This is a genomic window from Nocardioides pyridinolyticus, assembly GCF_054653575.1.
The window spans coordinates 1-54,115 of the sequence record NZ_BAAIFY010000016.1; the positions used below are offsets into that span (position 1 = coordinate 1).

Sequence of the window (54,115 nt, forward strand, 5' to 3'; positions counted from 1 at the left end):
GCTCGGAGTTTTCACATTTCTGCGGCCCCTCCGGGGCGACTCGTAAAACTTAGCGGTTCGAATTCCCCGGTGCAAATCCGGGTATTTTTCCCGCCTCCCGCGCACACCGGTAGACCACCGATTTCTCGGTGATCGATGTGAGTGGGTGGCCGCTTCGGGGCCGGAGGCCCGACCAGACCGGTCTTGCCTCCCGCCGCTCCCTGGCGACTCGGAGAACATTAGGCGACCCGGCGCACGAGTTCAAATCGAGTAAACGTGACCCCGACCACAGCGACGTTTGCGCAGGTCAGAGCAGGTGTCGGGCGTCCGGGACGGCGCGGCAGCCGGCGAGCCGGAGCGCGTCCACGGTCTGCTCGAGCAGCTCCCGGTGGAGCGCCGAGACGCCGGCCGCGCCCTCGACCAGGGCGAGGAGGGGCAGCCGGCCGAGGAACACGGCGTCGGCACCCAGGGCGAGCGCGGCGAGGACGTCGAGGCCCGTGCGGATCCCACCGTCGACGTACACCTGGGTCCGGTCCCCCACCGCCGCGACGACGTCGGCGAGGCAGGAGGCGGTGGAGGCGGCACGGTCGAGCTGGCGGCCCCCGTGGTTCGACACCCACACCGCCGCCGCACCCGCCTGGATGCTGCGCTCGGCGTCCTCGGCGCGGAGCACGCCCTTCACCACGACCGGGAGACCGGTACGGGCGGCCAGCCAGCCGATGTCGTGCGGTCCGAGGTCGAGCGCCTTCTCGGCGCCGGGCTGGTCGTCGTACCCCGGCGCGAAGTTCACGCGGAGCAGGTCGGGGTCGACGGTCTCCCAGACGACGGGGACATCGGGGCTGGCGTACTTGGTGCCGACCACCGGGGTGTCGACGGTGAGGACGACCGCGCGGGCGCCGCCCGCCACCGCCGCTTCGAGCAACGGCTCGGCGAGGGTCCGGTCGGCCGGCAGGTAGACCTGGAGCCACCACTGCACGCCCGTCTCACCGATCCGGTCGAAGGACGTGCCGGAGTTGCTCGAGACCACGAGCACTCCCCCGGCCTCGGCGGTGGCCCGCGCCATCGCGACCTCGCCCTCGGGGTGCACGGCGCGGTGGAGCGTCGTGGGCGCGACGCCGAACGGCAGCTCGGAGCGGCGTCCGAGGAGCGTCACCCCCGGGTCGACGTGGGTGACGTCGTGCAGCACCCGGGGGCGGAAGCGGACCCCGCTCCAGGCGTCGACGGCCTCACCGGAGGTGATGCCGTCGCGGGCACCCTGGAGGAGGTACTCCAGGACGGCGGGGGCGAGCTGCTCGCGGGCGCGCTCCTCGAGCCCAGCCAGCCACCTCGCCTCCGCGGTCACTCAGCTGACCTCGACCCCGGCGAAGTTCTTCTTGCCGCGGCGGAGCACCAGCAGTCGGTCCTCGATCAGGTCGGCGTCGCCGGGGACGTACTCAGGGTCCTCGACGCGCTCGTTGTTGAGGTAGGCCCCGCCCTCGGCGACGGCCCGCCGCGCCTCGCTCTTGCTCTTCACGAGCTCGGTCGCGACGAGCAGCTCGACGATCGTCGGCACGTCGTCGGCCGGCACGGTGACCAGCGGCCGCGCGGTCGAGAGCGCCGCGTGGAGGGTGCGCCATCCGACCGCGCGCAGGTCGCCGGTGCCGAACAGCGCCCAGGAGGCCTCCTTGATCCGGTCGGTCTCCTCGGCCCCGTGGACCAGCGTCGTCACGTGCTCGGCGAGGGCGCGCTGCGCGGCGCGGAGGAACGGCTTCTCGGCGTGCTCGGTCTCGAGTGCCTCGATCTCCTCACGGGAGAAGAACGTGAACACCCGCAACAGCTCGCCGACCTTCTCGTCCTCGACGTTGAGCCAGAACTGGTAGAAGGCGTACGGCGACATCATCTCCGGGTCCAGCCACAGCGCGCCGCCCTCGGTCTTGCCGTACTTCGTGCCGTCGGCCTTGGTGATCAGCGGGGTCGCGAACGCGTGCGCCTTGCCGCCGTCCGAGCGACGGATCAGCTCGACCCCACCGGTGAGGTTGCCCCACTGGTCGGAGCCACCGAACTGGAGCGTGACGCCGTGGTCGCGGTACAGGTTGAGGAAGTCCATCGACTGGAGCAGCACGTAGCTGAACTCGGTGTAGCTGATGCCCGCGTCGAGCCGGCTCTTCACGACGTCGCGGGCGAGCATCCGGTTCACCGGGAAGTGCTTGCCGATGTCGCGCAGGAAGTCGATCGTCGACAGGCTCGCGGTCCAGTCGTAGTTGTTGACCATGGTCGCGGCGTTGTCGCCCTCGAAGGACAGGAAGGGCTCGATCTGCCGGCGGACCCGCTCCACCCACTCCTTGACGGTGTCGAGCGAGTTGAGCTGGCGCTCGCCGGACTCCTTGGGGTCGCCGATCATGCCCGTGGCGCCGCCGACCAGGGCGTACGGCGTGTGGCCGGCGTCCTGGAGCCGCTTCGCGGTCAGGATCTGCACCAGGTTGCCCATGTGCAGGCTCGGCGCGGTCGGGTCGAAGCCCACGTAGAACCGGACGCTGCCCTCGGCCAGCGCCTCGCGCAGGGCGTCGAGGTCCGTCGAGTGCGCGAGGAGGCCGCGCCACTCGAGGTCGTCGAGGAGGGTCGGGTCGACGGTCACGGTGAGCCTTTCGAAGATCAAGGTGCGGGACCAGCCTGCCATGGGCCCCGCTGGATAGGCTCACCGGATTGTGGGAAGAGACGTGGAGTGATCGCAGGCAGGTATGAACTCGAGCGCGAGATCGGACGCGGCGGCATGGGCGCCGTGTGGCTCGGGCGTGACGAGGTGCTCGGGCGCGTCGTCGCGCTCAAGCGCCTCGGGCTCGCGCCCGGCGGCAGCACCCCGGACCTCGCCCGAGCCGAGCGTGAGGCCCGGCTGGCCGCACGGCTCAACCACCCGCACGTCGTCGCGGTCTACGACCTCGTCCTCGAGGCCGACGAGCAGTGGCTCGTCATGGAGTACGTCGAGGGTGCGACCCTCGCCGCGCTCGTGCAGCGCGACGGTGCGCTGACGCCCGACCGGGCGGCGCCGATCCTGCGCCAGGCGGCGGACGCCCTCGCGGCCGCGCACGCCGCCGGCATCGTGCACCGCGACGTGAAGCCGTCGAACATCCTGGTCGCCCCCGACGGCCAGGTGAAACTGTCCGACTTCGGCATCGCCCGCGCGGAGGCCGACGCCTCGCTGACCCAGACCGGGCTGGTGACGGGCTCGCCGGCGTACCTCTCGCCCGAGGTCGCGTCCGGCCAGCAGGCGACCGTCGCCAGCGACGTGTGGTCGCTCGGCGCGACCGCGTACTACACCCTCGCCGGCGAGCCGCCGTACGACGTCAGCGGCAACGTGCTGGGGGCGATGTACCGGATCGTCCACGAGGAACCGCCGCGCCTGACGAACGCCGGCTGGCTGACGCCGCTGCTCGAGTCCACGATGACCACCGAGCCGTCCGCGCGCTGGCCGATGGCGCAGGTGCGCGACTTCCTCGCCGGCAGCCCGGCACCGGAGCGGACCCAGACCCTCCGCGCCGTGCCGCCCCCGCCGCCACCGCCGCCGCCGATCCCACCGACACCCGCACCGGCCCCGACAGCCCCACTCGGTCCCGTGCCCGAGCGGCGGCACTCGAACGGCGGCCCGGTGGCGATCGCGCTGGCCGTCGCCGCGATCGTGGTGCTCGCGGTCGTCGCCTGGGCACTCGGCTCCGGCGGTGGGGACGCCGAGACGCCGCAGGCCGACCCCACCCCCACCCGGGCGACCGGGCAGTCGAGCCCGCCGCCGAGCTCGGACACCGAGACCCCGCGGGAGGTGACGGCCGACGGGATGGAGAACTTCGTGGAGGAGTACCTCGCGACGGTCACCTCCGACCAGAAGGCGTCGTGGGAGATGCTCACCCCCGGGTTCCAGCAGGCAAGCGGCGGCTTCGGGCAGTACCAGCGGTTCTGGCGCGGCTTCTCCACCGCCGACCTGCTCTCCGCCGAGGCCGACCCCGAGAGCATGCGGATCGCGTACGCGGTCGAGTACCAGCGCACCGACGGCTCCGAGGTCCAGGATCAGGTGACGCTGACGCTCGAGGGCACCGACGGCGCGTTCCTCATCGCCTCGGAGAGCTGAGGGCTCGCGCCGCCTATCGTGGGGGCGTGGGTGCGGGAGGTCAGATGGAGCTGGCGACGCTGTACCGGGAGATCGTCGAGGCGTCCCCGGACGCGATCTGGGTCTTCGACCTCGACGGCCGGGTCCTGTACGCGAACCCCGCCCTCGTCGCGCTCTTCGGCGGCGGCGAGGAGGGGATGGCCGGGCTCACGGTCTTCGACACCCTCGACGAGCCCGGCCGGGCCCAGTTCGTCGAGCACCTGCGCATCCTGCGGACCGGTGTCGTCAACGCGGGCGAGGTCGAGAGCAAGTTCGTGCGCCGTGACGGTACGGCGGTCTGGGTCAGACTCAGTGAGGCCTTCCTGCGCGGGCCGGACGGCGAGGTCGCCGGCGTCCTGCACCGGATGTCGGACTACAGCGAGCGGCGGCAGGCGGTCAACGAGCTCACGATCGGCCAGGCCCGGCTCGCCGAGGCCCAGCAGATCGCCCGGATCGGTAGCTGGGAGTGGGACCTCGAGACCGACCAGATCTGGGCCTCCGACGAGCTGCGCGAGCTCTTCCGGATGCCGGCGGACATGGCGGCCGGCACGTTCGACGAGTTCCTGGCCCGCGTGCACGAGGACGACCGCGACGCGGTGGACTCAGCGGTCCGGGGAGCCCTCGAGACCAGCGGGAGCTTCGTCTTCCTCGCCCAGGTCCAGCGGGCGGACGATTCCTGGATGTGGGTCCGCGGGCGCGGGGTCGCGCACCTGGACGACGACGGCCGGGTGACCCACATGTACGGCACGCACCAGGACGTCACCGAGTCGCAGCTCGCCGAGATCGCGCTCGAGGACCAGCTCCGACAGAACACGCTGCTGCAGGCCGTCGCGAGCACCGCGAACGAGGCCGCGACGCTCGTCGAGGTGCTCGCCCACGCGCGGCACCTGGTGCTGCTACACGACGACTGGGAGCGCGGCCGGGCGTTCCTTCCGAACGAGGACCGCACGGGACTCGAGCTGCTCCACATCACCGAGGAGGACCGCGCCGACGACCTCGCGACGCCGGAGGCCACGGCGAGGGAGCTGACGCTGGCCGAGCGGGCGTTCCGCGAGCGCCGCTCGGTGTGGGACGACGCCCGGCTGACGATCGCCTTCGTCGTGGAGTACGCCGGCGAGGTGGTCGCCGTCGTCACGATCACCTCGGCGCCGCCGCTCTACCGGTTCGAGCTGATCGAGTCGATGGTCGAGCAGGTGGCGGGCCAGCTGGGCCGGGTCGCCGAGCGGGAGCGGGTGCAGCGCGAGCTGGCCGACGCGCGCGACGGTGCGCTCGCGGCGTCGCGGCAGAAGTCGGAGTTCCTGGCGACGATGAGCCACGAGATCCGAACACCGCTCAACGGCGTGATCGGCCTCAACGACCTGTTGCTGCGCTCCGACCTCGACGCCGACCAGCTCCGGCTGGCCTCCGGCGTCCAGGTCGCGAGCCGGGCACTGCTGAGCGTGATCAACGACGTGCTCGACTTCTCCAAGATCGAGGCCGGGAAGCTCGAGCTCGAGCAGCTCGACTTCGAGGTCCGGCCGGTCTTCGAGCAGGTCGCGAGCGTGCTCGGCGAGTCCGCCCGCGCCAAGGGCCTCGAGCTGATGGTCTCCTGCCACCCCGACGTGCCCGAGGTGCTGGCCGGCGACCCGACCCGTCTGGCGCAGGTGCTCACGAACCTGGGGGCGAACGCGCTGAAGTTCACCGCTGAGGGCGAGGTGGTGATCCGCGCGACCGCAGAGCCCGACGCGGGCGGCGGCACGCGGCTGCGGGTGTCGGTCGCCGACACCGGCGTCGGCGTCCCCGAGGTCGACGTGGACACGCTGTTCGAGGCCTTCACCCAGGCGGACGCGTCGACGACCCGGCGCTTCGGCGGCACCGGCCTCGGCCTGGCGATCTCGAAGGAGATCGTCGAGGCGCTCCGCGGCGAGATCGGCCTCGAGCCCAACCCCGGCGGCGGCAGCGTCTTCTGGTTCACCGCGCGGTTCGGGGCCTCCTCGGGACCGAGCGTGGACGCGGACGACGAGTACGCCCGCAGCTGGCTGGCCGGACGCCGCGTGCTCGTGGTCGCCGACAACGCCCACCAGCGGCTGATCCTCGCGGAGCAGCTGGCCTGGTGGCGGCTGCGGGCCGCCGAGGCCGTCGACGCGGACGCCGCCGAGGCGGCGATGGCCGACGCGCTGGCGGCCGGCGACCCGTTCGAGGCCGTGCTGCTCGACATGTCGATGGCCGGGCGCGACGGGCTCGACCTGGCCCGCGCACTGGCGCGTACGCCGGCGTACGACCCGGTCCTGCGGCTGATGCTCGTCCCGGCCACCGCCCCGGACCCGGCCGACCTGGAGGCCACCCGGATCGCCGAGTGCCTGACCAAGCCGGTGCTCGCCGGGGACCTACGGCGTTCGCTGCTGCGCCACCTCGCCGGTGTCGAGCCGCGGGAGCTGAGCGAGCAGTTGCCGGCCGGTGACGGGCCGGGGCGCCGGGTGCTGGTCGTCGAGGACAACCCGGTCAACCAGCTGGTGGCAGTGGGGCTGCTCGAGGCGTTCGGCTACCGCACGGAGACCGCCGACGACGGGCTGGCCGCGCTGGAGGTGCTTCGCGGCGCCGACTTCGACCTGGTGCTCATGGACGTGCAGATGCCACGACTCGACGGCTACGAGACCACGCGCGCCATCCGCGCGGCCGAGGAGCCGGGGCGGCGGGTGCCGGTCATCGCGATGACCGCGGCGGCGGTCGAGGGCGAGCGGGAGCGCTGCCTGGCGGCGGGCATGGACGACTTCCTCACCAAGCCGGTGGACCCGGCCGCGCTCGCCGCCACGCTGGAGCGGTGGTCGGGTGACGGCGAGGTCGCGCGGCGGAGTAGCGTGCCGATCGTGACCGAGGATCGTGAGGGGCTCCTGGCCGGGCTGGCGCTGGAGCGTCTCGACGAGCTGCGCGACCTGGACCCGGACAACACCGCCTACCTGGACCGGGCCATCGGCAACTTCGTCGCCCACACCCCGGAGACCTACGAGACCATCGTCGCCGCCGCGGCCGTGGGCGACGCCGCGACGCTGAAGCAGGTCGTGCACAAGCTGGCCGGCGGAGCGCTCAACCTGGGCGTCGAGGCGGCCGGGCGGATCGCGCAGCAGATCGAGCTGGTCGCCGACACCGGCAGCACCGCGGGCGCGGCGGACCTGCTCCCCCGCCTCGCCGAGGAGCTCGAGAAGGGCCGTGCGGCGCTGCTGGCCTACCAGGCGGCGTACTCGGCCTCCTGAGGGGGTAAGAGACCGGCATGAAGTCCATCATCGGCCTCGTCATCATCCTCTGGCTGGTCATCGGGGCCGCCGCTGCGTGGCAGCGCGGCTACTTCGGTGACGACCGCGAGGTGAGCTGCAAGTCCACCGGCGACACCGTGCTCACGATCCTCGCCGGCCCGCTGAACTACCTGGGCGCGAACCCCAAGGTCGACTGCGACGTGAAGGTGCCGCAGCCGAGCGAGTGACGCGCGTCGCCTCAGCGGTCCTCGTCCGGCGTCGGGGGCGCGTACTCGTCCAGCGCGCCCTGGTTGCCGACGAACGCCGCGACCGGCGGGATGACGGCGGCCACCACGCTCATCACGACCGCGGCCGTCGTGGACCGGAGCCGGACCACGTTCCACGCGAGCAGGATCAGCCCCACGCACGTCATCCTGGCCGTTGGGAGTGGTGCTGCCTCCTCTGCGATCTACGCGCTCGTGTACCGGAACAAGCACCGGGCCGTTCTCATGAGGCGAGCAGACGGACTTGAAGTTGAGGTCTCTGGACACAGCGAGGACGAGGAGCGCCGCATCATCCGAGATGTATTGGGCGACGGCGACGACAGTCAGTAGTCTTCCGCGAGCAACATTGGGGCGTTAGCTCAGTTGGTAGAGCAGGACACTCATAATGTCCCACGCGTCGGTTCAAGTCCGACACGCCCCACGATCACTCCTGGGCCCCTTGCCGATCCTTGCGGTGGAGCCGGTCGGACGGGCCACCAGCAGGCTTGGTGAGGTAGTCGAGAACTGCCTCCTCCTTGCCCTTGAAGCGGTCCGCGAAGCTCGTGAACTCCTGATCGGATTGCCACCCGCATGCGCCACAGATGGTCGATTCAGAGTAGCCAGGCTCTGGCTCCTCAACGACGTCCGTGTCGTCGTCGAGCCGGTAGGATCCACAACGCGGGCACCGCTCGGGCTCACCGTGGTTGCGACGGTGGATCAGTCGGCTCAGGGTGGAGAGCAGATGGCCCGTGGCGTTCAGCACCAACTCGGCGTCGTCCGGAGCGGCGTTGCTGTTGTGCTGGAGCCAGACGCTCAGGTCCCATGTTCGCTCCACGAGGGCCTTGACGTATGACCGCACGCGACCCTCGGACAACCGCTCAGCGAAGATGCCACCCCAGCCCTTGAAGTCACTGACCTTGGGACGGTCCTCGACCTCGCCAACCCAATCCGCGTCCATGTGGTCCCGGACCGTCGCCAGCAGGGCATCCCGGCACTTGATCCCAACAGCCTGGAAGTCCTCGGACTCGCCAGCGTCGTCCATGTCGGCAAGTGCCTGCTTGAAGCGACGCCACGCCCCTGAGACCTGCTCCTCATCGCCCTCGGGCAACTCGGCACGACTCCGCTCGGCGAGGAACAGCCCGAGGCCAAGATGGAAGATCAACGCCTGCTCAGCCTGGGGGAAGTCGTCCTGCGAGTAGAGGTTGGTCGGCTCGGTTATGACCCACCATCGCGACTGCTCACAGTGGACGTCGTACGTCTCGTGGACGTGACCCATGACGCGCCGTGATCCGACCTTCTGAACCAGGGCCGCTTGGTCGTCCTTGGGCGACTGCGTGTTGACGTAGTCGCTGATACGACGTGCCTCGTGTTCCGGCAGGTCGAGCATCAGAGCGCATCCTCGTCCGCGACCGGAAGGATGTTGGCAAGTCCGTCCTCAACGTCGAGGCCGTGTGCGGCTGCGATCTTGAAGACTTCGACACCGACGACGCCGCGCAACTCTCCTAGCGACTGGTTGAAGCCGATGTCATGCATGTGGTGGACACCGAAGGCCGTTGGCGGCAGGTGGAGCCTGCCTTGCCATCGTCTGTCACGCCCACGCTGTCCATGAACTTCCGGCACGCCGCGCGGATCGAGCGGAGTGATCCCGTCAACTCGTCGGCCAGTCCACCGACTGCGAGGCTACGGATCATCTCCCGCCGTATGTCGATGACGGACCGAACAACGTGCTCAGGGACCTCGACCTCGTACGGGTTGTAGAGCGCCCGCCTGTCCTCAAGAAACGTGATGACCTCTCGGGCCGCTGCAACATCGGACCTCGGCGGCTGCCACGACACGCCAAAGAACGGGATGCTGACACCGTTGAGCCTGGTGGCCATCTCGGAGAACTTCACGCGGCCACAGTCCCACGGCCCGCCGACGCGCGGGGCCGATTCTGCGTGCGACCTTCTCCGACTCGATGAGGCGTGGAGAGCCGGGATCGGGCCTCCGAGGGGACCAGACACGTGACAGCGGCCTTGCAGCGCGTGTCACGGCCTCTCGCGGCTCCGGAGTCGGTCCGAAGCGCGGACGGAAGCGTCGTCTCCCGGAGGACCCGCGCCGGGTCGCGCGTCCGTCGTGCGGCGGTAGTGGCACGTCGTGGCCTGCCGTGGCCCGCGCTGCGTGCAACAGCGCCGGAGCAGCGCCGAAAGGCCGAAACGGACCGATTCACGCCTGAAACGGGCCAGGTCCGGGCGATTATGAGTCCTCTGCTCTGACCGACTGAGCTACCGCCCCGGGGCGGGGGCGAGCCTAGCCGCCGGCGCTCAGAGGCGCTCGAGCTGGCCCTGCACGGGCGCGGCGTCCCACGTGACGGTGGCGCCGACCCATACGGAGACGTCGCGGTCGGGGTCGTGCTCGTCGACGACCCACTCCTCGGCCCACGCGGCGGCCGCCGCGCTCAGGCGTACGCCGGGCCGCTCGGCGCCGTCGCGGCCGAGGACCGTCAGCGCGATCCGGGCGGGGCGAGGCAGGTCCGGCGGCGCCGCGCCGGCCTCGGCCTCGAGGACGACCAGGCCGTAGGCGTCGTCCGGGAGCAGGGCGAGCAGGGCGCGGACGGCACCGAGCTCGGACACGTCACCGGCGACCAGGACGTGGGCGAGTGGGCCGGTGCGGCGGCGGGACCTCATGGGGCGAGTGTAAGGGAAGCCTTACCTAATCGCTAGAGGTCCCGCCCGCCGGCACGCGCCGCGGACTCAGCCCGCGATGTGCGCCTGGAGCAGCCAGCGGTCCTTGGTCAGGCCGCGCTCGATCTCGATCGCGACGTCCTGGCTGCTCAGGTCGATGTCGTCGAGGCCGGCGACCGCAGCGCGCACCGTGACCAGGGCGGCGTCGATCTGGGCGACGACGGCGGCGACCGTGTCGGGCCACTGCTGGAAGCCGTCGGGCAGCTCCGGGAGGGTGCTCTTCGCGGCCACGGTCTTCAGGCGCGAGTCCAGCGGGAGGCCGAGTGCGACCACGCGCTCGGCGGCGGTGTCGGCGAACTCCTGGGCGTGGTCGACCACGTCGTCGAGCAACTCGTGGACGCCGACGAAGCTCCCGCCGCGTACGTGCCAGTGCGCCTGCTTGCCGTTGACGACCAGGGCCTCCATGTCGAGCACGACCGGCGTCAGGAACTGGGCGGCGGCCGCGGCGATCTCGGGCGTCGTGGCGAGGTCGGAGGTCGGGCGGGTCGTCGGGGTCATGAACATCTCCTCGATCGTGAAGTCAGGACAGGACAACTTGAATGATTCAAGTTCAGTACCGATTCTGGCGCGCCGGCTGCCGTCGCGCAACGAAGCCGAGGCTGCCCTAACCCCCTGCGAGCCGCTCCTGGAGACGCACCGCGTCGTGCGGGGCGAACCCCTTGGCGTCGTTGTCGAAGTACACGACCACGTCGGCCTGCTCGGCCCAGCCGCGGCACTTCTCGGCCCATCGGTCGAGGGCGGCGTCGGAGTAGCCGCTGGTGTAGAGCTCGGTGTCGCCGTGCAGGCGGACGTAGACCAGGTCGCTGGTGACCGCCTCGGCCATCGGCCAGCGGCCCGCGCTGTCGGCGACCACGCACGCGACGTCGTGCTCGCACAGGAGGGCGAACGCCTCGTCGGTGCAGTACGTCGAGCTGCGGAACTCCAGCGCGTGCCGGACCCGCTCCCCCGCCAGCCCGCGCGGGGCGCGGGTCGAGGCTCGCTCGTCGGGCACCTTGGCGTCGTGCCGCCGGGCGAGCGCGGCGACCTCGCCGACCGTCCGCGGCAGCAGCGCGAAGAAGTCGGCGAGCAGCGCGGCGTCGTACTCCAGCCGCTCGGGGAGCTGCCACAGGAACGGACCGAGGGTGGGCCCGAGCTCGAGCACGCCGGAGGCGAAGAAGTTGGCCAGCGGGGTCTCGACGTCGCGCAGCCGCTTCAGGTGCGTGACGAACCGGCCGCCCTTGACCGCGAAGCAGAAGTCGTCGGGCACCTGCTCGCGCCAGGAGCGGTACGACGAGGGCCGCTGGAGCGAGTAGAACGACCCGTTGATCTCGACGCTGCCCAGCCGCTCGGCGGCGTAGGCGAGCTCCTTGCGGTGCGGGAGCCCGCGCGGGTAGAAGTCCCCGCGCCAGCCCGCGTAGGTCCAGCCGGAGATGCCGACCCGGACGTCACCCACCGGCCCGGCGGCTGTCCACCACCAGGGCCAGCGCGTTCAGGCCGGCCCAGCCCAGGGTGATCGCGGCGATCTTCTTCCGGACGTCCGCGTCGTCGGTCTGCGTGGTCAGCAGCGCGCAGTCCCCCAGGTCCATCGCGATCCGCAGCAGCATCGCCGCCCGCACCGTGCCCGGTCGCCGCCCGAACAGCGCCAGACCTCCGATGGCGAGGTCGCGCACGCCGTAGGTCCGGGCCAGCAGCTCGAGCCCCTCGCGGTCCTTGCGGTCGGCCTTCAGCGCCTGCCAGAGGTGGGCGGGCTGGGCGAGGGCGTAGCCGCCGTAGGCGGCGGTCGCCGAGGACAGGAACCGGCTCAGGGGGTAGCTCATGTCCCGCCGTACCCGAGCGGGTCCGACCTCACGCGCCGGGCGGCGGCTCCCCCAGCGTCGCCAGCCACGCCTCGGGGGCACCACCCCACTCCGCGCGCTCGGCCGTGGTCATCGGGGCGGTGCAGCGGATCCAGGACTCGACCCGGGCCAGCCGGGCCAGCTGCAGCGCCGCCGGCAGTACGCCGCGCAGCTCGGCCAGCGGCGCGTGCTCGGTCCACACCTCGAGCGCGGCGTCGGCCACCCGGCGCAGCCGCGGGTCGTCGGGCGCGCAGCCGAGCTGGTGCATCAGCACGTTGAGCGGGACGAGCAGCGCGGCGAGCGGCTCGGTGACCAGGGCGTCGGCGAAGTCGAAGAAGCGCAGCTCGCCGTCGCGGTCGAAGACGTTCCGCCCGTGCAGGTCGTTGTGGCACAGGGTGAGCGGCAGCCCGAGCGCGCCGACCCGGTCGGCCCAGCGCTCGACGTCGTCGAGGGTCGCCGGCGGGGGCGCCGGGAGCGTGAGCTCGCCGAGCCGCCGCGCGGTGTAGGCCGGGCAGTCGGCCGGGGCGAGCACGGTGAGGCCGGCGTCGACCAGGTGGTCGGCGTACCGCGAGACCTCGAACTGGAGCTGCGCTCCGGCCGCGACCACGCGGCACCAGTCCTCGACCGTGCCGTCGCCGAGCGGCTCGCCCTGGTCTGGGGTCAGGAACAGCCCGCGGCCGAGGTCGACGCCGGCGAGCGGGACGACGTGGCGGGCGGCGAGGTCGTTCAGGGCCACGACGAGCGCGGCCTCGAACGCCTGGCCGGCGCAGTTCTGCTTGGCATAGAGGACGCCCGTCTCGGTCTCCGCGCGCCAGACCGTGGCCCACGGTCGGACCTTGACCGGCTCGAGCGAGGTGGGCTCCCCCACGACGCCCGCGACCCAGCGGCGGAGCTCCTCGCGGAAGGCGAGACCCTGCCACCGCTCACTCGCCGACGGCTGGATCTCTCCCACTTCGGCGTACCCGACCATGGCGGCACCCTGCCATGCTCGTCGGCATGGAGCCCAAGACGCTGGAACCGCTGCCGGAGGACTGGGAACGGGCGCTGTGCGTGGTGGCGCACCCCGACGACCTGGAGTTCGGCGCCGCCGCGGCGATCGCGCGGTGGACCGGCCAGGGCAAGCAGGTCGTCTACTGCATGGTCACCAGCGGCGAGGCCGGGATCGACGCGCTCGACCCCGAAGAGTGCCGCCGGGTACGGGAGGCCGGCTGACCGACGACAGCACGCCGAGCAGCAGTTCCGTCGATCGCAGCCGCCGCATGGATCGGATGTCGATGCCACAGCCGAGCGCGAACATTGCGGTCGCGAGCGCGAAGCCCTGAACCTCGGCTACCCCGAGGCGCAGCCAGCCGGGCACGGGCAGCACGCTGCCGAACGCCACCACAAGAGCGAGTGCGATCGCGACGTCCTCCTCGTCGGAGTCTGTCACACCGTCGGCAGCCGCGACCGCCGCAGCACCGCAGATCGAGAAGCCGCATGCGATCAGCAGGCGCCGCTCGGTCGGGACACCCAGGATCGAGCCGATCGCGACAATCGCGGCGATGCCGCCGACGACGATGAGCACGACGATCACCAGCACTGGCCAGCCCAGGCCCAGCACCTGCCCCACGACGAGCTGAAAACCCAACAGCGCGACGCCGATGCGCAGCACGCCTCGAGAGGCGACGGCCAGCCCGGGCGTGAACGACGTGCGTGGACCTACTATGGTGGCGAACACGACGCCGAGCACGATCGCGATGAGCAGGGCACTCACCAGCGGAAGCGCGGCGTGCAGCAGGATCGCGAGGACGCCCCCGATCGCGGCCACGGCCAGGCCGGACGCGATCCCGCCGGAACCCGTGTCTGTCGGCGCGGGCACGGGAGCCTGGGGAGAGGGAGCAATCACGGTCCCAGGTTGGGCGTCGCCAGCCCGCTCCGAGTCTCACCTCGACCTGGCCAGCACGGCTGCGGTCAAGGCGGCCGCCGCGACCGGCGGCGCACCGGCCGTCCTCAGCAACCTCGCCGTCGCCTCTGAGCTCGCCAGCGGATCACTGGTCACCATACCCGTCGAGGACTTGGACCTCACCCGCTGGCTGCGCGCCGTCTGGCCGGCCCGATCCCGTTTGGCCGGCCCTCCATCCGACCTGGTGCGGCTTGCGTCCGGACGCAAGCCACGGCCGGACGGCAGCAGCCGCGCCGCCAGCCAACGGGAATAGCCCGAGACCATGGTCAGCACCGGCAGCTACGCCGCGGTGCGGCGCTGACCAAAGCCGACCGGGATCGTCACGTTGGGGAACCACAGGTCGCACTGGCCAACCCCGCCGGGCTCATAGGCGGTGCGCGAAGCCGGGCCCGGCGGAGGTAGATCGGCTGCAGCTCGGCTACCCGGTCCCGCACCTCCGGATCGAGTACGCCCAGCCGATCCGCTCCGCAATCACCGTCGCCGGCATCGTCGGCCACGCCTGCAACAACTCCCGGATACGCGGCTCCACCTCATCGACCACCGACCCCCGCGATGGCCGCTCGTACTTCGGTACGGCTTCGCTGCGGACCGCCGCCTTCACAGTTCTTCGAACACCGCATCGCGCGAGCGATCACCGTGATCGGCATCCCCTCGGCGTAGTGCAGGCATCGGATCTCAGGCCAGTCCTCCACAGACAACATCCACTTCCTCCCTGACCTCGGCTGAGGTCAGCGTGTCGGAGCTGTCAGCTTTCAACTGTTGTCTTCGGGTCGGTTTTCCCTACCTTCTTGCTCGTCCGGGCTGTCGAAGTGTCCGGGCGGCCGGGGGCGTCTGGCATGGCTTTCAGCCGCGACGTCTTGACCCGTTAATTGAGATCTGCGACATCGACGCTGTGTAGGGAACGGACGGCGAGCACGTCGACGGCGACCACAATCAGTCGAGCGAAAGGGAGTGCATGAACCAGGTCGAGCAGGCGTGGGCGGGAATCGACGCGGGCAGGGGACATCACCATCTTGGTGGATCGACCAGGAGGGCTGGCGCCTGATGTCGCGGCGGGTGGCCAACGACGAGGTCGAGCTTGGCGCCGCGATCGACGACGCCTTGGCCATCGCGGAGCAGGTCACCTGGGCGATCGATCTGGCCGATGGTCCTCCGCCTGAGGACCCGCGCGGCGGCTCGACCCGGGCTTCCGAGCGAGCCCACCCAGACCTGCGCAAGCCGGTGCATCTCAATCCAGGATCAGACGTGATCATCGCGGTCCACCGCTGCCCTCTCTTGGATGGGCAGTGGGCGCTCGACGCCACGCCTCGATGTCGTCGAGAGACCGCGCGGCAATGAATCTTCGCCCTCTCATCGACAGCGCGCCGCTATGCCGCCTCCTCCACACCCTCCCCGACACCGACCAGCGCAACCTCGACGCCTTCACCCGCGTCGGCGACACCTGATGCGCCAGCGAGTACGTCATCGAAGAAGGGCGACGCCACCTCGGCCTCCTGGGCGTTGCGCACCAGACGCATTCGGCGTCCGCACGAGAGGGCGCCACCTTTAGCCTGAAGCGGCGCAAAGGGCGTCTGCGTCACAGCGTTCGTGCCAAGCGCGCGCGGATACCGTCCAGGATCAGCGCGATGCCGGCCGCGAAAGGGTCCGGCTCATCGGTCCTGCCAGTCGAGGGATCCGCGACGAGCAGTCCGTCGATCCCTCCGGGGCTGCTGGCGTGAAGATGCTGCGACTCGCCGAAGGTGAAGCCCAGCACGAACTGCCAGTTGCCGTGGCCGCCGCCTGGGCCTCGGCCTTGGTCCCGCGGGCGGAGGTGAACGCCTCGGCGAGATGGCGGTGCGGCTCCTCGGCACCGAGGCCGAAGGCGTACACCGTCGACACCAGCTCGGCGCCGTCGCGGTAGGCGCGCGGGGTGTCGCGCAGCGCCTCCGCGCGCGGAGACCACGGTGTCCCAGTCGGCGCTGGCCGAGGGCTCGGGTCCACGGCGCAGGATTTTCTCCGCCATCGCGGCAAGTAGGAGTTGCTTGCTCGCGAGGTGGCAGTACAGCGCGCTCTGTTGCACGCCGAGCGGCGCGGCGAGGCGGCGCATCGTGATGCCCGGCAGGCCCTGCGCGTCGAGGATCGCGAGGGCGGTCTCGAGGAGGTCTGCTTCGCGTGCCCCATGCCGCCTCGGGCTCTTGACGGGACCACAGCCCACTCCTAACCTGAACATCGTTCACCTGAACGGCGTTCAGGTTATGAGACGGAGGTCGCCCCTTGAGCAGTGTTCTGGACGTCGCCCGCACTCAGGTGCATGAGGCCGGGCACGGGCTCAGCGAGAAGCAGCTCGTCGAGGTGCTGCGGCTCCCCGACGAGTCCGTGGAGGAGCTCCTCGCCCTGGCTCACCGGGTGCGGGTGCGGTGGTGCGGCGAGGAGGTCGAGGTCGAGGGGATCATCTCGCTAAAGACGGGTGGCTGCCCCGAGGACTGCCACTTCTGTTCCCAGTCGGGCCAGTTCACGTCGCCGGTGCGGTCGGTGTGGCTGGACATCCCCGAGCTGGTGGAGGCGGCGAAGGAGACCGCGAAGACCGGCGCGACGGAGTTCTGCATCGTGGCGGCGGTCCGGGGCCCCGACGAGCGGCTGATGAAGCAGGTGCGGGCCGGGATCGAGGCGATCACCGCCGAGGTGGACATCAACATCGCGTGCTCGCTGGGGATGCTCACTCAGGAGCAGGTCGACGAGCTCAGGGAGATGGGCGTCCACCGGTACAACCACAACTTGGAGGCGGCCCGGTCCTACTTCGGCGAAGTGGTGACCACCCACTCCTACGAGGAGCGCTGGGAGACCTGCGTGATGGTGAAGGCCTCCGGGATGGAGCTGTGCTGCGGCGGCCTGGTGGGCATGGGGGAGACCCTGGAGCAGCGCGCGGAGCTGGCCGCGCAGCTCGCGGAGCTGGACCCGCATGAGGTGCCGTTGAACTTCCTCAACCCGCGGCCTGGCACGCCGTTCGGCGAGCTGGAGGTGATGGACGGCCGGGACGCGTTGCGCACCATCGCGGCGTTCCGGCTGGCGATGCCACGGACGATCCTCCGGTACGCCGGGGGGCGTGAGCTCACCCTGGGCGACCTCGGCACCCGCGACGGGCTGCTCGGCGGCATCAACGCGGTGATCGTCGGCAACTACCTCACCACCCTGGGCCGCACCCCCGAGGACGACCTGGAGCTGCTGCACGAGCTGAAGATGCCGGTGCGGGAATTGCAGAAGACCCTGTGACGGCCCCGGCGGAGAGTGCTGTGGACGGCGACGTGTACTGCGGGCACTGTGGCGAGCAGCGCCCAAGTCCGGGCGACCTAGCGCGTCACGAACGTTGCGACCGGGCGCTGGGAATGGAGCCACCTCGCTTCTGCAGCCGGTGCCGGCGCCGGATGCTGGTCCAGGTCACCCCGACCGGCTGGACCGCCCGCTGCTCCAGCCATGGGGAGGTGTCCGATGGCCGCTGAGCACGCGGCGACGTCGTTGCTGGACAAGGACGCCGCGATGGTGTGGCATCCCTACTCCTCGCTCACCGCACCGAATACGATGCGGGTCGTCGACCACGCCGAGGGGGTACGGCTGTACTTCGCGGACGGGTCGTCGGCGATCGACGCGATGGCGTCGTGGTGGTGCATGATCCACGGGTACCGCAACCCGGTGCTCGACGCCGCGGTGCACGCGCAGCTGGACCGGGTCAGCCATGTGATGTTCGGTGGCCTCACCCACGGCCCCGCGGTCCACCTCGCCGAACGGCTGGTCTCGATCACCCCGGACCCTTTGCAACACGTGTTTTTCTGCGACTCCGGATCGGTGTCGGTCGAGGTAGCGGTCAAGCTGGCACTGCAGTACCAAGTCGCCCGACACGGGAGACGCGGTCCGCGCCGCACCAGGCTGCTCACCGTCCGGGGCGGGTACCACGGCGACACCTTCACCCCGATGAGCGTGTGCGACCCCATCACCGGGATGCACTCCCTTTTCACCGGCGCCTTGGCCGAGCAGCTGTTCGCGCCCCGCCCCCCCGACGGCTTCGATCGCCCGGGCGACGACCCGGGGCTGGTCGCCTGGGCGGCCGCAACCCGTGAGCTCGCGGAGCGGCACACCGGTGAGATCGCCGCGGTCATCGTCGAGCCGGTCCTCCAGGGCGCCGGCGGCATGTACGCCTACAGCCCCTGGTGCCTTCGCTTCCTGCGCGCGCTCGCCGACGAGCACGGGTTCTTGTTGATCCTCGACGAGATCGCCACCGGGTTCGGCCGGACCGGTGCGCTCTTCGCGTGCGAGCACGCGGGCGTCGCCCCCGACGTGATGTGCGTCGGGAAGGCGCTGACCGGCGGCTACCTGTCGCTGGCGGCGGTGCTGTGTACGACGGAGGTGGCGCATGCCGTGTCGAACGGGCCGGGCGGCGCGCTCATGCACGGCCCGACGTTCATGGCCAACCCGCTGGCCTGTGCGGTGTCGCTGGCCAGCATCGACCTGCTGCTGGCCGGCGACTGGCGCAGTGACGTGTCCCGGATCGGTCGGGGACTGCGCGAGGGGCTCGCGCCCGCCCGCGCGCTGACCGGGGTGAAGGACGTCCGGGTGCTCGGCGCGGTCGGTGTGGTCCAGCTCGAGGGACCGGTCGACGTACCGCGAGTCACCGACGCCGCGCTCCGACATGGTGTCTGGGTGCGTCCGTTCCGCGACCTCGTCTACACGATGCCGCCGTACGTGTGCACCGACGAGGACATCGACACCATCGGCAGGGCCATGTGCTTGGCGGTTCAGGGGACCACCCGATGACCGGTGCGCTCGAGGCCTGGCTGGCCGACCGGGCGGAAGTGCTGGAGCGGCGCGGGCTCACCCGGCGCCTCCGGCCCCGTTCGCTGCCGGCCGAGGCAGGCGTGGTGGTCGACCTGGCCGGCAACGACTACCTGGGACTCTCCACCGACGCCAGGCTCGTCGACGCGGCGGTCGGCGCCATCCGGGACTGGGGAACCGGCGCGACAGGGTCCCGGCTGGTCACCGGCACCACCGGGCTGCACGTGGATCTGGAGGAGGCGCTGGCGGATCTGTGCGGTCAGGAGGCGGCGCTGGTGTTCTCCTCCGGTTACCTTGCCAACCTGGGCGCGGTCACGACGCTGGCCGGGCCCGGCACCCTGATCGTGCAGGACGCGCATGTGCACGCCTCGTTGATCGACGCCGCGCGCCTGTCCCGCTCCCCGGTGGCCGTGGTGCCGCACAACGACGTGGCCGCGGTCGAAGACGCGCTGCGCGGCCGGGAGCAGACCCGGGCGCTCGTGCTCACCGAGTCGGTGTTCAGCGTGCTGGGCGACGCCGCACCCCTCCCCCGGCTGGCGGAGGTCTGCGGCCGGTACGGTGCCGTGCTGCTGGTCGATGAGGCCCACGGGGTGGGCGTCACCGGTGCCGGAGGGGGCTCGGTGGCGGCCACCGGCCTCGCCGAGGCCGACCATGTCGTGGTGACCGCCACGCTGTCGAAGGCGCTGGCCAGCCAGGGCGGGGTGGTGCTCGGCTCGGCCCGGCTCAAGGAGCATCTGGTGAACCGGGCGCGGTCCTTCATCTTCGACACCGCCCTGGCGCCGGCCGCCGCCGCAGCCGCGTTGACCGCGGTCCGGGTGATCCGAGACGAGCCCAAACGCGTGGAGCGCATCGGCGCGGTGGCGGGCCGGTTGGCGGCCGCCTGCGGCGTCCCGGTCGGACCCGGGGGCGTGTTCTCGGTGCCGATGCCGACCCCGGAAGCGGCGCTCGCGGCGGCCGGACAGTGCGCCGACCACGGACTCCGGGTGGGCTGCTTCCGTCCTCCCTCGGTCCCGGACGGCATCAGCAGGATGCGGCTCACCGCGCGCGCCACGCTCGACGAGGCCGCCATCGACCACGCCTGCGCGGTACTGGCGGACGCGTTGGAGGAGGCGCGATGAATCTCAGCCCCGTGGTGGTCGTCACAGGGACCGACACCGGGGTGGGCAAGACCGTGGTCACCGCCGCCTTGGCGGCCCGCCTGACGCGCACCCGCACCGTCGCGGTGCTCAAACCCGTGCAGACCGGTGCCTCCTCGGCCGAGCCCGCCGACGTCGACGAGGTCAGAAGACTGTCCGGGATCGCCACGGTCCGCGAGGGCGCACGGCTGCTCGCGGCCCTTGCCCCCGTCGCCGCCGCCAGACTCGAGGGCACCAGCCTCCCGCCCATCGAGGAACATGCGGCCACCATCGCGCACCTCGGCCGCGCCCACGACGTCGTCCTCGTCGAGGGCTCGGGAGGCCTGCTGGTCGACCTCGACCAGGACGGCAACGGGCTGTGCGAGCTGGCGTCCGCGACCCCACTACCCGTCTCCTTCGTGGTCGTGACCCGGGCGGGCCTCGGCACCCTGAACCACACCCTGCTCACCATCGAGGCGCTCCGGGCCAGAAGACATCAGGTCCAAGGACTGGTGATCGGCGCCGCTCCCGGCTCACCCGGTCTCGCCGAGCAGACGAACCTCGTGGACCTGCCCGCGGTCACCGGAACACCGCTGCTCGGCCAGATCCCCGAAGGCGCCGCCGCCCTCGACCCGTCGGTCTTCCGCGAATGCGCCGCATCCTGGTTCGACAAGGAGCACACGTGAGCTGCCCCGTGACCTTCGACGCCCACACCGGAATGTGGCGAGTCCGGGACCCCGCCCAGGTACGGGCAGTGCTCCAGGACCCCGACACGTTCCGGCCCGACAACGCACTCACCGCCCACACACCGCTCAGCACCCGCGCGCTGCGCATCCTGGCCCAGGTCGGCTTCACGCTGCCGCCGACCCTGGCGAACAACGCCACCGACAGCCACCGCCCCATCCGAAAGGCCGTGGCCGGCTTCTTCAGCCCCGGATCGGTCCAGGCCGTGGAGCCGCTGACCCGCACCCTCACCGCCAGCAGGATCGCCCACGCGCGGCGCATGCTCGCCGAAGGCGACGACGTCGACCTCGCCGGCGCGGTCGCCGACGTCCCCGCCATCGTCCTGCTCGAACTCCTCGGACTCACCGACGTCGACGTGACCGCGTTGAAACGCTGGAGCATCGACTCGCTGGAGCTGTTCTGGGGCTGGCCCGGCCCCGCCGAACAGAAACAGTTGGCCATCAGCGCGGCGCAGTTCTACCGCTGGCTCCGCGAGCGCACCACCGCGGCACGCAGGTCACCAGTCGGGGACCTGTTCGGACGGCTCCTCCACATCGGCCTGTCCGACGAGCAGATCTGTGGTGTCGCGTACTTCCTGCTGATCGCCGGACACGAGACCACCAGCCAACTGGTTTCCACCGCCTACCTTCGGCTCATCGCCGATCCCGTCGGCTGGGACGCGATAGGCCGTCAACCCAGCCTCGCAGCCCGGGCAGTCGAGGCGGTCCTCGCGGAGCAATCCTCGGTACCGACCTGGCGGCGCATAACAGCAACGAGCACTCAGGTCGGCAACGTCGAGATTCCACCAGGGGCACCGCTACTTCTCCACCTGACCGGCATCAACGGTCCAAGCGACCTGGCCTTCGGGCACGGCCTACACCGCTGCCTCGGCGCCGGACTAGCCCGCATGGAAACACAAGTAGCGGTGCAAGAAGCCGCCACCACACTACCCGGGCTGAGACTCACCGAGCCCGATCCGCCGAAAAACGACCTGCTGTCCTTCAACGCCCCCGTCCGTGTCCTGGTACGCCAGTCCACCCGAAGAGCGGGTGGCGCATCTTCGACATGACTCAGGCATCCCCGGTGTCCCGCCATCCATCGCTCTACCGCCGTTGCGAGCCGCATGCGAGTCTCTCCCTGAACCGCCCCGTTCGCCGTCGGGATCCTGCTACGGCGCCAGGTCGAGAACCACGCCAACCCGCACGGCGCTGTGTTCCCGACCCGCCGCGGAACCTGGCGGCAGATCTCAAACTGGGAACGGATGTGGAACCAGGTGGTCGACGACACCGCCTACGACTGGGTCACCTTCCACACCTTCCGCAGGTCGGTGGCCACCCTCATTGACCGTGAAGTGGGAATCGACGCTGCCCAGGCCCAGTTCGGTCACGAAGACAGCGACATCACCCGCGACTTCTACGTTCACAAGGCCACGGTCGCGCCCGATCTGACCGTCCATCTCGAGAAGTTCCGGCCCTCTACCTGACGGTCGCCCCACGAAGTCCCCCGGACGGGAGCGCTCGATACCCGGCGTGCACTCTGCCCCGCGCAGAGCGTTCTCGAGGTCTTGGCCGCGAGCGTTACTGGCCTGTTTCTGGACAGTTTCGTCATCAGATTCAAATCTCAGAGGACCCCTGCCTGGACGTTTGCCCAGGTCAGAGGCCCTCTTCTGGCTCCCCCGGTTGGACTCGAACCAACAACCCTCCGGTTAACAGCCGAATGCTCTGCCAGTTGAGCTACAGGGGATCGGTGCAGCCCGCACAGGTTAGCAATCCACCCCGATCAAGAAAAATCGAGCCCCACCTCGGCCTGCGCGGCGACCAGGGCCTCGTCGGCGGCCGCCCGGACGGTCGGGTCGGCGGGGTCGATGCCGGCGTCGAACTCATAGATCCAGCGCACCGGCTGGTCGCCCTTGGGGGCGCGGCGGGCGATGACGCGGACGCCCTTGCGGCCGCGGATCGCGACGTGCCGCTGCAGGACGACGCTGGCCGTGACCCGCTCGCGGACCAGCTCGAGGAGGCGGCCGGGCTCGGACATCGTGAAGACGTGCTCGGGGCGCTGTTCGCCCCACGTGCCGACCTCGCGGACGCGGAACGTGGTGGCGTCGGCGTCCCAGTCGGCGGCCTGGACGTCCTCCCACGGGATCCGGAGCGTCTCCTCGAGGGCGAGCGCCGTGCCGAGCCGGCGCACGACGTACAGCGCGTCGCGGGTCCCGCCGAGGTGGGCCTCCTCGGCGACGGCGTCGGCCAGCAGCCTCTCCCCACGCTCGACGCGGACCTTCGGCTGCTCCCGCCGGCCCCACAGCATCGGCGGGGTCATGCGGGCGGGCCCGTCATCCGGTCGCGCAGCCCGCGGCGGTGCGCCTCGAGCGCGGCGAGCTCGCCGAACATCTTGTTGAAGGCCTCGGGCTCCTCGACCGGGTTGGTGCGCTGGAGCTTGGACTTGATGTTCGCGATCCGGCGGGCGGCGGTGAGCTCCTGGAGGCGCAGGATGTGCTGGACGACGTACGCCGCGTCGGGCTCCTTGAGCAGCGGCTCGACGCCGATCGCGCTGATCGCGCTCGACACCGCCGGGTCGGTCGCGGCGTCGCGCAGCCTGCCGCTCCACGCGGGGTCACCCGCGCCCGCGCCGGGGCCGCCGGCGGCCACGACCAGCTCCCAGACCCCGCGGTACGTCGGGTGGGTGAAGTCGTCGGGGCCGAGCTCGGTGGTGAGCCGCCCGATCGTCATCGGGTGCTGGACGACGAGCTTGAGCGTCTCCCGCTCGATGGAGAACCGCGGGTCCCGCAGGTCGGGCACCGCGCTTCGAGGGCGCGCCTGGATGACTTCCCGCTCCTGACCCGGACGTCGCTTCGCGGCGCGCCGGACTTCCGCCAAGACTCGGTCTTCATCATGGTCGTAGCCGACCATCTTCGAGATCTCGCGGGCAAAGCTCACGACCTTGGACTGGTCTCTGACAGAGGCAACAAGACCAGCCGCCTCTCTCACCGCGTCAATGCGTCCATCAGCACGGTCCAAGTCGTAGGAGCTGATGATGTTTCCCAGGACGAACCTATAGAGCGGAACTCGTTTGGCGACCAACTCTCGTACAGCGCCATCGCCCTTCCGGATGCGCAGGTCGCAGGGGTCGAGACCGTCGGGCTCGACTGCGACGTAGGTCTGCGACACGAAGTTCTGGTCGCCGCCAAAGGCTCTCAGGGCTGCCTTCTGCCCAGCGGCGTCACCGTCGAAGGTGAAGATCACCTCGCCGCGGAACTCCTCGTGGTCGTGCATGAACCGGCGCAGCACCCGCGAGTGGTCGTCGCCGAACGCGGTGCCGCAGGTGGCGATCGCCGTCCCGACGCCGGCGAGGTGGCACGCCATCACGTCGGTGTAGCCCTCGACGATCACCGCCCGCGACAACCGCCCGATCTCGCGGCGGGCCAGGTCGATGCCGTAGAGCACCTGGCTCTTCTTGTAGAGCTTGGTCTCGGGGGTGTTGAGGTACTTCGCCTCGATCCGGTCGTCGTCGAAGATGCGCCGCGCGCCGAAGCCGATGGTGTCGCCGCTGGCGTCGCGGATCGGCCAGAGCAGCCGCCCGCGGAAGCGGTCGTACGCCGAGCGCCCGATCGCGACCAGGCCGGCCTCGACCGTCTCCTCCTGGGTGAACCCGCGGCCGCGCAGATGCTTCAGCAGCGCCTCGCCGTCGCGCGGGGCGAAGCCGTTGCCGAAGTGAGCCGCCGAGTCCTGGTCGAAGCCGCGCTCCATGAGGAACTCCCGCGCGACCTGCGCGTCGGGCGTGCCCAACTGCTCGGCGTAGAACTCCTGGGCGACCCGGTTGGCCTCGATCAGCCGGCCGCGCTGCGGGCCCTTGGGCGCCTCGCGCTGGCCGTCGTCCTCCTCGCGCCGCAGCACGACGCCGACCTTCTCGGCCAGCCGCTCCACGGCCTCGCCGAAGGACAGGCCGTCGATCTTCATGAGGAAGGTGATGACGTCGCCGCCTTCTCCGCAGCCGAAGCAGTGGAAGAACCCCCGCGAGGGGTTCACGTTGAACGACGGCGACTTCTCGTCGTGGAACGGGCAGAGGCCCTTCTGCGACCCGCCGCCGGCGTTGCGGAGGGTGACGTACTGCGAGACGACGTCATCGATGCGCGCCTTCTCGCGCACCTCGGCGATGTCCTCCTCGCGGATCCGTCCTGCCACGCCCGGAGTCTATGTGTGGGTCAGTACTCGCCGGACATGACGTTCACAAGTTCCTCGCCGGCCGCGTAGCGGTGCAGCTGGTCGCGGACCAGCCGGTACGCCCGTGGCCACATCGCGCTGCTCGCTCCCCCGACGTGCGGGGAGACGAGGAGGTTCGGGGCGTCCCAGAGCGGGTGGTCCCCCGGGAGCGGCTCGACCTCGGCCACGTCGGTCGCGTAGTGGAGCCTTCCGCCGTGCAGCGCGGCCACGACGGCGGCGGTGTCGACGACGGCGCCGCGGGCCACGTTGACCAGCAGCGCGCCGTCCCTCATCGCGGCCAGGAAGTCCGCGTCGACCAGGCCGCGCGTCTCCTCCGTGAGAGGTACGACGAGCACCACGACGTCCGCGTCGGGCAGGAGCCGCGGGAGGTCGGCGATGGGGTGGACGCCGTCGCGGGCGCGGCGGGCCACCCGCACGACCTCGACCTCGAACGGGAGCAGCCGCCGCTCCACGGCCTCGCCCACCGCGCCGTACCCGACGATCAGCACGCGCTTGTCGGCCAGCGCCGGGTGCCAGCCGGTGGCCCAGCGGTGCCGGTCCTGGTCGCACACGAAGCCGGGCACGCCGCGCAGGCTAGCCAGCGTCAGCGTGAGCGCGAGCTCGGCGGTGGACGTGTCGTGGATGCCGCGGCCGTTGCAGAGCAGCACGCCGTCGGGCACGTGCGCGCGGACGTTGTCGACGCCGGCGGTGAGCGTCTGCACCACCTCGAGCGAGGCCATCCGCGGCAGCACCTCGGAGACCGCCGGCCCGACCTGGTAGGGCGGCACGTAGAAGCGCACGTCGGCGACGCTGTCGGGCACGTGCTGGGTCGGGTCGACGACCTCGTAGCGCAGCCCCGCGGGCGGGTCCCCCAGCTCGGCCGGGTCGAACGGCAGCCACACCAGCCGGTCGGTCATCGCGGGCCTCTCAGCGTCTCGTGCAGCGCGACCGCGCTCTGGTCGGTCAGGGAGGCGACCTGGTCGATCACCACACGGAGCCGGGCCGGGTCGTCGGCGGCGGCGTGCCAGTCGTCGGCGAACTGCCGTTCCAGCGCGTCGGGCCCGCGGTGCGCGAGCAGCGTCACCAGCTCGGCGAGCAGCTGGCGCTGCCGCTCCATCAGCGCGACCCGGTCGTCGGCGCGCATCACGTAGTGGGCGGCGATGCCCTTGAGCACGGCGATCTCGAGGCGGGTCCGCTCCGGCACGTCGAGGTCGGCGGCGTACCGCACGAACGGCCCGTCGCCGGCGGCGAACGTCGCGTGCTGCACCGCCCCGCAGAAACGGCCGATCAGGTCGCTGGTGAGGTTCTTCAGCGCCGCGAGCGACCGGCGGCTGCCGTCGTACGGCGCGGTGGGCCAGCTGCCGACGGTGCGCAGCCCCGCCAGCGTGCGGCCGAGCTCGTCGTCGGTGGCGGCCGGGAGGTACCAGTCGCGCACGGTCTGCCAGACCGCGGGCTCGTCGAGCGCGGTGAGGTCGATGCGGCCGCCGACGACGCCGTCCTCGACGTCGTGCACGGAGTAGGCGACGTCGTCGGCGAGGTCCATCACCTGCGCCTCGACGCACTGGCGCAGCCCGTCCGCACCCCTCCGCATCCAGTCGAAGACCGGCCGGTCGTCGTCGTACACCCCGAACTTCACGACGAACCGCGGGGACCCGTCGGCGTGCACGCCGTGCGGCTCCTCCGCGAGCGCCCGGGGCCACGGGTACTTCGTGCAGGCGTCGAGCGTCGCGCGGGTCAGGTTGAGCCCGGCGCCCTCGGTCTTGGCCTCGAGCCGGGTCAGCAGTCGCAGCGTCTGGGCGTTGCCCTCGAACCCGCCGGCGCTCTCCCCCAGCTCGGCCAGCACGCGCTCGCCGTTGTGGCCGAACGGCGGGTGGCCGAGGTCGTGGGCGAGCGCGGCGGTCTCGGCGATGTCGGGCTGGCTGCCGAGCGCGCGCGAGAGGTCCCGGGCGATCTGGGCGACCTCGAGGCTGTGGGTCAGCCGGTTGCGGACGAAGTCGTCGGTCTGCGGGCCGAGGACCTGGGTCTTCGCGGCCAGCCGGCGGGAGGCGGCGGCGTGGACGAGCCGGGCCCGGTCGCGCTCGAACGGGGTGCGCTCTGGCGCGTCCACCCGCTTGGGCGGCTCGGGGACGAGGCGCTCGCGGGCGGTCTCGTCGTACAGCTCCTGGTCAGTCATCGCAGGAGACTCTAGGCCGTGGGGAACCTCGGCCCTGTCCCGGAGCGTCTGAGAGGCGTGGAGGACCGCGACGACGAGTTCAGCGACTACGTCGCCACCAGGTGGGCCCGGCTGGTGCGCGCGGCGGTGCTGCTGGGCTGCTCGCCCGCCGAGGCGGAGGACGTCGTGCAGGCGGCGCTCACCCGCTGCCTGGCGAGCTGGTCGAAGGTCCGCCGCGCCGACGACCGGGACGCCTACGTGCACCGGGTCCTGTTCAACACCTTCACCTCCTCCCGGCGCCGGCTCTGGTCGCGGGAGCGGCCGGTCGCCGAGGTGCCCGAGCCGGCGTACGAGGACGGCACGTCGGCCTACGACGAGCTGCACGACACCGACGCGGTGCTGCGGTCGCTGCGGCGGCTGACGCCCGAGCACCGGGCCGCGGTGGTCCTCCGCTACTACGCCAACCTGAGCGAGCAGCAGATGTCCGCCGTGCTGCGCGTCGCGCCCGGCACGGTGAAGTCCCGCCTCTCGCGGGCGCTCAAGCTGCTCGCCGACGATCCCCACCTCTCCGAGCTGCGAGGCACGCGATGACCGACCGAGACCTGACCGACCTGCTCGACCGCACGGCCGACCGCATCACGGTGGGCGCGCCGCCGCTGTCGGAGATGAGGATCGGCGCCGACCGGATGCGACGTCGCCGCGGTCGGCTGCGCGCGGCGGGCGTCGCGCTCGGCGTGGTCGCCGTGGCCGGCGGGCTCACGACGATCACCGCCCTCGACCCGGACCCGACACCCGACCGGCCCGCGGCCGGCCCGGCCGGCACCGCGGCCGTGGACCCGCCTCCGCCCGGCCGGCGACTGGTGGGCGTCGGCGACACCGCGATCGCCGTACCGACGGGTTGGGCGACCAACGCACTGCGCTGCGGCACCGCGACCGAGCCGACCGTCGTCGTCGACGTCGCGGTCATCGAGACCTGCGGGATGATCGGTGCTCGCGTGTACGACAGCGTGTGGCTCGCCCAGGGCAGGAAGCGCGAGCTCGCCCCGTACGAGGACATCGAGATCGATGGTGTGCCGGCGCAGCGGAGCGGCACGCGGTGCATCGCCATGAGCGTCGTGGCGCAACGCCTGTGCAGGGCGACGGTCTACCTCCCGTCCGTCGACGCGTCCTACACCGCCACCGCCCGGACGGCGCCGCGGGTCGACCAGATCCTGTCCTGGATCCGGGTGCTGCCCGGCCGGGTCGCCGTGTCCGGCTTCGGCGAGATCAACGTCGAGTGGCAGGACGACGACGCGGGCGAGCGCTACCGCGCCGCCCTCGAGGCAGACGGGCTCCAGGTCGAGGTGCGGACCGAGACCCAGCCCGGCTCCAAGGCCGGCTACGTGCTGGGCGTGAGCCCGGCGCCCGGCACCATGCTGGCGCCCGGCGACCCGGTGGTCGTCACGGTCGTCGCCGAGCCCCGCGGCCCGGCCGACGAGCTGCGGGTGGGCGTCAACTCGATCGGCCCCGACGACCACGCGGAGTACCAGGACCTCGAGGACGAGCAGATCCGCGCCGGCACCGAGATCACCCTCGACCTCGGCGCGACCATCTGGGTGTACGGCCACGGCGCCCGGGCCGGCACCCTGGCCGGCGACGTCTCCGGCACGGCGCTGGCCCTCGACGACTGGACGGAGGGCCCGAACTACGGCCGCTCGTGGGAAGCCGTCGAGCGCGGGGTCAGCACGCTGACGGTCACGATCACCGCCGACGGCGAGCCGGTCACGATCGGAACGGTGCGGGTGACGGTGCGGTAGGGCCCGCCCCGGCGACTTCCGACGTCAGTACGTCGTCACGTGCACGTGGTCGTAGTGGTTGGCCGTGGCCGACCCACGGTCCGACATGCCACGCCAGCCGGCGCCGGCCTGCTCGACCGACCAGATCTGCTGGGAGTAGATCAGGTAGGAGACCCCGAGCTCGGCGTAGTTCTCGCGGATGAACTCCGCGACCTCCCACCCGCGCTCGCCGGACACCATGATGTCGACCGCGATGCCCTGCGCGTGCTCGCCGTCGCCGCGGAAGGTGCCGTAGGTGGTGATCTCCGGGAAGGCCGCGCAGACGGCCTGGTGCACCTTGACGACGTTGGGGCTGACCCCGGACGACACGCTCGTGCCGTTCGTGCAGTCACCGCCGATGCCGGCGACCGGCTTCTCGTCCGAGAGGTAGCCGGCGGTGACCCAGCGGGCCCGGCCGTCGAGGACGATCTCGACCCGGTCCGCGGCCTCGCGGCCGGTCACGAGCACGCGCTCGCCGGAGTCGATCTCACCGACCTTCTCGGCCTGCCGGGTCTCGTCGGACCACAGGTTGAGGACCGTGGTGGTCCAGAGTCGGGTGTCGGCCCTCGCCACGGCGCGGGCGGTGGCGGCCTTCTCGGCGCGCTGCTCGGCGCGCTGCACGAGCTGCTGCTGGAGCGCCGCACCGGCGAGCCGGGGCGTGCTGCGCGAGACGGCCTCGTCGCGGTTGGCGGTGGTGCCGAGGTCGGCGGCGCTCTCCTGGGCGAAGAGGCTCGGGGTCTCGGGCTCCGCGGCCGCTACGCCGAGGGCCACGGCGGAAGCGGTCGCGAGGACGGCAAGCGGTCCGGCCACGAAGGCGGCGCGGGGCATGCGGCGGGCATCGGCGTCCCGCTTGTGGCGATGCTCTGCCACAGCGCTGATCCTTTGCTGTTGCGTACGGGGGTCTGCCCCTGCCGCGGACTCCCGAGAAAGGTCACGAACCGGCAACGACCGCCCGAGTCAACCACACGCGGACCGGGGCCCGGAATCGCGGGCGGCGTTTTCGGCGTGTTCCCGGTCACCCGCCGGTGGTCTCGCCGGCGTCCTCGCGCAGGGAGCAGCCGGCCCCGTCGGCGTCGTCGAGCCAGCCCTCGGGCAGCACGACCTTGGCCCGCGGGGAGCCCTGGCGACCGCGTGGGGCGCCGAGCTCGGAGGCCGGGAACGGCTCGTCCGGGTCGAGGTCGGCCAGCAGGAGGTCGAGCGCGGCGAGGCTGTCGACCAGCCCGAGCGAGCGCCGCATCTCACCGCCGGCGCGGAAGCCCTTGAGGTACCACGAGACGTGCTTGCGGAACTCCTTGCAGCCCCGCTCCTCCCCCATGTGCTGGCACAGCAGCTCGGCGTGCCGCCGCATCATCGCGGCCACCTCGCCGAGCGTCGGCAGGGTCGCGACCTCCTCGCCGGCGAACGCCGCGGCGAGGTCGCGGAAGAGCCACGGGCGTCCCAGGCAGCCACGGCCCACGACCACGCCGGCGGCGCCGGTCTGCTCGACCATGCGGAGCGCGTCGGCGGCCTCCCAGATGTCGCCGTTGCCGAGCACCGGGATGTCGACGTGGTCGACCAGCGCCGCGATCGCGTCCCAGTCGGCCGCGCCGGAGTAGGCCTGCGAGACGGTGCGGCCGTGCAGCGCGATCGCCGCGACGCCGGACTCCTGGGCGATCCGGCCGGCGTCGAGGTAGGTCAGGTGGTCCTCGTCGATGCCCTTGCGGGTCTTCATGGTCACCGGCACGTCGTACGGCGTGGCCGCGGCGACCGCGTGCTCGAGGATCTCCGCGAGCAACCCGCGCTTCCACGGCAGCGCGCCGCCGCCGCCCTTGCGGGTCACCTTGGGCACCGGGCAGCCGAAGTTGAGGTCGATGTGCGCGACGCCGTACTCGGCGCAGAGGATCTCCGCGGCCTTGCCGACGTAGACCGGGTCGGTGCCGTAGAGCTGGACCGAGCGCACGGTCTCCAGCTCGTCGAAGACCAGCATGTCCTTGGTGTGCTGGTCGCCCTCGACCAGCCCGCGGCTGGTGATCATCTCGCACACGTAGAGGCCGGCGCCCTGCTCGGCGCACAGGCGGCGGTACGCCGCGTTGGTGATCCCCGCCATCGGCGCGAGCACCACGGGGGTGTCGACGTGCACGGACCCCAGGGTCAGGCCGGGGGTCAGGCCGGGGATCAGCGAGGTGGGCAGGGACATGCCCACCATTGTCTATTGCCGGTTCTTCTTCTTCGAATCGCCGGACTTCCCGCCCTTGCCCTTCTCCTTGGGCGGCTCGGGCTTCTCGACCTCGCCGGTCCACGTGATCGGGTTGAAGGTCTCCTCCGGCCGGAAGCTCACCGCGACCAGCTCGCCCTTCTCGGGCGCGAGGTAGACCAGGCAGAACCGGCCGGAGTCGCCGGGCTGGAACTTCTTCGGGAACGGCGTGCTCGGGCAGGGCTTGAACGAGCTCGCGAACGGCGTGGACTCGAGGAGGACGTTCTTCTCGTTCACCACGTAGAGCGGGATCGCCCGGCCGCCGAGGTCGGTGTCACCGACGTTCTCGATGACCGCGTCGACGTAGTACGGCGTCGACTTCTTCTGCGCGTCGCTCAGCTGCCAGGCCGACAGGTCGTCGATGGAGGCCTGCTCGAGCTGGCGGACCTGGATGTCGAGCGCGCCGATCTGTCCCTGCCGCGGCTGGTAGGCGACGACGGCGTGGTCGCCGACCGCGAGCTGGCTGCCCTGCTCGGTCAGCTCGACCCCGGCCGGGACCTCGAGGTACTCCGCGGTGTCGCTGGCGGTGGCCGGAGTCGACGGGTCGGCAGCCTCCGGGCTCTCGTCGTCGGACGAGCAGCCCGACAGCACGACCGCGGTGACGGCCAGTGCGGCCAGGAGTGCCCTCGTCATTCGGCCATTCTGCACGCGCAACGCGATCAGCAGCCGACGAAACGCGAGGCGAAGTACGACACGACCTGGTCCAGCGAGATCCGCTCCTGCTGCATGGTGTCGCGCTCGCGGATCGTCACGGCCTGGTCCTCGAGCGTCTCGAAGTCGACGGTCACGCAGTACGGCGTACCGATCTCGTCCTGCCGGCGGTAGCGGCGGCCGATCGCGCCCGAGTCGTCGAAGTCGATGTTCCAGCCCGCGCGGCGCAGGTCCATGCCGAGGTCCTTCGCCTTGGGCGAGAGGTCCGCGTTGCGGCTCAGCGGCAGCACGGCGACCTTGACCGGCGCGAGTCGCGGGTCGAGCTTGAGCACGGTGCGCTTGTCGACGCCGCCCTTGGTGTTCGGCGCCTCGTCCTCGGTGTAGGCGTCCACGAGGAAGGTCATCAGGCTGCGCGAGAGGCCGGCGGCCGGCTCGATGACGTACGGCGTGTAGCGCTCGTTGTTGGCCTGGTCGAAGTACGACAGGTCCTGGCCCGAGTGCTTGGCGTGCGTCGAGAGGTCGAAGTCGGTGCGGTTGGCGATGCCCTCGAGCTCGCCCCACTCCGAGCCCGCGAACTTGAAGCGGTACTCGATGTCGACGGTGCGCTTGGAGTAGTGGCTGAGCTTCTCCTGCGCGTGCTCGTAGTGGCGCAGGTTGTCGGGGTCGATGCCGAGGTCGACGTACCACTTCGTGCGCTCGTCGATCCAGTACTGGTGCCACTCCTCGTCCTCGCCCGGCTTGACGAAGAACTCCATCTCCATCTGCTCGAACTCGCGGGTGCGGAAGATGAAGTTGCCGGGCGTGATCTCGTTGCGGAAGCTCTTGCCGATCTGGGCGATGCCGAACGGCGGCTTCTGCCGGCTCGAGGTCACGACGTTGGCGAAGTTGATGAAGATGCCCTGCGCGGTCTCCGGGCGCAGGTAGTGCAGGCCGGACTCGTCCTCGATCACGCCGAGGTAGGTCTTGAGCAGGCCGGAGAACTGGCGGGGCTCGGTCCAGGCGCCCCGGGTGCCGCAGTTCGGGCACGCGACCTCTTTGAGGTCCACGTCGTCGGGGTTCACACTCTGCCCACTGGACTTGGCCTTCTTCTCCGCGATCTCCTCCTGCAGGTGGTCGGCGCGGAAGCGCTTGTGGCAGGACTGGCACTCGGTCAGCGGGTCGGTGAACGTGTCGACGTGGCCGCTGGCCTCCCACACCTGGCGGGGCAGGATGATCGAGGAGTCGAGGCCGACCATGTCGTCGCGCATCGTGACCATGGACTTCCACCACTGGCGCTTGATGTTCTCCTTGAGCTCCACGCCCAGCGGGCCGTAGTCCCACGCGGAGCGCGTGCCGCCGTAGATCTCGCCGCACGGGTAGACGAAGCCCCGGCGCTTGGCGAGCGAGACGACGTGGTCGACGGTGGACGGCGGCGGCTTGGCCACGGTGGCTCCTATGGTCAGCGTTGGGCTATGTGGAGGATGTCAAGTTGCTCTCAGCCTAACGAGCGCGCGCCCGGATCATTGAGGGTGGTCCCGGGCTCCGCGTCCTCGTAGGCCGAGGGCTCCTCGACGGCCCGCGAGAGCACCGCGACCGCGCGCAGCTTCACGTCGTAGGACGACAGCGCGCGGCGGTAGCTGCCGACGTTCGCCCACCGCGTGGTGAGCACCCACAGCTCGGGGTCGTCGACGTTGCGGCCGATCTCGCCGCCGGCGTACCCGGGGCACGCGGCGAGCGCGTCGCGCGCGGTCGCGAGGTCCGTCCGGAACGTCTCGTCGGACTCGGGCACGCGGAAGCGGTTCACGACCAGCACGCGGCGATCGTAGCGTTTGACAATCGTTCTCAACTCGGCTGAGAATCGTTCTCATGAAGGTCTACGCCGTCGCGGCCCTGGGGGCCGCTCTCTCCCTCAGTCCGCTGCTGGCCGGGTGCTCAGCGCTCAGCGACTCCGCCACCTCCGCCGACGGGGTCGAGGTCGCGACGGCGTTCTACCCCCTCCAGTTCGTGACCCAGCGGGTCGCCGGCTCCCACGCGACGGTGGAGAACCTCACCGCACCCGGCGGCGAGCCGCATGACCTCGAGCTCACCGTGAGGGAGACCGCCGTGGTCTCCACGGCCGACCTGGTCGTCCTCCTGCACGACTTCCAGCCGTCAGTCGACGACGCGGTCGACACGAACGCCGAGGGCGCGACCCTCGACGTGGCCGACGCCGTCGAGCTGCGGCCCGCGGGCGCCGGCGACCACGGCCACGACGAGGCAGCCGAGGAGGAGCACGAGGAGGAGGGCGAGGAGCACGACCACGGCGACACCGACCCTCACTTCTGGCAGGACCCGCTCCTGATGGCCGACCTCGGTGACGCGGTCGCCGACGAGCTCGCCGACCTCGACCCCGACCACGCCGACGACTACCGCGCCAACGCCGACGACCTGCGCGCCGACCTGGAGGAGCTGGACGCGGCGTACGAGGGCGGCCTGGCCGGCTGCGAGCGGCACACGGTCGTGGTCGCGCACGACGCATTCGGCTATCTCGCGCGCTACGGGCTGGAGTTCGAGCCGATCAACGGCCTCTCCCCCGACGCCGAGCCGACCCCGGCCGACCTGGCTCACCTCCAGGAGCTGATCCAGGACGAGGGCATCACCACCGTGTTCTACGAGTCGCTGGTGAGCCCGGACATCGCCGAGCAGCTCGCGTCGGACGCCGGCGTGGAGACCGCGGTGCTCGATCCGGTCGAGGGCCTGACCGACGAGACCGCCGATGAGGACTACCTTTCCCTGATGGAGCAGAACCTGACGGCACTCGAGGAGGCGAACGGCTGTTGAGCACCCCCGCGGTGGAGCTGGCCGACGGCGCGGTCGCGATCGCCGGCCGGCCGATCCTGCGGCACATCGACCTGACCGTGCGGTCGGGTGAGTTCGTCGCGCTGATGGGCGCGAACGGCTCGGGCAAGTCCACGCTGGTCCGGGCGCTCACCGGCCTCTGGCCGCTGACGGCCGGCTCGCTGCGGCTCTTCGGGACGCCGTTCGGGTCGTTCCACGACTGGCAGCGGGTGGGGTTCGTCCCGCAGCGCGGCGGCGCCGCCTCCGGCGTACCCGCCTCGGTCCGGGAGGTCGTCGCGTCGGGCCGGCTCACCCGGCGCAGGCTGCTCCGGCCGCTCGGCCGCACCGACCGGGCCGCGATCACCGACGCGCTCGAGGTGGTCGGGCTCGCGCACCGGGCCAAGGAGAGCGTCTCGTCGCTGTCCGGCGGGCAGCAGCAGCGGGTGCTGATCGCCCGCGCCCTGGCCGGCGAGCCGGAGCTGTTCTTCCTCGACGAGCCGACCGCCGGCGTCGACCTGCCGAACCAGCAGGTGCTCGCCGACACCCTGCGCACGATGTCCGCGCGCGGGGCCACGATCGTGTTGGTCGCCCACGAGCTCGGGCCGATGTCGCCGCTGATCGACCGCGCGGTCGTGATGCGCGACGGCCGGATCGCCTACGACGGGCCGCCGCTGGCCAGCGAGCAGGTGGCGACCGTGCACCTCGACGCGCACGCCCACCACCACCATCACGACGAGGCCCACCACCACGACCACGCGCCGCACATCTCCCTGATCGAGGGCGACCGATGAACGACTACCTCGACCTGCTGTCCATGGACTTCATGCAGCGCGCGCTGCTCGCCGCCGTCTTCACGGGGTTGGCCGCACCGGCTATCGGCACCTATCTCGTCCAGCGCCGGATGGCGCTCATGGGCGACGGCATCGGCCACGTCGCGGTCACCGGCGTCGCGATCGGCCTGCTCACCGGCGCCTCCCCCACGTGGACCGCGGTGATCGTCGCGATCGCCGGCGCGATCGCGATCGAGGTGATCCGGGAGCGGGGCCATGCGAACGGCGACGTCGCACTGGCGCTGCTGTTCTACGGCGGCCTGGCCGGCGGTGTCCTGATCACCGGGCTCGCGAACGAGAGCGGAGCGCGGCTCAACCAGTACCTCTTCGGCTCGATCACCACGATCTCCGCCACCGACGTGATCGTCACCATGACGCTCGCCGCGGTCGTGATCCTCATCTGCGTCGGGCTGGCGCCGCAGCTGTTCGCGGTCGCGCAGGACCAGGAGTTCGCCCGCGTCGCGGGGCTGAACATCCGCGTCTACAACGTGCTCGTGGCCGTCCTCGCGGCGGTCAGCGTCACGGTCGCGATGCGCACCGTCGGCCTGCTGCTGGTCTCCGCGCTGATGGTGGTCCCGGTGGCCACCTCCCAGCAGCTGAGCCGGTCCTTCCGCACCACGCTGGCCTCGGCGATGGTGCTCGGCACGGCCGCGTCCGTGGGCGGCCTGCTGCTCTCGGCGTACCTCTCCGACTACGCGCGGGTCTCCCCCGGCCCGACGATCGTGCTGCTCGCGCTCGCGGGCTTCGTCGGCGCGTGGCCGCTCGGCATCTGGCTGCGACACCGACGGCGGCTGCGCCAGCCGTTCCCCGTCGTACCGGCCGTGGTGCACCAGGAGATCGACGAGCACCCGCACGAGCACGGCGAGGACTGCGGCCACGTCGCGGTGCCCCACGGCGACCACGTCGACTACGTGCACGACGGGCACCGGCACGCGCCCCACGGGAGGCACTATGACGAGCACTGAGCCGACGGGGACGTCCCCGAACATGCGGCCCACGCGCCAGCGGCGGGCGGTCGTCGAGGCGTTGGACTCCTTCGACGACTTCCGCTCCGCGCAGGAGATCCACGACCTGCTCGGGCAGCGTGGCGAGGCCGTGGGCCTGGCCACCGTCTACCGCACCCTCCAGCGGCTGGCCGACGCCGGCGAGGTCGATCTGCTGCGCACCGAGGACGGCGAGGCGATCTACCGCCGCTGCTCCGACACCCATCACCACCACCTGGTCTGCCGCTCCTGCGGCGCCACCGTGGAGGTCGAGGGCCCCGCCGTCGAGCGGTGGACGCGGTCGATCGCCGCCGAGCACGGCTACGACGACGTCAGCCACACGCTGGAGATCTTCGGGACGTGTGGGAGCTGCCGCTCCTAGCCCGTCGAGACGAGCGCGCTAGAGCGGGATCCGCACGCGGAACTCCGTGCCGACGCCGAGCTCGGACTCGACCTCGATCCGGCCACCGTGGCTCTCCACGATCGACTTGGCGATGGAGAGGCCGAGGCCGACACCCTGGATGGAGCGCTCCTCGGCCTGGCGGGTGCGGAAGAACTTCGCGAACAGCTGGTCGCGGTCGGCGGCGGCGATGCCGATGCCCTGATCGGCGACCGCGAGCTCGACCCGGTTGGCGTCGATGCCGAGGGCGACCCGGATGCGGCCGCCGGGGGTGGAGTACTTGATCGCGTTCGAGAGCAGGTTGTCGACGACCTGGGCCATCCGGGCGGCGTCCAGGTTGAGCACCAGCGTGTCGGGAACGTCGAGGTCGAGGGCGAGCCCCGCGCCGTCGGCGGCGGGTCGAGCCGCCTCCGCGCAGTCGCGGACGACCGCGGCCAGGTCGGTCGGCGTACGCACCACGGGCATCGGGCCCTCCTCGACCTGCGCGGTGTGCAGCAGGTCGGCGACCAGCCGTCCGAGGCGCTGGCTGTTGCGCTCGATCACCTCGAGCTGCGAGACCACCTCGGCGGGCAGGTCGTCACGGTCGAGCAGGAGGTGGACGTAGCCGCTGATCGAGGTGAGCGGCGTCCGGAACTCGTGCGAGACGGACGCGACGAACTCGTCCTTGACCCGCAGCGCCCGCATGAAGTCGGTGACGTCCTTGTAGACGAGTGCCGCGCCCGCGAACTCGCCACGGTCGGTCTCGACCCGCCGCGCCGAGACCGACAGCGCGCGCCGGGTCAGCGGATCCGACCCGACCCACATGCGGATGTCGGAGAACTCCTCGCCCCGGCTCGCCCGGTACGACGGCGTCTCGTCGCTCGAGAGCAGGCGCCTGCCCTCGTCGTCGAAGAGCTCGCCCACCTGGCCGGCCCGCTCGGCGCGGCCCTCGGGGAAGGCCAGCAGCAGGAAGTCCTCGTGCCGCCGGTTGATGTCCTGGTAGCGGCCGTTCGCGTCGAGCAGCACCAGGCCGACGTCGACGGTGTCGAAGATCGCCTCGGAACCCCGGCGCTGGTGCTCGATGACGTCCTGGCCGGCCCGGACCCGCTCGATGGCGAACGCGATCGCGAACGCCGCCCACATGACGACGACCAGGATGAGCACCACCCGGGAGAGGTTCACGCCCGTGACGCCGACGTAGAGCAGGCTCGGCAGCGCGAGCAGGAGCGTCGCACCCAGCACCGCGACGACCGCCCCGGACCGGCCGAACTGGCGGCCCAGCCAGAGCGCCGGGACGACCGCGAGGATGCCCGCGCCGCCCCCGGCGGTGTCCATCCGGGACATGCCGAGCGCGGCCAGGTCGAGCACCGGCAGCACGCCCACGGCCCAGACCGGCAGCCGACCCCACGGCAGCGCGGCCGCGAGCGCGCAGGTCACCGCGGTCAGGGCCAGGCCCGCCGCGGGCCAGGACCCGAGCTCCAGCGGCGAGCCGCCGACCGCGCGCAGGGTCAGGTCGAGCACGAACAGGAGCGCGAAGACGCCCTGCAGTGCGGCGGGATCGGGCTCGTCGGTGAACAGCAGCCGGTGGCGCAGACCGAGCAGCGTGCGGTGCAGTCGCTCCATCCCGGCCTCTCGCGTCAGGCTCCGCCGTACCGGCGGTCCCGCCGAGCGTAGAGCTCGATGGCCTTCCAGAGGTGGCGACGGTCCACATCGGGCCAGAGAACATCGGTGAAGACGAGCTCGGAGTACGCCGCCTGCCACAGCATGAAGTTCGATAGTCGCTGCTCCCCCGACGTCCGCCAGACCAGGTCGGCGTCGCTCACCTCGGGCACGTAGAGGTGCTTGGCGAAGGTCCGCTCATCGACCTTCTCGGGGTCCAGCCGGCCGGCCGCGACCTCGCGCGCGATGGAGCGCGCGGTGTCCGCGATCTCGGCGCGGCCGCCGTAGTTGACGCACATCGTGAGCGTGAGGACGTCGTTCCCGCGGGTCAGCTCCTCGGCGACCTGGAGCTCCCTGATCACCGACTTCCAGAGCCGCGGGGTCCGACCGGCCCACCGCACGCGCACGCCGAGCTCGTGCATCTCGTCGCGGCGGCGCCGGATCACGTCGCGGTTGAAGCCCATGAGGAACTTGACCTCCTCCGGCGACCGCGACCAGTTCTCGGTGGAGAACGCGTACGCCGAGATCGCCTTCACGCCGATCTCGATCGCGCCCTCGACGACGTCGAAGAGCGAGTGCTCGCCCTGCTCGTGCCCGCGCGTGCGCGGCAGGCCGCGCTCCTTGGCCCAGCGGCCGTTGCCGTCCATGACGACCGCGACGTGCCGGGGCACGAGGTCCTTCGGGATCGCGGGCGGGCGCTCCCCGGACGGGTGCGGCGTGGGCGGGCGGACGGTCCGTCTCATCAGCGCTCGACGTACGCCAGGGACTTGAGGCCGCGCTCGAGGTGCCAGGCGAGGTACGCCGCCACGAGCGAGCTGGCCTCCTTGAGGTGACGCGGGTGCGCGGCGTGGACGACGTCCCACTCGCCGGCGAGCAGCGCGCCCAGCAGCGTGACCGTCTCCGGAGCAGGGCTGGCCGAGCCCGGGACCCGGCAGGTCGCACAGAGCATCCCACCCATCGACGAGTTGAACCAGCGGTGCGGTCCCGCCCCGGGGTGGGGCACCTCGCCGCAGCGCGCGCAGTGCTCGAACGACGGGGCGTAGCCGGCGACCGACAGCGAGCGCAGCAGGTAGGAGTCGAGCACCTGGCCCGGGCCGTGCTCGCCGGCGACCATCGCGCGGAGCCCGCCGACGAGCAGCAGGAACTGCTGCGGCGAGGGCTGCCGCTCCTCGGCCACCAGACGGTCGGCGGTCTCGAGCATCACGGTGCCCGCGGTGTAGCGGTCGTAGTCGAGGCCGAGCCCCTTGGAGAACGGCGTGAGCGTCTCGGCCTGGGTGATCGTGTCGAGGTTGCGGCCCTCCGCGAGCTGGAGGTCGACGTGGGTGAACGGCTCGAGCCGCGACCCGAAGCGGGACGTCGTGCGGCGTACCCCCTTCGCGACGGCGCGCACCAGCCCGTGCTGCCGGGCCAGCAGCGTGATGATGCGGTCGGCCTCACCCAGCTTGTGGGTGCGCAGCACGATCGCCTCGTCGCGGTAGAGCACTAGTGGTCACCGCCTGGCGTCCGTCGGGGGCGGCCCGTGCTCCGGGCGGGTGCCTCGCAAGGCGACGGAGCGCTGCCATACCGGGCCGTCTGGCGAGCGACGTCAACGCCGCGAGGTGCGTGCCCGGGGTGCGGGACGCACGACGGACGTCGGGTGGTGGCCACGTGCTCATTCTCCCCTGTCAGGCGCCGGTACGCCGTCTGCGACGCGGTGTCTTCCAGCACCCGACGGCGAGGTCGACGGCCGCCCGGTCGAGGCGCTCGGGCGTCAGCCGCCACTCCAGGGCCGACCGCGCCTGCACGAACGTGCCCTGGGCGAGCTCGTCGGCGAGCAGCTGCGCGTCGGCCAGCGGCCGCACCGGGTCGAACGGGTGGCCGACGACCAGCGCCGGGACCGTGATCCGGCGGCGCTCCTTGGCCGACGGGGCCGCGCGGCCGAAGAAGAGCCCGTGCAGCAGCGCGGCCATGGCGTCCGCGCGCTGGTTGCAGACGTCGAGCGCGACGCCGGCCCAGAACGGGACCACCCCACGCGGGACCGGCCGGGTCAGCCGGCGCAGCAGCGCGATCGGCAGCGGGAGGAAGCGTGCGGTGAGCAGCAGCGGGCCGAAGACCAGGATCCCGGCCTCCACGCCGTTCTCGAGGATCGGCGCATCGACGATGAGCCCGCGCACCCGCTCCGGGGCGATCGCGGCCACCTCGAGCGCCACGTTGGCGCCCAGCGAGGTGCCGCCGACCACCGCCTGTGCCGCCCCGAGGTGGTCGAGCAGCGCCACGACCTGCTCGGCGAACTCGGTCACCGAGTAGGCGTGCGGGTCGGCCGGCCGGTCGGAGCGCCCGTGGCCGAGCGGGTCCAGCGTGACGACGTGCATGCCCTCGGCGACGAGTGCGTGGGCGAGCGGCTGCTGCATGCGGCGGGGCATCAGCTCGCCGGGCAGCAGGACCACCCAGGCGTCACCCGCGCCGTACTCGGTGAACTCGAGTCGATCGCGACCAGTGTCCGACGCGACGAAGAACTGCCCGATCCGCTCCGAGACCAACATGGCCCCACCCTAGGGCGTGTCCCGTGTCGAGCTCCCCGATCAGCGCGCCGGCGCGCGGTTGACCGCGCTGATCACGGCCTTCAGCGAGGCCGTGACGATGTTCGCGTCGACGCCGACGCCCCAGTGGACCTGGTCGCGGACCAGGCACTCGACGTACGCCGCCGCGAGGGCGTCGCCGCCCGCGGAGAGCGCGTGCTCGGCGTAGTCCAGGACCCGGACGTCCCAGTCGTGCGGCAGCTCGTTGATCGCGTTGACGAACGCCGCGATCGGGCCGTTGCCCTCGCCGTGCAGCGACTGCATCTCGCCGTCGACGTAGACGTTCACGTCGAGCGCGTCCTTCTCGCCGGCGGCCGAGGAGGTGTGCACCGAGTTGAGCTTCAGCGGCGCCTCCCGGTCGAGGTACTCGGCCCGGAAGACCTGCCAGATCTCGTCCGCGGTGAGCTCGCCACCCTCGGCGTCGGTGCGCTCCTGGATGACGCGGCTGAACTCGATCTGCGCGCGGCGCGGCAGGTCGAGCTTGTGCTCGGCCTTGAGCAGGTACGCGACGCCGCCCTTGCCGGACTGGCTGTTGACCCGGATGACCGCCTCATAGGTCCGGCCGACGTCCTTGGGGTCGATCGGCAGGTACGGCGCCTCCCACGGGAGCTCGCCGACCGGCACGCCCAGCTCGGCGGCCTGCCGGTCCAGATCCTCCAGGCCCTTCTTGATCGCGTCCTGGTGCGAGCCGGAGAACGCGGTGTAGACGAGGTCGCCGGCGTACGGGTGGCGCGGGTGGACGGGCAGGTTGGTGCAGTACTCGACCGTGCGTCGGATCTCGTCGATGTCGGAGAAGTCGATCATCGGGTCGATGCCCTGGCTGAACAGGTTCATGCCGAGCGTCAGCAGGTCGACGTTGCCGGTGCGCTCGCCGTGGCCGAACAGGCAGCCCTCGATCCGGTCGGCACCGGCCATCGTCGCCAGCTCGGTCGCCGCGACCGCGGTGCCCCGGTCGTTGTGCGGGTGCAGGGAGATCACGGTGTTCTCCCGGCGGGTGAGCTGCCGGCCGAACCACTCGATCTGGTCGGCGTACACGTTCGGCGTCGCGACCTCGACGGTCGCGGGCAGGTTGAGGATGATCTCGCGGCCGTCCTCGGGCTGCCACACGTCGGAGACCGCCTCGCACACCTCGACCGAGAACGGCAGCTCGGTGCTGGTGAAGATCTCCGGGCTGTACTCGTAGCCGATCACGGTCATGTCGAGGTGCGCCTCGCCGTGCTTCATCACCAGCTCGGTGCCCCGGACGGCGATGTCCTTGATCTCGTCCTTGCCGGCGCGGAACACCACGCGCCGGAACAGCGGCGCCAGCGCGTTGTAGAGGTGGATGTTGGCCCGCGGTACGCCGACCAGCGACTGCACGCTGCGCTCGATGAGGTCCTCGCGGGCCTGGGTGAGCACCGAGATCGTCACGTCGTCGGGGATGTGGTCGCCCTCGATGAGCTGGCGGACGAAGGAGAAGTCGGTCTCGCTCGCGCTCGGGAAGCCGACCTCGATCTCCTTGTAGCCCATCTTGATGAGCAGCTCGAACATCTTCATCTTGCGGGCCGGGCTCATCGGGTCGATGAGGGCCTGGTTGCCGTCGCGCAGGTCGGTGGACAGCCACCGCGGCGCCTCGGTGATGACCTTCGACGGCCACGTGCGGTCCGGCAGGTCGATGGGCGGGAACGGGCGGTAGCGCTCGAACGGCATGCCGCTCGGCTTCTGGCTCGGGATGGTCATGGGGGATCCTCGTCGGTCTCGCGGTAGGTCTCGGAGAGGGCCGGCGCACGCACTCACTCCGCAGCGAGGGGGACCGGCTCTGGCTCAGACCTCGCTGCGGCAGCGAAGGAGGAGGCTGCGCATCATGACCCGGCCACGATAGCCCACTCTGGCTAGCCTCGGGACATGTCGTCCCGTCTGCTGGTCGTCCACCACTCCCCGACCCCGTCGGTCCGGTCGCTGACCGACGCCGTGGTCGCCGGGGCGAACGACGACGAGATCGAGGGCGTCGAGGTGCTGGTGCGCCCCGCCCTCGAGGCCACCGCGGACGACGTGCTGGCCGCGGACGGCTACCTGCTCGGGACGACCGCGAACTTCGGCTACATGAGCGGTGCGCTCAAGCACTTCTTCGACACGATCTTCCTCGAGGCCGGCGGTGCGCTGACCGACGACGGGTCCGCTTCACCGGCGACCGGGGGCAGGAAGCCGTTCGGGCTGTGGGTGCACGGCCGCTACGACACCACCGGCGCGGTGCGGTCGGTGCTGTCGATCGTGGGCGCCCTGCCCTGGGTCCAGGCGGCCGACGTCCTGGCGGTGCTCGGCGACGTCGGGGAGGACGAGCAGGCGGCGGCGTACGAGCTCGGCGGGACGCTGGCGGCGCTGCTCAGCTCCTAGGTCAGCTCGTAGGTCAGCTCGTAGGTCAGCTCGTCGTGCCCGGCTCGAGCCGGGAGCCCTCGCCGAGCACGGTCCCCGCCGGGATGTGGGAGCCGCGGCCGACGAGCACGATCGCGTCCGGGTCGTCGGGATCGGTGTCCGGCGAGCCCACCTCGGCGTTGCGCCCGATCACGCAGTCCCGGTCGACCACGGCCCAGTCCAGGCGGGCGCCCTCCTCGACGACGGTGTCCTCGCAGACCACGCTGTCGCGCACGAGCGCCCCCTTCTCGACCACGACGCCGGGGCCGAGGACGCTGCGGATGACCGTGCCGCGCACGTTCGCGCCGGGGCTGACCAGGCTGTCGGCGACGCGGGCGCCGTCGCGCACGCGGGCCGCGGGCCGCTGGTGCTGATGGCTGACGATCGGCCAGTCCGGGTGGTCCAGGACGTCGAGGTCGCCGAAGAGCACGTCGTGGTGCGCGGCGAGGTACTTGTGGGGCTGGCCCAGGTCCTTCCAGTAGCCGGCCATCGGGTGCGCCACGACCCGGCCGCGGTCGACCAGCCGGGGCACCAGGTGCTCGCCGTAGTCACCGAGGCCGGTGTCGCCCTCCTCGGCGTCGGCGCCCAGCTCGCGGTGCAGCTCCTCGAGCACCTCGACGAGCACCTCGACGTCGTACACGAAGATCTCGGCGGCCACCGTCTCGGTCGTCGGCTCGTCGGGCTTGTAGGCGAACGCCGTCACCCGGCCGTCGTCGCCGGCCTCGACCGTCGCGTGGTCGGAGGCCTCGGCGATCGGGACCGTCGAGGTGACGACCGTGCACTCCGCCCCGACCTGCCGGTGGGTCTCGACGGCGTCCATCACGTCGAAGCGGTAGACGTGGTCGGCACTGCACACGACGAGCAGCTCGGCGCCGGTCCCCCGGACCTGGTCGCGGATGCGGTAGAGCTCGTCGGCGTTGCCCTTGGCGAAGCCCTCCTGGTCGGTGCCGCCGGTGCCCTCCTCGGGCATGAGCAGGCGGAGGCCGCCGCGGTTGCGGTCGAGGTCCCAGGGGCGGCCGTTCGCGACCTGCTCGCCCAGCGCGGCGCCGTGGTACTGCACCGAGAGCCACACGTCCGACAGCCCGCTGTTGGCGAGGTTGGAGAGCGGGAAGTCGATGAGCCGGAAGACGCCGGCGAACGGCAGCGTCGGCTTCGCCCGCTCGCGGGTGAGCACGTCCATGCGGCCGCCGGCGCCGCCGGCCTGCACGAGAGCGAGGATGCGGGGTGCGGGCATGGGCCCACCGTGCCCCGATGCCGGTCATGGCACACGTGGCAGCGGTACGATCGCGCGGACCCCGACGGAGAGAGGAGCTCACGTGCGCCGGCTGGCCGTGCTCGTCGCCCTGGCTGCGCTCTCCCTCCCCCTCCTCTCCGCGTGCGGCGACGACACCGCCGAGCCCGTCGACGAGCTGCCGCCGGCACTCGGCGCGTGCCGGATGCTGACGCCCGAGGACGTGGCCGAGCCCGCCAACACCACCGAGGCGGTCGACTGCGAGGAGCCGCACACCGCCGAGACGTACGCCGTCGGCGAGCTGCCGGGGTCCTTCGACGACGCCGACTACGACGACGAGGAGCTCGGCGCCTGGGCCTACCGCACCTGCGCCAAGGCGTTCATGGACTTCCTCGGCGCCGACGAGAGCCTCGTGATGCGCACAATCATGAGCTGGGCCTGGTTCCGGCCCACCGAGGACGCCTGGGAGGACGGCGCCCGGTGGTACCGCTGCGACGTGGTCGGCGGCGGCGAGCAGACCACGGAGTACGTCGAGCTCCCGACCACCGCGAAGGGCCTGCTGCTCGGGCGGCCCAAGGACCGCTGGATGGTCTGCGCCGACGGCCCCTCGGTCTCGGGGTCGGTCAAGCTGCCCTGCACCGAGCCGCACCAGTGGCGCGCGGTCACGACGATCTCGCTGGAAAAGTTCGGCGACACCTATCCCGGCGACCGCGTCGTCAAGGTGACCACGCGCGACTTCTGCTCCTCCTCGGTCGGCTACTGGCTGAACTCCCCCGTCGACTACGAGTTCGGCTACACGTGGTTCCACGAGGCCGAGTGGGAGGTCGGCAACCGGCGCTCGGTCTGCTGGGCGAAGACGGACCAGTGAGGCTCCTGGCTCTGGCCCTGGTGCTGCCGCTGCTCGCGGCCTGCACCGGCGACGGCGCGGGCGGCGCGGGCGACGGGCCGGCCGCGGCGCCGTCGTCCTCCACGCCCGCCTCCCCCGCCCCGCCGACGGCGTCGGTGCCGCCGGCTCCGCTCGACCGCGGCTGCTACGCGCTGTCCTACGACGAGGCCGTCGCGCCGACCGCGACCGCCGAGCGGATCTCGTGCGCGAAGCCGCACACCGCGATGACGTTCGCGGTCGGCACGCTCGACGCCCTCGTCGCCGGCCACCTGCTCGCCGTCGACTCCGACCGGGTGCAGGCGCAGGTCGCGAAGGAGTGTCCGGCGCGGTTCGGGTCGTTCGTCGGGGGGTCGGCGGAGGACCAGCGGCTCTCGATGCTGCGGCCGGTGTGGTTCACGCCCTCGGTGGAGGTGTCCGACGCCGGCGCCTCGTGGTTCCGCTGCGACGTGGTCGCCTTGGCGACCGAGGAGGAGCTGGCGCCGCTGACCGGCCGGCTGGCCGGCGTACTGGACAGCGAGACGGGGCGCGACCGCTACGGCATGTGCGGCACCGCCGAGCCCGGGACGCCCGACTTCTCGCGGGTCGTGTGCTCGCGCCAGCACGCGTGGCGGGCGGTCGCCGTCGTGCCGTTCGAGGCCGGTCCCTACCCGGGGGTCGACGAGGTGCGGGAGGCCGGCGAGACGCCGTGCCAGGACGCCGGCGCGGCGGCCGCCGGCGGCGCGCTGGACTACGAGTGGGGCTACGAATGGCCGTCGCGGCAGCAGTGGGCGGCGGGCCAGACCTTCGGCCGCTGCTGGGCGCCGGACTAGCGTCGACGCCATGGCCCAGCGCTGGATCGCGACCTCGCCCTCCGACCTCTCGTTCGAGACGTACGACGTGCCGCCTCCCGCTCCGGACGAGGTGACGATCCGGGTGCACGCCGCCGGCGCGAACCCCGCCGACCACAAGCACCTCGCGCGCGCCACCTCGTTCCCCGTGCCGATCGGCTACGAGGTGGCTGGGTCGGTCGCGGCCGTCGGCGCCTCAGCGCCCTTCGCCGTCGGGGACGAGGTGCTCGCCTTCCGGGTCTCCGGTGGCTGGGCGACCTCGCTCAACGTCCCCGCCGCCGACGTCTTCGCCAAGCCCGCCGCGCTGTCCTTCCCCGAGGCCGCCAACCTGCTGCTCGCCGGCACCACCGCCTCGGAGATGCTGCACGTCGTCGGCGCCTCCGCCGGCGAGACCGTCCTCGTCCACGGCGCCTCCGGCGCCGTCGGGGTCGCGGTCCTCCAGCTCGCCCGCTCGCTCGGCGTACGCGTCCTCGGCACGTGCAGCCCGTCCTCGTTCTCGCGGGTCTCGGCATTCGGCGGGACTCCCGTCGCCTACGGCGACGGCCTCGTCTCCCGGCTCCCCACCTCCGTCGACGCCGCCCTCGACTGCGTGGGCACCGAGGAAGCGGTCTCGATCTCACGGGCCCTCGCCCCGGCCGACCGGATCGTGACCATCGCTGCGCCCGAGTCCTCGGGCCTCCCTCGCATCGCCGGCGCGATGCCCGCCTCGAAGGCCTACCGCGACTCGGTGCGCGCGTCCCTGGTCGCGCTCGCGGCGGCCGGTGAGCTCACGGTCCCGATCGCGCGGACGTACCCGCTGGCCGAGGCACCGGCCGCGGTCGAGCTGCTCACGACCGGCCATCCCGGCGGGAAGCTGGCGCTGCTGCCGTAGCAGCGGTCCACAGCCACGCTTCGCCGCTGAGCCGGCCGTCGTGCTGGCCGCCGAAGACGAAGAGGTCTCGCCCCAGGGCGGTGCTGGAGTCGTCGTACACGTCCTCCCGGCCGGCCGGGGGCGGGATGGTCACATACGACTCCGTCCCGCTGTCCCAGACGAGCAGCTGGGTGCGTGACGCCAGCTGGCCCACGCTGTTCGGGATGTCGTAGGTGGCGTCCTCGGCGTCCAGGACGCCGCCGACGTGGGCGGCGTCGACGCCGCCGCCGTCCAGCTCCGACCACGCCCACGTCGTCGGGTCGAGCAGCCAGCCCGGCTCGTCGATGAAGTGCCCGTTGAGCAGGGGGCCGTCGTCCGTCCCGAAGAGCTGATAGCCGCGGCCGGGGGCGTCCTCGAGCCGTGTCCAGTCGCCCGACGCCAGGTCGAAGCGGGCGGCCGTCGTGTCGGTGGAGCCCGAGGAGGCGGTGAGCACGAGCCGGTCCCCGACGGGCACGACGAAGCGGTCGAAGGAGCGCGGCAGCGGGTCGTCGGGCAGCTCGGTCCACGTCTTGTCCGTGGGTCGTACACCAGGTCGGGCACCTCGCCGTACTCGTCGCTGCCGGCATGCGCGAGCAGCGCATGGTCGAGGGCGACGAGGTGACGGCCCTTCGTGGGTCCGGGCACGGGTCCATGGTCGGTCCAACGGTCCGCGGCCAGGGCGTAGGACAGCAGCCGGGTGCGCGCGCCGCGCTGGGGTCCGCTCGCGCACCCGGTGAGGAGGTACGCCGACCCGCCGGAGCTCCGCGACGGCGTACTCCTGCCGGCGGACCCCGAACGGCGCTGGGCGGATCTCCGTCCACGCGTCGGTCCCGGGGTCGTACACCGCACCGTCGGCGTGCAACGGCTCCTCCGGCGTGGAGCAGTCCTCGTCGGGCGGGCAGAGGAAGTCCCACCCACCCACCACGAGCATCCGCCCGTCCACGCCGATGACCACGGCATGGTCGCGCGGGCTCAGCGGCGGGTCCGGGAGCCGCCGCCACTGCTCGGCGCCTGGGCTGCCCCTGTCCTCTTCGCCGCAGCTCGCAAGGGTCACTGTGGCCAGTGCGGCCGCGAGCAGCACGGCGATCATCCTCACGTCCGTTCCGACGCGGTCGCCGGATGTCGGGTTCCAGGCGGGCTGCGGATCCGCTGGCGTCGCGGATCTCCAGGGAGAGGTGGTCACCGTGGTCTGTGGTGACCGGAACGCGGGTGGCGGTCCGCCGTCGGGCTTCCGGCTCGCTGGGGTCGACCGTGGTGGCCCGGGCCGTAGCACGACATGCGGTGGCCGATCCGTACCCGGAAATCTCTTACCTGCAAATGCCCGATCCCTTGTGGACAAAGGCTTCTGAGCATCATCAGTGTCGGTGGTGCCTGCTTGAGTGGACCTATGGCAGCCACCACCCGCACCCGCGCCGACCGCGCCGAGGAGGTGCTGGTGGCTGCCCGGGATAACCAGCGCGCGATCGCCGACCTGGAGATCGAGCGGCTGCTGCTCGCGGTCGAGTGGGCCGCGATGTTCGAGGGCGAGGAGCCCGACCCCGACGACTGGGCCACCCATCCGGTGGAGATCGCCGGCGACGGCGCCCCCTGGGTCGATGAGTCCGCGGTCGCGGAGTTCGCCCTGGCGTTGGGGATGAAGCACGAGACCGGGATCCGGTACGTCGGCGACGCCATCGAGCTGCGCTACCGGCTGCCGCGGATCTGGAGACGGGTGATGGCCGGGGAGGTGGCGGTGTTCAAGGCCCGCAAGATCGCCCAGGACACCCGCACCCTCTCCATGGACGCCGCTGCCGCCGTGGACCGGCACCTGGCCCTGATCGCGAGGCGGCGCTCGTGGGCCGAGATCGAACGCCAGATCACGCGTGCCCGGGCCGAGTACGACCCCGAGGAGGCCGAACGGCGTCGGATCGCCGCCGCGGAGAAACGATGCATCGAGGTCCACTACCGCGGCATCAGCCCCGACGGCGCCGTCCCCATCACCGGCTACGCCTCCCTCGCCGACGCCCTCGCCTTCGACCAGTTCCTCACCGCCACCGCCGCCACCCTCGACCCCGCGCTCCCCCTCGACGTGCGGCGCTCCGACAGCACGCCGCCACCAGCGTTCCGGTGCCCACAGACTGCGGTGACCACCTATCCCTGGAAATCTGCGACGCCGGCGGACCCCCGGCCGTCGTCACGGACCGGTCAGGTGCGCGGGGCGATCGCGATCTCGGTGTCGACGGGCCAGTCTCAGCACAGGCCGGCCGCAGAAGTGCAGCCTGAGTCCCTCGGCGCTTCGGCGCAGAGTCGGACCTGCTGCGACAGCCGCCTTGGCGGCTCCCCGTTTCGGGCCTGGCGTCGCGGGGCACCCCTCGGGTGATGGTTTGCCGGTCAAGCCTGCGTCCAGCGCGCAGCGATGGTTGACCTCGTCCGGGTCGTGGTCGTCGACGACGTGGTCGAGGTCCGGCGGTTGCTGCGATCCGCACTGCGGTTCGCGGCCAGTGGTCGGTTCGCTGTGGTCGGGGATGCTGCGACGGCGGCGGAGGCGATCGCGGTCTGCGAGCGGTTGGAGCCCCAGATCGTGGTCCTCGACCTGAGCCTTCCGGACCTGGCGGGGCGTCAGTTGGTGGCCCGCATCCGCGAGGTCGTGCCCTACGCCAAGATCCTGGTGTTCACCGGCGCGGATCCGGACGACGAGGAGTGGTTCGCGCGTCGTACGGCGGGTTATGTGTCCAAGGACCAGTTGGCCACGCTGGTGGACACACTGGTGGCGATATCGGAACCCGCGGCGGGCGCATCCTCGTCGCTGTCCCTGCCTCGCGATCCCGCCAGCCTGGCGATCGCGCGCGAGCACGTGCGCGTTCAACTGCATGGGTGGGCGCTGCCCAAGCTCGTAGATCCGGCGGTGATGGTCGTCAGTGAGCTGGCGGGCAACGCCGTCGAGCACGCTCGGTCGGGCTTCGATCTCCGCCTCGAAGTGCGCGACGCGCACGCGTTGCGGGTCGAGGTCGTGGACCGGGGCCCGGGCAGCCCCGAGTTGAGGGCTCCGGATGAGGCCGCTGAACGTGGCCGTGGCCTGTTGCTGGTGTCCCAACTGGCTGCTTCCTGGGGTGTGGTGCCGGTCGAGGGCGACGGGAAGATGGTGTGGGCCGAGCTGGCCTTCGAATGACCATCGGCACCAGTAGGTCAGCGCGGCGTGGGTGAGGTCTCGGACGGAGCCTGGGCTCGGAACGCACGGCTCATCGGCACGGAGAGCCCGTCGTAGCCGGCCAGCCGCACGGCCCGCTGACAGCACGGGGACGCCGCCACCACCGCGAAGACGCCGCCGATGTCGGTCACGTGCCGCCTCTCGGCGTGCAGGACGGCCACGCTGCACGCGTCAACGAAGGTCACCTCCGCGAGGGAGACCTCGACGCCGGAACAGCCATCCCGACGCAGCGCCTCCAGGACCTCACGGAGTCGATCACGCGTGGAGAGGTCGAGGTCTCCGACGACGCGGACACGGCCGACGGTGGGTCACAGGTGAGCAGGATCTCGGTCCGCACGGCAGACCTTCCTCAAGGAGGAATGGCGCCCTGGGCTGAAGCACCTGGTGCCAGCCACGGTACACGCTCGAGGAGAACAGACAGACGTCCACGGCGCAGCCCGCGGTGATCAGCCTCCCCGGCCGGCGAGCTCCGCCGCCATCAGCTCCATCAGCTTGGTGAGGCCCTGGAACGGCCGCACCATCACCGTGAAGTCGACGAGCCGGCCGGACGCGTTCCAGGTGAGCATGTCGACGCCGTGGACGGTCAGGCCGTCGAGGGACGCGGTGAACTCGAGCACGGCGGAGTCGTCGGCGTACCACTCGCGGACGTAGGTGAGGGTGGGGCCGAGGACGGCCATGGCGGCGGTGAGGTACGCCGTCGTGACCGCCTTGCCCTCCTGCGGGGTGTGCACAGCCGGCGAGCGGAACACGCAGTCGTCGGCGATCAGACCGTCGAGGAGCGCTGGGTCCCCGGTCACGGCGATCGCGTGCCAGGCAGCGACGGGCGCGGGCGCGATCATCAGAAGCCCAGCTTGCGCAGCTGCTTGGGGTCGCGCTGCCAGTCCTTGGCGACCTTGACGTGGAGGTCGAGGTAGACGGGTGTGCCCAGCAGGGCCTCGATCTGCTTGCGGGCGGTCGTCCCGATCGTGCGGAGCCGCGAGCCCTTGGGGCCGATGATGATGCCCTTCTGCGAGTCGCGCTCGACGTAGACGTTGGCGTGGATGTCGAGCAGGGGCTTGTCCTCGGGCCGGTCCTCGCGCAGGTTCATCTCCTCGACCACCACCGCGACCGAGTGCGGCAGCTCGTCGCGGAGGCCGTCGAGGGCGGCCTCGCGGATGAGCTCGGCGGCCAGGATCTCCTCGGGAGCATCGGTGAGGTCGCCGTCCGGGTAGAGCTGCGGACCCTCGGGCAGCAGCCCGACCAGCAGGTCCTGGAGCAGCCCGACCTGGTCGCCGGACTTCGCCGAGACCGGCACGATCTCGGCCCAGTCGACGCCGATGTCGGTGCCGAGGGCGGCGATGTCGAGCAGGTGCCTCCCGATCTGCTCCGACGACGCGAGGTCGGTCTTGGTGGCGATCGCGACCTTCGTCGTGCGCTTGATCTTCGCCATCTCGGTGGCGATGAACCGGTCGCCCGGGCCGATCTTCTCGTTGGCCGGGAAGCACACCGCCACCACGTCGACCTCGGCGAGCGTGGTCGTCACCAGGTCGTTGAGACGCTCGCCGAGCAGCGTCCGCGGCCGGTGCAGCCCCGGGGTGTCGACGAGGATCAGCTGCGCGTCCTCGCGGTGCACGATGCCGCGCACGACGGTGCGCGTGGTCTGCGGCTTGTCGGAGGTGATCACGACCTTCTGGCCGACCAGCGCATTGGTCAGCGTCGACTTGCCCGCGTTCGGTCGACCGACGAACGACACGAAGCCGCTGCGGTGCTCGCTCATTCGGTGCCCCTCGCCTCGTCGTACTCGGCCCAGATCTGCTCGTCGCTCTTGCCCGCCGCCTTGCCGGCCCGCCAGATGGGTCCGGGATCGACGGCGCGCGGCTGGCGCTGGGCGACACCGCGCCAGTAGCCCATCACGTCGTACGCCGACGACGGCAGCTTGCGGTCGCGCATCAGGTGCTTGCGGATCGCGCGCATCTGCGCGGACTCGCCGGCCATCCAGAAGTAGCCCTCGCCGGCCGGCCAGCCGATGGTCTCCACCGTCGCGGCCAGCCCGCTCTCCCCCGGCGCGGGGGGCGCCAGCCAGGTCACGTCCGCCGAGGCCGGGAGGTACGCCGCCAGGTCGTCGGGCACCTCGGCCCAGATCCGCGTCGGCACGGTGACGGTCTCGGCGATGCGGGCCATCGCGGGCAGCGCGGTCAGGTCGCCGACGAGCAGCAGCCAACCCGCGTCGGCGGGCATGTCGAAGGACCCCTTGGGCTCGGTGATCGTCACGGTCTGCCCGACCACGTCGAGCTGGGCCCACTCGGTGACCAGCCCGACGTCGTGCACGACCACGTCGAGCACCAGCTCGCTGCCGTCCCACGAGCGCACCGTGTAGTAGCGGCTCTGGAACTGCCCGGGCACGACCAGGCCGACCCACTCGTCCGGCACCCCGGTCGACTCGAACGCCGCCAGCCCCGGACCGCCCAGCACGAGCCGGACAAGGTGCGCCGAGAGCTGCTCGCGACGCAGCACCGTCGCGTCGTACTGCTGGGCCCTCGTGCTCACCACACGAGGTTATCGGCCGCCTCAGAAGGTGTGGCGGAGCGGGTAGCCGCTGGCTCCGGTCTCGTCGGTCCTGGTCGCGAGCACGTGGTGCAGCTGGATCTCGTTGCGCTCGAAGCCGAGCCGCGAGCCGGCCATGTAGAGGCCCCACACGCGGGCGGTGCCCTCGCCGACCTCGGCGACGCAGGCGTCCCAGTTGTCGACGAGGTTCCGGCACCAGCCGGCGAGCGTCTTGGCGTAGTGCACGCGGAAGTTCTCCTCGTGCTGCACCTCGAGCCCGGCGTCCTGCACGTCGCGGATGATCGTGCCGGAGCCGATCAGCTCGCCGTCGGGGAAGACGTACCGGTCGATGAACGCCCCGGTGTTCTGCGGCCGGTTGTGCTGGCGGGTGATGCAGTGGTTGAGCAGCCGGCCCTGCGGGCGCAGGTGGTCGCGGATCCACGAGAAGTACGCCGGGTAGTTCTTCACGCCGATGTGCTCGGTGAGGCCGATCGAGGAGATCGCGTCGAAGCCGGTCTCCTCGACGTGGCGGTAGTCCATGAACCGGACCTCGGCGAGGTGGTCGAGCCCCTCCTCCTTGATCCGCTGCTGGGCCCACGCGGCCTGCTCGCGCGAGAGCGTGACGCCCAGCGCCTTGACGCCGTAGTGGCGCGCCGCGTGCCGGACCATGCCGCCCCAGCCGCAGCCCAGGTCGAGCAGGCGCTGGCCCTCCTGGAGGCCGAGCTTGCGGGCGACGAGGTCGTACTTGGTGTACTGCGCCTCCTCCAGCGTCGCGTCCTCGGTCGGGAAGACCGCGCAGGTGTAGGTCATCGAGGGCCCGAGGACGTACTCGTAGAAGGTGTTCGAGACGTCGTAGTGGTGGTGGATCGACTCGGCGTCGCGGCCCTCGGAGTGCCGCAGTCCCTCAACCAGGCGGCGCCAGCGCGGGATCGTCTCCTGCGGGGGCGGCGGCGGGGGCTTGAGGTGGGAGAAGCCGAGGCTCCGCACGATGGCGAGCGCCTCCGCCGGCGCCGGCCGGCGGAACTTCGTGTGGTTCATCATCAGGCTGAACGCCTCGTACGGGTCGCCCGGATGGACGCCGACGAGGTCCATGTCGCCCGCGACGTACGCACGCGCCAGGCCGAGGTCGCCGGGCGCGGTCATGATGTAGGACAGCCCGCGCTCGTTGCGCAGGTGCAGTCCGAACTCCGCGTCCTCGGGCCCGGCCGAGCTGCCGTCGTACGCCGTGAAGCGCAGGGGCATCCC

General features: G+C 71.6%; 59 protein-coding genes, 2 tRNA genes and 3 pseudogenes (1 of these 64 cut by a window edge). 26 read left to right on the forward strand and 38 right to left on the reverse strand.

Annotation, left to right across the window (positions count from 1 at the left end; translation table 11 throughout):
* Positions 1-286: 286 nt before the first annotated feature.
* Positions 287-1,321: an alpha-hydroxy acid oxidase gene (locus tag ACYQ0U_RS14375; RefSeq protein ID WP_459974029.1), complete on the reverse strand. Its 1,035-nt coding sequence runs from the start codon at positions 1,319-1,321 to the stop codon at positions 287-289.
* Positions 1,322-2,635 (reverse strand): tyrosine--tRNA ligase, encoded by a 1,314-nt coding sequence (tyrS, locus tag ACYQ0U_RS14380; protein WP_459974031.1) that lies wholly within the window; start codon positions 2,633-2,635, stop codon positions 1,322-1,324.
* Positions 2,636-2,680: 45 nt separating this feature from the next.
* Between tyrS and ACYQ0U_RS14385 the strand changes: the two genes are divergently transcribed.
* The 3 genes from ACYQ0U_RS14385 to ACYQ0U_RS14395 are packed head-to-tail and all read left to right on the forward strand — an operon-like array spanning position 2,681 to position 7,550.
* Positions 2,681-4,075 (forward strand): serine/threonine-protein kinase, encoded by a 1,395-nt coding sequence (locus ACYQ0U_RS14385; RefSeq protein ID WP_459974034.1) that lies wholly within the window; start codon positions 2,681-2,683, stop codon positions 4,073-4,075.
* A gap of 26 nt (positions 4,076-4,101) precedes the next feature.
* Positions 4,102-7,323 carry a response regulator gene (locus ACYQ0U_RS14390; RefSeq protein ID WP_459974036.1) on the forward strand — a complete coding sequence of 1,074 codons (3,222 nt, stop codon included), beginning with the start codon at positions 4,102-4,104 and terminating at the stop codon, positions 7,321-7,323.
* 17 nt (positions 7,324-7,340) lie between these two features.
* Positions 7,341-7,550 carry a hypothetical protein gene (locus tag ACYQ0U_RS14395; protein WP_459974038.1) on the forward strand — a complete coding sequence of 70 codons (210 nt, stop codon included), beginning with the start codon at positions 7,341-7,343 and terminating at the stop codon, positions 7,548-7,550.
* Positions 7,551-7,561: 11 nt separating this feature from the next.
* On the opposite strand, the gene ACYQ0U_RS14400 is transcribed toward ACYQ0U_RS14395, so the two are convergent.
* The gene (locus ACYQ0U_RS14400) at positions 7,562-7,726 is read right to left on the reverse strand and encodes a hypothetical protein (protein ID WP_459974040.1); all 165 of its coding nucleotides are present in this window, start codon (positions 7,724-7,726) and stop codon (positions 7,562-7,564) included.
* 208 nt (positions 7,727-7,934) lie between these two features.
* On the opposite strand from ACYQ0U_RS14400, the gene ACYQ0U_RS14405 reads away from it, so the two are divergent.
* Positions 7,935-8,007: transfer RNA gene (locus tag ACYQ0U_RS14405), tRNA-Ile, on the forward strand.
* Positions 8,008-8,010: 3 nt separating this feature from the next.
* On the opposite strand, the gene ACYQ0U_RS14410 is transcribed toward ACYQ0U_RS14405, so the two are convergent.
* The 8 genes from ACYQ0U_RS14410 to ACYQ0U_RS14445 all read right to left on the reverse strand — a co-directional run bounded on the left by ACYQ0U_RS14410 (position 8,011) and on the right by ACYQ0U_RS14445 (position 13,072).
* Positions 8,011-8,952 (reverse strand): hypothetical protein, encoded by a 942-nt coding sequence (locus ACYQ0U_RS14410; protein WP_459974042.1) that lies wholly within the window; start codon positions 8,950-8,952, stop codon positions 8,011-8,013.
* On the reverse strand, positions 8,952-9,098 hold the full coding sequence (locus tag ACYQ0U_RS14415; RefSeq protein WP_459974044.1) for a DUF6650 family protein: 147 nt from the start codon (positions 9,096-9,098) through the stop codon (positions 8,952-8,954). Before ACYQ0U_RS14415 ends, ACYQ0U_RS14410 begins: the two co-directional genes overlap by 1 nt.
* On the reverse strand, positions 9,068-9,457 hold the full coding sequence (locus ACYQ0U_RS14420) for a DUF6650 family protein (RefSeq protein WP_459974046.1): 390 nt from the start codon (positions 9,455-9,457) through the stop codon (positions 9,068-9,070). The genes ACYQ0U_RS14415 and ACYQ0U_RS14420 overlap by 31 nt, the downstream gene beginning before the upstream one ends.
* Before the next feature lie 411 nt (positions 9,458-9,868).
* On the reverse strand, positions 9,869-10,231 hold the full coding sequence (locus tag ACYQ0U_RS14425; protein ID WP_459974048.1) for an SIP domain-containing protein: 363 nt from the start codon (positions 10,229-10,231) through the stop codon (positions 9,869-9,871).
* A 66-nt stretch (positions 10,232-10,297) separates the two neighbouring features.
* Positions 10,298-10,786 carry a Dps family protein gene (locus ACYQ0U_RS14430; protein WP_459974051.1) on the reverse strand — a complete coding sequence of 163 codons (489 nt, stop codon included), beginning with the start codon at positions 10,784-10,786 and terminating at the stop codon, positions 10,298-10,300.
* A gap of 106 nt (positions 10,787-10,892) precedes the next feature.
* On the reverse strand, positions 10,893-11,720 hold the full coding sequence (locus ACYQ0U_RS14435) for a DUF72 domain-containing protein (RefSeq protein WP_459974054.1): 828 nt from the start codon (positions 11,718-11,720) through the stop codon (positions 10,893-10,895).
* A complete protein-coding gene (locus ACYQ0U_RS14440; protein ID WP_459974056.1) occupies positions 11,713-12,084 on the reverse strand; it encodes a hypothetical protein in 372 nt (123 codons plus the stop codon). Before ACYQ0U_RS14440 ends, ACYQ0U_RS14435 begins: the two co-directional genes overlap by 8 nt.
* Before the next feature lie 28 nt (positions 12,085-12,112).
* A complete protein-coding gene (locus ACYQ0U_RS14445) occupies positions 12,113-13,072 on the reverse strand; it encodes a phosphotransferase (protein WP_459974057.1) in 960 nt (319 codons plus the stop codon).
* Between the two features lie 26 nt (positions 13,073-13,098).
* On the opposite strand from ACYQ0U_RS14445, the gene ACYQ0U_RS14450 reads away from it, so the two are divergent.
* On the forward strand, positions 13,099-13,314 hold the full coding sequence (locus ACYQ0U_RS14450) for a PIG-L deacetylase family protein (RefSeq protein WP_459974059.1): 216 nt from the start codon (positions 13,099-13,101) through the stop codon (positions 13,312-13,314).
* Here the strand turns inward: ACYQ0U_RS14450 and ACYQ0U_RS14455 are convergent.
* Positions 13,244-13,960, reverse strand: a complete 717-nt coding sequence (locus tag ACYQ0U_RS14455; protein WP_459974061.1) for a putative sulfate exporter family transporter — start codon at positions 13,958-13,960, stop codon at positions 13,244-13,246. The genes ACYQ0U_RS14450 and ACYQ0U_RS14455 overlap by 71 nt on opposite strands.
* Between ACYQ0U_RS14455 and ACYQ0U_RS14460 the strand changes: the two genes are divergently transcribed.
* On the forward strand, positions 13,941-14,297 hold the full coding sequence (locus tag ACYQ0U_RS14460) for a LysR substrate-binding domain-containing protein (RefSeq protein WP_459974221.1): 357 nt from the start codon (positions 13,941-13,943) through the stop codon (positions 14,295-14,297). The genes ACYQ0U_RS14455 and ACYQ0U_RS14460 overlap by 20 nt on opposite strands.
* On the opposite strand, the pseudogene ACYQ0U_RS14465 reads toward ACYQ0U_RS14460, so the two are convergent.
* Positions 14,261-14,745: pseudogene (locus ACYQ0U_RS14465) on the reverse strand (IS21 family transposase); the annotation flags it as partial. The gene ACYQ0U_RS14460 and the pseudogene ACYQ0U_RS14465 overlap by 37 nt on opposite strands.
* 355 nt (positions 14,746-15,100) lie before the next feature.
* Here ACYQ0U_RS14465 and ACYQ0U_RS14470 point away from each other — a divergent pair.
* On the forward strand, positions 15,101-15,382 hold the full coding sequence (locus ACYQ0U_RS14470) for a hypothetical protein (RefSeq protein ID WP_459974063.1): 282 nt from the start codon (positions 15,101-15,103) through the stop codon (positions 15,380-15,382).
* 29 nt (positions 15,383-15,411) lie between these two features.
* Here the strand turns inward: ACYQ0U_RS14470 and ACYQ0U_RS14475 are convergent, their stop codons facing one another.
* From ACYQ0U_RS14475 to ACYQ0U_RS14485, 3 genes and pseudogenes are all read right to left on the reverse strand, one after another.
* The gene (locus ACYQ0U_RS14475; RefSeq protein ID WP_459974065.1) at positions 15,412-15,552 is read right to left on the reverse strand and encodes a hypothetical protein; all 141 of its coding nucleotides are present in this window, start codon (positions 15,550-15,552) and stop codon (positions 15,412-15,414) included.
* A gap of 68 nt (positions 15,553-15,620) precedes the next feature.
* Complete coding sequence (locus ACYQ0U_RS14480; RefSeq protein ID WP_459974229.1) at positions 15,621-15,797, reverse strand: hypothetical protein; 177 nt, start codon at positions 15,795-15,797, stop codon at positions 15,621-15,623.
* A gap of 258 nt (positions 15,798-16,055) precedes the next feature.
* A pseudogene (locus tag ACYQ0U_RS14485) lies at positions 16,056-16,253 on the reverse strand (TetR/AcrR family transcriptional regulator); the annotation flags it as partial.
* A 44-nt stretch (positions 16,254-16,297) separates the two neighbouring features.
* Between ACYQ0U_RS14485 and bioB the strand changes: the two are divergent.
* The 7 genes from bioB (at position 16,298) to ACYQ0U_RS14520 (ending at position 22,168) form a co-directional block, all read left to right on the forward strand.
* Complete coding sequence (gene bioB, locus ACYQ0U_RS14490) at positions 16,298-17,293, forward strand: biotin synthase BioB (RefSeq protein WP_459974067.1); 996 nt, start codon at positions 16,298-16,300, stop codon at positions 17,291-17,293.
* 32 nt (positions 17,294-17,325) lie between these two features.
* Entirely contained in the window at positions 17,326-17,520 is a 195-nt protein-coding gene (gene bsaP / locus ACYQ0U_RS14495; protein WP_459974223.1) for a biotin synthase auxiliary protein BsaP, read from the forward strand.
* Positions 17,510-18,829: an adenosylmethionine--8-amino-7-oxononanoate transaminase gene (locus ACYQ0U_RS14500; RefSeq protein ID WP_459974069.1), complete on the forward strand. Its 1,320-nt coding sequence runs from the start codon at positions 17,510-17,512 to the stop codon at positions 18,827-18,829. Before bsaP ends, ACYQ0U_RS14500 begins: the two co-directional genes overlap by 11 nt.
* Positions 18,826-19,965 (forward strand): 8-amino-7-oxononanoate synthase, encoded by a 1,140-nt coding sequence (locus ACYQ0U_RS14505; RefSeq protein WP_459974071.1) that lies wholly within the window; start codon positions 18,826-18,828, stop codon positions 19,963-19,965. Before ACYQ0U_RS14500 ends, ACYQ0U_RS14505 begins: the two co-directional genes overlap by 4 nt.
* The gene (gene bioD / locus ACYQ0U_RS14510) at positions 19,962-20,648 is read left to right on the forward strand and encodes a dethiobiotin synthase (RefSeq protein ID WP_459974073.1); all 687 of its coding nucleotides are present in this window, start codon (positions 19,962-19,964) and stop codon (positions 20,646-20,648) included. The genes ACYQ0U_RS14505 and bioD overlap by 4 nt, the downstream gene beginning before the upstream one ends.
* A gap of 8 nt (positions 20,649-20,656) precedes the next feature.
* Positions 20,657-21,754 (forward strand): cytochrome P450 family protein, encoded by a 1,098-nt coding sequence (locus ACYQ0U_RS14515; protein WP_459974075.1) that lies wholly within the window; start codon positions 20,657-20,659, stop codon positions 21,752-21,754.
* Between the two features lie 96 nt (positions 21,755-21,850).
* Entirely contained in the window at positions 21,851-22,168 is a 318-nt protein-coding gene (locus ACYQ0U_RS14520) for a tyrosine-type recombinase/integrase (RefSeq protein ID WP_459974225.1), read from the forward strand.
* A 184-nt stretch (positions 22,169-22,352) separates the two neighbouring features.
* Here the strand turns inward: ACYQ0U_RS14520 and ACYQ0U_RS14525 are convergent.
* The 5 genes from ACYQ0U_RS14525 to ACYQ0U_RS14545 all read right to left on the reverse strand — a co-directional run bounded on the left by ACYQ0U_RS14525 (position 22,353) and on the right by ACYQ0U_RS14545 (position 27,054).
* Positions 22,353-22,428: transfer RNA gene (locus tag ACYQ0U_RS14525), tRNA-Asn, on the reverse strand.
* A gap of 36 nt (positions 22,429-22,464) precedes the next feature.
* Positions 22,465-23,001 carry a hypothetical protein gene (locus ACYQ0U_RS14530; protein ID WP_459974078.1) on the reverse strand — a complete coding sequence of 179 codons (537 nt, stop codon included), beginning with the start codon at positions 22,999-23,001 and terminating at the stop codon, positions 22,465-22,467.
* Positions 22,998-24,863 carry a DNA primase gene (dnaG, locus tag ACYQ0U_RS14535; RefSeq protein WP_459974080.1) on the reverse strand — a complete coding sequence of 622 codons (1,866 nt, stop codon included), beginning with the start codon at positions 24,861-24,863 and terminating at the stop codon, positions 22,998-23,000. The genes ACYQ0U_RS14530 and dnaG overlap by 4 nt, the downstream gene beginning before the upstream one ends.
* 20 nt (positions 24,864-24,883) lie before the next feature.
* Complete coding sequence (locus tag ACYQ0U_RS14540; RefSeq protein ID WP_459974082.1) at positions 24,884-25,798, reverse strand: 2-hydroxyacid dehydrogenase; 915 nt, start codon at positions 25,796-25,798, stop codon at positions 24,884-24,886.
* Positions 25,795-27,054 (reverse strand): deoxyguanosinetriphosphate triphosphohydrolase, encoded by a 1,260-nt coding sequence (locus ACYQ0U_RS14545; RefSeq protein WP_459974084.1) that lies wholly within the window; start codon positions 27,052-27,054, stop codon positions 25,795-25,797. The genes ACYQ0U_RS14540 and ACYQ0U_RS14545 overlap by 4 nt, the downstream gene beginning before the upstream one ends.
* A 57-nt stretch (positions 27,055-27,111) precedes the next feature.
* On the opposite strand from ACYQ0U_RS14545, the gene ACYQ0U_RS14550 reads away from it, so the two are divergent.
* Both ACYQ0U_RS14550 and ACYQ0U_RS14555 read left to right on the forward strand, forming a co-directional pair.
* Complete coding sequence (locus ACYQ0U_RS14550) at positions 27,112-27,624, forward strand: SigE family RNA polymerase sigma factor (RefSeq protein WP_459974086.1); 513 nt, start codon at positions 27,112-27,114, stop codon at positions 27,622-27,624.
* On the forward strand, positions 27,621-28,829 hold the full coding sequence (locus ACYQ0U_RS14555) for a PASTA domain-containing protein (RefSeq protein WP_459974088.1): 1,209 nt from the start codon (positions 27,621-27,623) through the stop codon (positions 28,827-28,829). Before ACYQ0U_RS14550 ends, ACYQ0U_RS14555 begins: the two co-directional genes overlap by 4 nt.
* Before the next feature lie 24 nt (positions 28,830-28,853).
* Here the strand turns inward: ACYQ0U_RS14555 and ACYQ0U_RS14560 are convergent, their stop codons facing one another.
* The 5 genes from ACYQ0U_RS14560 to ACYQ0U_RS14580 all read right to left on the reverse strand — a co-directional run bounded on the left by ACYQ0U_RS14560 (position 28,854) and on the right by ACYQ0U_RS14580 (position 33,523).
* The gene (locus ACYQ0U_RS14560) at positions 28,854-29,717 is read right to left on the reverse strand and encodes a VldE C-terminal domain-containing protein (RefSeq protein WP_459974090.1); all 864 of its coding nucleotides are present in this window, start codon (positions 29,715-29,717) and stop codon (positions 28,854-28,856) included.
* Between the two features lie 145 nt (positions 29,718-29,862).
* Complete coding sequence (gene dusB, locus ACYQ0U_RS14565; RefSeq protein WP_459974092.1) at positions 29,863-31,023, reverse strand: tRNA dihydrouridine synthase DusB; 1,161 nt, start codon at positions 31,021-31,023, stop codon at positions 29,863-29,865.
* A gap of 12 nt (positions 31,024-31,035) precedes the next feature.
* Positions 31,036-31,713 carry a hypothetical protein gene (locus ACYQ0U_RS14570; protein WP_459974094.1) on the reverse strand — a complete coding sequence of 226 codons (678 nt, stop codon included), beginning with the start codon at positions 31,711-31,713 and terminating at the stop codon, positions 31,036-31,038.
* Between the two features lie 26 nt (positions 31,714-31,739).
* The gene (locus tag ACYQ0U_RS14575) at positions 31,740-33,155 is read right to left on the reverse strand and encodes a glycine--tRNA ligase (protein WP_459974096.1); all 1,416 of its coding nucleotides are present in this window, start codon (positions 33,153-33,155) and stop codon (positions 31,740-31,742) included.
* 50 nt (positions 33,156-33,205) lie between these two features.
* Positions 33,206-33,523: an antibiotic biosynthesis monooxygenase family protein gene (locus ACYQ0U_RS14580; protein ID WP_459974098.1), complete on the reverse strand. Its 318-nt coding sequence runs from the start codon at positions 33,521-33,523 to the stop codon at positions 33,206-33,208.
* Positions 33,524-33,576: 53 nt separating this feature from the next.
* On the opposite strand from ACYQ0U_RS14580, the gene ACYQ0U_RS14585 reads away from it, so the two are divergent.
* Genes ACYQ0U_RS14585 through ACYQ0U_RS14600 form a run of 4 tightly spaced genes read left to right on the forward strand, consistent with a single transcriptional unit; the run spans position 33,577 to position 36,722 of the window.
* The gene (locus ACYQ0U_RS14585; RefSeq protein WP_459974099.1) at positions 33,577-34,530 is read left to right on the forward strand and encodes a metal ABC transporter substrate-binding protein; all 954 of its coding nucleotides are present in this window, start codon (positions 33,577-33,579) and stop codon (positions 34,528-34,530) included.
* Positions 34,527-35,318 carry a metal ABC transporter ATP-binding protein gene (locus tag ACYQ0U_RS14590; protein ID WP_459974101.1) on the forward strand — a complete coding sequence of 264 codons (792 nt, stop codon included), beginning with the start codon at positions 34,527-34,529 and terminating at the stop codon, positions 35,316-35,318. Before ACYQ0U_RS14585 ends, ACYQ0U_RS14590 begins: the two co-directional genes overlap by 4 nt.
* Positions 35,315-36,322 carry a metal ABC transporter permease gene (locus tag ACYQ0U_RS14595; RefSeq protein WP_459974103.1) on the forward strand — a complete coding sequence of 336 codons (1,008 nt, stop codon included), beginning with the start codon at positions 35,315-35,317 and terminating at the stop codon, positions 36,320-36,322. Before ACYQ0U_RS14590 ends, ACYQ0U_RS14595 begins: the two co-directional genes overlap by 4 nt.
* On the forward strand, positions 36,309-36,722 hold the full coding sequence (locus tag ACYQ0U_RS14600) for a Fur family transcriptional regulator (RefSeq protein WP_459974105.1): 414 nt from the start codon (positions 36,309-36,311) through the stop codon (positions 36,720-36,722). Before ACYQ0U_RS14595 ends, ACYQ0U_RS14600 begins: the two co-directional genes overlap by 14 nt.
* Positions 36,723-36,740: 18 nt before the next feature.
* On the opposite strand, the gene ACYQ0U_RS14605 is transcribed toward ACYQ0U_RS14600, so the two are convergent.
* The 5 genes from ACYQ0U_RS14605 to leuA all read right to left on the reverse strand — a co-directional run bounded on the left by ACYQ0U_RS14605 (position 36,741) and on the right by leuA (position 42,655).
* Positions 36,741-38,342, reverse strand: a complete 1,602-nt coding sequence (locus ACYQ0U_RS14605) for a sensor histidine kinase (RefSeq protein WP_459974107.1) — start codon at positions 38,340-38,342, stop codon at positions 36,741-36,743.
* A 14-nt stretch (positions 38,343-38,356) separates the two neighbouring features.
* Positions 38,357-39,121, reverse strand: coding sequence for an isoprenyl transferase (locus tag ACYQ0U_RS14610; RefSeq protein WP_459974109.1), 765 nt, complete (start codon positions 39,119-39,121; stop codon positions 38,357-38,359).
* Positions 39,121-39,861 carry a DNA repair protein RecO gene (recO, locus tag ACYQ0U_RS14615; protein WP_459974111.1) on the reverse strand — a complete coding sequence of 247 codons (741 nt, stop codon included), beginning with the start codon at positions 39,859-39,861 and terminating at the stop codon, positions 39,121-39,123. The genes ACYQ0U_RS14610 and recO overlap by 1 nt, the downstream gene beginning before the upstream one ends.
* A 181-nt stretch (positions 39,862-40,042) precedes the next feature.
* Entirely contained in the window at positions 40,043-40,900 is an 858-nt protein-coding gene (locus ACYQ0U_RS14620) for an alpha/beta fold hydrolase (RefSeq protein WP_459974113.1), read from the reverse strand.
* Positions 40,901-40,939: 39 nt separating this feature from the next.
* Positions 40,940-42,655, reverse strand: coding sequence for a 2-isopropylmalate synthase (gene leuA / locus ACYQ0U_RS14625; RefSeq protein WP_459974115.1), 1,716 nt, complete (start codon positions 42,653-42,655; stop codon positions 40,940-40,942).
* 165 nt (positions 42,656-42,820) lie between these two features.
* Between leuA and ACYQ0U_RS14630 the strand changes: the two genes are divergently transcribed.
* Positions 42,821-43,309, forward strand: coding sequence for a flavodoxin family protein (locus tag ACYQ0U_RS14630; RefSeq protein WP_459974117.1), 489 nt, complete (start codon positions 42,821-42,823; stop codon positions 43,307-43,309).
* Between the two features lie 25 nt (positions 43,310-43,334).
* Here the strand turns inward: ACYQ0U_RS14630 and ACYQ0U_RS14635 are convergent, their stop codons facing one another.
* A complete protein-coding gene (locus ACYQ0U_RS14635) occupies positions 43,335-44,561 on the reverse strand; it encodes a glucose-1-phosphate adenylyltransferase family protein (RefSeq protein WP_459974119.1) in 1,227 nt (408 codons plus the stop codon).
* Between the two features lie 82 nt (positions 44,562-44,643).
* Here ACYQ0U_RS14635 and ACYQ0U_RS14640 point away from each other — a divergent pair, with 82 nt between their 5' ends.
* Genes ACYQ0U_RS14640 through ACYQ0U_RS14650 form a run of 3 tightly spaced genes read left to right on the forward strand, consistent with a single transcriptional unit; the run spans position 44,644 to position 47,142 of the window.
* On the forward strand, positions 44,644-45,426 hold the full coding sequence (locus ACYQ0U_RS14640) for a septum formation family protein (protein WP_459974121.1): 783 nt from the start codon (positions 44,644-44,646) through the stop codon (positions 45,424-45,426).
* Complete coding sequence (locus tag ACYQ0U_RS14645) at positions 45,423-46,253, forward strand: septum formation family protein (RefSeq protein ID WP_459974123.1); 831 nt, start codon at positions 45,423-45,425, stop codon at positions 46,251-46,253. Before ACYQ0U_RS14640 ends, ACYQ0U_RS14645 begins: the two co-directional genes overlap by 4 nt.
* 10 nt (positions 46,254-46,263) lie before the next feature.
* Entirely contained in the window at positions 46,264-47,142 is an 879-nt protein-coding gene (locus tag ACYQ0U_RS14650) for an NADP-dependent oxidoreductase (RefSeq protein ID WP_459974126.1), read from the forward strand.
* On the opposite strand, the gene ACYQ0U_RS14655 is transcribed toward ACYQ0U_RS14650, so the two are convergent.
* On the reverse strand, positions 47,099-48,256 hold the full coding sequence (locus ACYQ0U_RS14655) for a Kelch repeat-containing protein (protein WP_459974128.1): 1,158 nt from the start codon (positions 48,254-48,256) through the stop codon (positions 47,099-47,101). The genes ACYQ0U_RS14650 and ACYQ0U_RS14655 overlap by 44 nt on opposite strands.
* 291 nt (positions 48,257-48,547) lie before the next feature.
* Here ACYQ0U_RS14655 and ACYQ0U_RS14660 point away from each other — a divergent pair, with 291 nt between their 5' ends.
* Together ACYQ0U_RS14660 and ACYQ0U_RS14665 are read left to right on the forward strand one after the other, a co-directional pair.
* Positions 48,548-49,519: a DUF222 domain-containing protein gene (locus ACYQ0U_RS14660; protein ID WP_459974130.1), complete on the forward strand. Its 972-nt coding sequence runs from the start codon at positions 48,548-48,550 to the stop codon at positions 49,517-49,519.
* 36 nt (positions 49,520-49,555) lie between these two features.
* On the forward strand, positions 49,556-50,308 hold the full coding sequence (locus ACYQ0U_RS14665; RefSeq protein WP_459974132.1) for a response regulator: 753 nt from the start codon (positions 49,556-49,558) through the stop codon (positions 50,306-50,308).
* 17 nt (positions 50,309-50,325) lie between these two features.
* On the opposite strand, the pseudogene ACYQ0U_RS14670 reads toward ACYQ0U_RS14665, so the two are convergent.
* The 5 genes and pseudogenes from ACYQ0U_RS14670 to ACYQ0U_RS14690 all read right to left on the reverse strand — a co-directional run.
* Positions 50,326-50,634: pseudogene (locus ACYQ0U_RS14670) on the reverse strand (STAS domain-containing protein); the annotation flags it as partial.
* Positions 50,635-50,793: 159 nt separating this feature from the next.
* Positions 50,794-51,186 (reverse strand): nuclear transport factor 2 family protein, encoded by a 393-nt coding sequence (locus tag ACYQ0U_RS14675; protein ID WP_459974134.1) that lies wholly within the window; start codon positions 51,184-51,186, stop codon positions 50,794-50,796.
* Entirely contained in the window at positions 51,186-52,103 is a 918-nt protein-coding gene (gene era, locus ACYQ0U_RS14680) for a GTPase Era (RefSeq protein ID WP_459974137.1), read from the reverse strand. Before era ends, ACYQ0U_RS14675 begins: the two co-directional genes overlap by 1 nt.
* Positions 52,100-52,873, reverse strand: coding sequence for a siderophore-interacting protein (locus tag ACYQ0U_RS14685; protein ID WP_459974138.1), 774 nt, complete (start codon positions 52,871-52,873; stop codon positions 52,100-52,102). Before ACYQ0U_RS14685 ends, era begins: the two co-directional genes overlap by 4 nt.
* Positions 52,874-52,894: 21 nt before the next feature.
* Positions 52,895-54,115 carry the 3' portion of a class I SAM-dependent methyltransferase gene (locus ACYQ0U_RS14690; RefSeq protein WP_459974140.1) on the reverse strand. The gene runs 51 nt beyond the window's last position, so only the last 1,221 of its 1,272 coding nucleotides appear in the window; the start codon falls outside the window, past its right edge; its stop codon occupies positions 52,895-52,897.

Bases quoted from the DNA above. Each gene is read 5' to 3' on its own strand.
- ACYQ0U_RS14620 (WP_459974113.1), bottom strand. From the start codon at position 40,900: ATGTTGGTCTCGGAGCGGATCGGGCAGTTCTTCGTCGCGTCGGACACT.
- ACYQ0U_RS14595 (WP_459974103.1), top strand. From the start codon at position 35,315: ATGAACGACTACCTCGACCTGCTGTCCATGGACTTCATGCAGCGCGCG.
- ACYQ0U_RS14570 (WP_459974094.1), bottom strand. From the start codon at position 31,713: ATGACGAGGGCACTCCTGGCCGCACTGGCCGTCACCGCGGTCGTGCTG.
- ACYQ0U_RS14605 (WP_459974107.1), bottom strand. From the start codon at position 38,342: ATGGAGCGACTGCACCGCACGCTGCTCGGTCTGCGCCACCGGCTGCTG.
- tyrS (WP_459974031.1), bottom strand. From the start codon at position 2,635: ATGGCAGGCTGGTCCCGCACCTTGATCTTCGAAAGGCTCACCGTGACC.
- ACYQ0U_RS14425 (WP_459974048.1), bottom strand. From the start codon at position 10,231: ATGAGGTCCCGCCGCCGCACCGGCCCACTCGCCCACGTCCTGGTCGCC.
- bioD (WP_459974073.1), top strand. From the start codon at position 19,962: ATGAATCTCAGCCCCGTGGTGGTCGTCACAGGGACCGACACCGGGGTG.
- ACYQ0U_RS14635 (WP_459974119.1), bottom strand. From the start codon at position 44,561: ATGCCCGCACCCCGCATCCTCGCTCTCGTGCAGGCCGGCGGCGCCGGC.
- ACYQ0U_RS14410 (WP_459974042.1), bottom strand. From the start codon at position 8,952: ATGCTCGACCTGCCGGAACACGAGGCACGTCGTATCAGCGACTACGTC.
- ACYQ0U_RS14610 (WP_459974109.1), bottom strand. From the start codon at position 39,121: ATGAGACGGACCGTCCGCCCGCCCACGCCGCACCCGTCCGGGGAGCGC.
- ACYQ0U_RS14450 (WP_459974059.1), top strand. From the start codon at position 13,099: ATGGAGCCCAAGACGCTGGAACCGCTGCCGGAGGACTGGGAACGGGCG.
- ACYQ0U_RS14415 (WP_459974044.1), bottom strand. From the start codon at position 9,098: ATGCATGACATCGGCTTCAACCAGTCGCTAGGAGAGTTGCGCGGCGTC.
- ACYQ0U_RS14500 (WP_459974069.1), top strand. From the start codon at position 17,510: ATGGCCGCTGAGCACGCGGCGACGTCGTTGCTGGACAAGGACGCCGCG.
- ACYQ0U_RS14675 (WP_459974134.1), bottom strand. From the start codon at position 51,186: ATGATCGCGCCCGCGCCCGTCGCTGCCTGGCACGCGATCGCCGTGACC.
- leuA (WP_459974115.1), bottom strand. From the start codon at position 42,655: ATGACCATCCCGAGCCAGAAGCCGAGCGGCATGCCGTTCGAGCGCTAC.
- ACYQ0U_RS14540 (WP_459974082.1), bottom strand. From the start codon at position 25,798: ATGACCGACCGGCTGGTGTGGCTGCCGTTCGACCCGGCCGAGCTGGGG.
- ACYQ0U_RS14505 (WP_459974071.1), top strand. From the start codon at position 18,826: ATGACCGGTGCGCTCGAGGCCTGGCTGGCCGACCGGGCGGAAGTGCTG.
- ACYQ0U_RS14585 (WP_459974099.1), top strand. From the start codon at position 33,577: ATGAAGGTCTACGCCGTCGCGGCCCTGGGGGCCGCTCTCTCCCTCAGT.
- ACYQ0U_RS14650 (WP_459974126.1), top strand. From the start codon at position 46,264: ATGGCCCAGCGCTGGATCGCGACCTCGCCCTCCGACCTCTCGTTCGAG.
- ACYQ0U_RS14430 (WP_459974051.1), bottom strand. From the start codon at position 10,786: ATGACCCCGACGACCCGCCCGACCTCCGACCTCGCCACGACGCCCGAG.
- ACYQ0U_RS14665 (WP_459974132.1), top strand. From the start codon at position 49,556: ATGGTTGACCTCGTCCGGGTCGTGGTCGTCGACGACGTGGTCGAGGTC.
- ACYQ0U_RS14545 (WP_459974084.1), bottom strand. From the start codon at position 27,054: ATGACTGACCAGGAGCTGTACGACGAGACCGCCCGCGAGCGCCTCGTC.
- era (WP_459974137.1), bottom strand. From the start codon at position 52,103: ATGAGCGAGCACCGCAGCGGCTTCGTGTCGTTCGTCGGTCGACCGAAC.
- ACYQ0U_RS14660 (WP_459974130.1), top strand. From the start codon at position 48,548: ATGGCAGCCACCACCCGCACCCGCGCCGACCGCGCCGAGGAGGTGCTG.
- ACYQ0U_RS14600 (WP_459974105.1), top strand. From the start codon at position 36,309: ATGACGAGCACTGAGCCGACGGGGACGTCCCCGAACATGCGGCCCACG.
- dusB (WP_459974092.1), bottom strand. From the start codon at position 31,023: ATGTCCCTGCCCACCTCGCTGATCCCCGGCCTGACCCCCGGCCTGACC.
- ACYQ0U_RS14445 (WP_459974057.1), bottom strand. From the start codon at position 13,072: ATGGTCGGGTACGCCGAAGTGGGAGAGATCCAGCCGTCGGCGAGTGAG.
- ACYQ0U_RS14630 (WP_459974117.1), top strand. From the start codon at position 42,821: ATGTCGTCCCGTCTGCTGGTCGTCCACCACTCCCCGACCCCGTCGGTC.
- ACYQ0U_RS14440 (WP_459974056.1), bottom strand. From the start codon at position 12,084: ATGAGCTACCCCCTGAGCCGGTTCCTGTCCTCGGCGACCGCCGCCTAC.
- ACYQ0U_RS14530 (WP_459974078.1), bottom strand. From the start codon at position 23,001: ATGACCCCGCCGATGCTGTGGGGCCGGCGGGAGCAGCCGAAGGTCCGC.
- ACYQ0U_RS14395 (WP_459974038.1), top strand. From the start codon at position 7,341: ATGAAGTCCATCATCGGCCTCGTCATCATCCTCTGGCTGGTCATCGGG.
- ACYQ0U_RS14555 (WP_459974088.1), top strand. From the start codon at position 27,621: ATGACCGACCGAGACCTGACCGACCTGCTCGACCGCACGGCCGACCGC.